Origin of the sequence: Vibrio sp. B172a, from assembly GCF_030248355.1 — a bacterium.
Taxonomy (GTDB): domain Bacteria; phylum Pseudomonadota; class Gammaproteobacteria; order Enterobacterales; family Vibrionaceae; genus Vibrio; species Vibrio owensii.
The window spans coordinates 461,372-519,042 of sequence record NZ_JAHGAC010000003.1; the positions used below are offsets into that span (position 1 = coordinate 461,372).

At 44.8% G+C, this 57,671-nt stretch carries 36 protein-coding genes (2 of these 36 running past the window's edge); 17 read left to right on the forward strand and 19 right to left on the reverse strand.

Annotated features, from left to right (window positions below):
* The 12 genes from KIT90_RS05705 to KIT90_RS05760 all read right to left on the reverse strand — a co-directional run.
* Nucleotides 1-764, reverse strand: the beginning of a protein-coding gene (locus KIT90_RS05705; protein ID WP_285375812.1) for an ABC transporter ATP-binding protein. 1,156 nt of this gene lie to the left of the window's left edge; only the first 764 of its 1,920 coding nucleotides appear in the window; its start codon is at nucleotides 762-764; the stop codon falls past the left edge of the window.
* Nucleotides 742-993, reverse strand: a complete 252-nt coding sequence (locus KIT90_RS05710; RefSeq protein ID WP_012128011.1) for a glutaredoxin family protein — start codon at nucleotides 991-993, stop codon at nucleotides 742-744. Before KIT90_RS05710 ends, KIT90_RS05705 begins: the two co-directional genes overlap by 23 nt.
* 18 nt (nucleotides 994-1,011) lie before the next feature.
* A complete protein-coding gene (gene rlmKL / locus KIT90_RS05715; RefSeq protein WP_285375813.1) occupies nucleotides 1,012-3,135 on the reverse strand; it encodes a bifunctional 23S rRNA (guanine(2069)-N(7))-methyltransferase RlmK/23S rRNA (guanine(2445)-N(2))-methyltransferase RlmL in 2,124 nt (707 codons plus the stop codon).
* A 511-nt stretch (nucleotides 3,136-3,646) separates the two neighbouring features.
* Nucleotides 3,647-4,189, reverse strand: coding sequence for a cell division protein ZapC (locus KIT90_RS05720; RefSeq protein WP_005426674.1), 543 nt, complete (start codon nucleotides 4,187-4,189; stop codon nucleotides 3,647-3,649).
* A 165-nt stretch (nucleotides 4,190-4,354) separates the two neighbouring features.
* Nucleotides 4,355-5,365, reverse strand: a complete 1,011-nt coding sequence (gene pyrD / locus KIT90_RS05725; RefSeq protein WP_285375816.1) for a quinone-dependent dihydroorotate dehydrogenase — start codon at nucleotides 5,363-5,365, stop codon at nucleotides 4,355-4,357.
* A 304-nt stretch (nucleotides 5,366-5,669) separates the two neighbouring features.
* Nucleotides 5,670-10,511 carry an NAD-glutamate dehydrogenase gene (locus KIT90_RS05730; protein WP_041055887.1) on the reverse strand — a complete coding sequence of 1,614 codons (4,842 nt, stop codon included), beginning with the start codon at nucleotides 10,509-10,511 and terminating at the stop codon, nucleotides 5,670-5,672.
* 199 nt (nucleotides 10,512-10,710) lie between these two features.
* The gene (locus KIT90_RS05735; protein ID WP_078607003.1) at nucleotides 10,711-10,929 is read right to left on the reverse strand and encodes a DUF2835 domain-containing protein; all 219 of its coding nucleotides are present in this window, start codon (nucleotides 10,927-10,929) and stop codon (nucleotides 10,711-10,713) included.
* 66 nt (nucleotides 10,930-10,995) lie between these two features.
* Nucleotides 10,996-13,602, reverse strand: coding sequence for an aminopeptidase N (gene pepN / locus KIT90_RS05740; protein WP_285375821.1), 2,607 nt, complete (start codon nucleotides 13,600-13,602; stop codon nucleotides 10,996-10,998).
* A gap of 232 nt (nucleotides 13,603-13,834) precedes the next feature.
* Nucleotides 13,835-14,500 (reverse strand): hypothetical protein, encoded by a 666-nt coding sequence (locus KIT90_RS05745; protein WP_009706130.1) that lies wholly within the window; start codon nucleotides 14,498-14,500, stop codon nucleotides 13,835-13,837.
* Nucleotides 14,501-14,710: 210 nt separating this feature from the next.
* Nucleotides 14,711-16,705 carry a carboxy terminal-processing peptidase gene (gene prc, locus KIT90_RS05750; protein WP_005440088.1) on the reverse strand — a complete coding sequence of 665 codons (1,995 nt, stop codon included), beginning with the start codon at nucleotides 16,703-16,705 and terminating at the stop codon, nucleotides 14,711-14,713.
* A 17-nt stretch (nucleotides 16,706-16,722) separates the two neighbouring features.
* Nucleotides 16,723-17,349 carry an RNA chaperone ProQ gene (gene proQ, locus KIT90_RS05755; RefSeq protein WP_020197434.1) on the reverse strand — a complete coding sequence of 209 codons (627 nt, stop codon included), beginning with the start codon at nucleotides 17,347-17,349 and terminating at the stop codon, nucleotides 16,723-16,725.
* A gap of 98 nt (nucleotides 17,350-17,447) precedes the next feature.
* Nucleotides 17,448-17,921, reverse strand: coding sequence for a GAF domain-containing protein (locus KIT90_RS05760; protein ID WP_009706131.1), 474 nt, complete (start codon nucleotides 17,919-17,921; stop codon nucleotides 17,448-17,450).
* 92 nt (nucleotides 17,922-18,013) lie between these two features.
* Between KIT90_RS05760 and KIT90_RS05765 the strand changes: the two genes are divergently transcribed.
* The 4 genes from KIT90_RS05765 to rsmF all read left to right on the forward strand — a co-directional run bounded on the left by KIT90_RS05765 (nucleotide 18,014) and on the right by rsmF (nucleotide 25,300).
* Entirely contained in the window at nucleotides 18,014-19,810 is a 1,797-nt protein-coding gene (locus KIT90_RS05765; protein ID WP_039840874.1) for an ABC transporter ATP-binding protein, read from the forward strand.
* Nucleotides 19,811-19,834: 24 nt separating this feature from the next.
* Entirely contained in the window at nucleotides 19,835-21,082 is a 1,248-nt protein-coding gene (locus tag KIT90_RS05770; RefSeq protein ID WP_285375826.1) for a paraquat-inducible protein A, read from the forward strand.
* On the forward strand, nucleotides 21,075-23,729 hold the full coding sequence (locus KIT90_RS05775; RefSeq protein WP_009706133.1) for an MlaD family protein: 2,655 nt from the start codon (nucleotides 21,075-21,077) through the stop codon (nucleotides 23,727-23,729). Before KIT90_RS05770 ends, KIT90_RS05775 begins: the two co-directional genes overlap by 8 nt.
* A 134-nt stretch (nucleotides 23,730-23,863) precedes the next feature.
* Nucleotides 23,864-25,300: a 16S rRNA (cytosine(1407)-C(5))-methyltransferase RsmF gene (rsmF, locus tag KIT90_RS05780; protein WP_264405504.1), complete on the forward strand. Its 1,437-nt coding sequence runs from the start codon at nucleotides 23,864-23,866 to the stop codon at nucleotides 25,298-25,300.
* A 336-nt stretch (nucleotides 25,301-25,636) separates the two neighbouring features.
* Here rsmF and KIT90_RS05785 read toward each other — a convergent pair whose 3' ends face one another.
* Complete coding sequence (locus KIT90_RS05785) at nucleotides 25,637-26,473, reverse strand: S1 RNA-binding domain-containing protein (protein WP_005443969.1); 837 nt, start codon at nucleotides 26,471-26,473, stop codon at nucleotides 25,637-25,639.
* Between the two features lie 183 nt (nucleotides 26,474-26,656).
* Here KIT90_RS05785 and KIT90_RS05790 point away from each other — a divergent pair, with 183 nt between their 5' ends.
* Nucleotides 26,657-28,009 (forward strand): hypothetical protein, encoded by a 1,353-nt coding sequence (locus tag KIT90_RS05790; RefSeq protein ID WP_005443968.1) that lies wholly within the window; start codon nucleotides 26,657-26,659, stop codon nucleotides 28,007-28,009.
* A 22-nt stretch (nucleotides 28,010-28,031) separates the two neighbouring features.
* Here KIT90_RS05790 and KIT90_RS05795 read toward each other — a convergent pair whose 3' ends face one another.
* Nucleotides 28,032-28,523, reverse strand: coding sequence for a DUF4442 domain-containing protein (locus KIT90_RS05795; protein ID WP_009706137.1), 492 nt, complete (start codon nucleotides 28,521-28,523; stop codon nucleotides 28,032-28,034).
* A 396-nt stretch (nucleotides 28,524-28,919) separates the two neighbouring features.
* On the opposite strand from KIT90_RS05795, the gene KIT90_RS05800 reads away from it, so the two are divergent.
* Together KIT90_RS05800 and KIT90_RS05805 are read left to right on the forward strand one after the other, a co-directional pair.
* Nucleotides 28,920-29,972 (forward strand): 3-deoxy-7-phosphoheptulonate synthase, encoded by a 1,053-nt coding sequence (locus tag KIT90_RS05800; RefSeq protein ID WP_005443964.1) that lies wholly within the window; start codon nucleotides 28,920-28,922, stop codon nucleotides 29,970-29,972.
* Nucleotides 29,973-30,004: 32 nt separating this feature from the next.
* On the forward strand, nucleotides 30,005-30,487 hold the full coding sequence (locus KIT90_RS05805; RefSeq protein ID WP_020197439.1) for a YajQ family cyclic di-GMP-binding protein: 483 nt from the start codon (nucleotides 30,005-30,007) through the stop codon (nucleotides 30,485-30,487).
* 136 nt (nucleotides 30,488-30,623) lie between these two features.
* On the opposite strand, the gene KIT90_RS05810 is transcribed toward KIT90_RS05805, so the two are convergent.
* Nucleotides 30,624-31,544, reverse strand: a complete 921-nt coding sequence (locus KIT90_RS05810; RefSeq protein ID WP_285375830.1) for a bifunctional precorrin-2 dehydrogenase/sirohydrochlorin ferrochelatase — start codon at nucleotides 31,542-31,544, stop codon at nucleotides 30,624-30,626.
* 461 nt (nucleotides 31,545-32,005) lie between these two features.
* On the opposite strand from KIT90_RS05810, the gene KIT90_RS05815 reads away from it, so the two are divergent.
* The 5 genes from KIT90_RS05815 to KIT90_RS05835 all read left to right on the forward strand — a co-directional run bounded on the left by KIT90_RS05815 (nucleotide 32,006) and on the right by KIT90_RS05835 (nucleotide 37,209).
* Nucleotides 32,006-33,034: an amino acid ABC transporter substrate-binding protein gene (locus KIT90_RS05815; RefSeq protein WP_009706139.1), complete on the forward strand. Its 1,029-nt coding sequence runs from the start codon at nucleotides 32,006-32,008 to the stop codon at nucleotides 33,032-33,034.
* Nucleotides 33,035-33,114: 80 nt separating this feature from the next.
* On the forward strand, nucleotides 33,115-34,320 hold the full coding sequence (locus KIT90_RS05820; RefSeq protein WP_039989207.1) for an amino acid ABC transporter permease: 1,206 nt from the start codon (nucleotides 33,115-33,117) through the stop codon (nucleotides 34,318-34,320).
* A gap of 1 nt (nucleotide 34,321) precedes the next feature.
* A complete protein-coding gene (locus tag KIT90_RS05825) occupies nucleotides 34,322-35,419 on the forward strand; it encodes an amino acid ABC transporter permease (protein ID WP_038894149.1) in 1,098 nt (365 codons plus the stop codon).
* A 23-nt stretch (nucleotides 35,420-35,442) separates the two neighbouring features.
* On the forward strand, nucleotides 35,443-36,192 hold the full coding sequence (locus KIT90_RS05830) for an amino acid ABC transporter ATP-binding protein (RefSeq protein ID WP_005443945.1): 750 nt from the start codon (nucleotides 35,443-35,445) through the stop codon (nucleotides 36,190-36,192).
* Nucleotides 36,193-36,546: 354 nt separating this feature from the next.
* Nucleotides 36,547-37,209: a Bax inhibitor-1/YccA family protein gene (locus tag KIT90_RS05835; protein ID WP_005443944.1), complete on the forward strand. Its 663-nt coding sequence runs from the start codon at nucleotides 36,547-36,549 to the stop codon at nucleotides 37,207-37,209.
* 74 nt (nucleotides 37,210-37,283) lie between these two features.
* On the opposite strand, the gene KIT90_RS05840 is transcribed toward KIT90_RS05835, so the two are convergent.
* Entirely contained in the window at nucleotides 37,284-37,658 is a 375-nt protein-coding gene (locus tag KIT90_RS05840; protein ID WP_285375836.1) for a chromosome partitioning protein ParB, read from the reverse strand.
* Between the two features lie 395 nt (nucleotides 37,659-38,053).
* Between KIT90_RS05840 and KIT90_RS05845 the strand changes: the two genes are divergently transcribed.
* Complete coding sequence (locus tag KIT90_RS05845) at nucleotides 38,054-38,383, forward strand: TusE/DsrC/DsvC family sulfur relay protein (RefSeq protein WP_005443942.1); 330 nt, start codon at nucleotides 38,054-38,056, stop codon at nucleotides 38,381-38,383.
* A 45-nt stretch (nucleotides 38,384-38,428) separates the two neighbouring features.
* On the opposite strand, the gene yccX is transcribed toward KIT90_RS05845, so the two are convergent.
* Nucleotides 38,429-38,701, reverse strand: a complete 273-nt coding sequence (yccX, locus tag KIT90_RS05850) for an acylphosphatase (RefSeq protein WP_033007078.1) — start codon at nucleotides 38,699-38,701, stop codon at nucleotides 38,429-38,431.
* 90 nt (nucleotides 38,702-38,791) lie between these two features.
* Between yccX and KIT90_RS05855 the strand changes: the two genes are divergently transcribed.
* Complete coding sequence (locus KIT90_RS05855; RefSeq protein ID WP_009706143.1) at nucleotides 38,792-40,195, forward strand: methyl-accepting chemotaxis protein; 1,404 nt, start codon at nucleotides 38,792-38,794, stop codon at nucleotides 40,193-40,195.
* Between the two features lie 186 nt (nucleotides 40,196-40,381).
* Nucleotides 40,382-41,575 carry a class I SAM-dependent methyltransferase gene (locus KIT90_RS05860; RefSeq protein ID WP_010647923.1) on the forward strand — a complete coding sequence of 398 codons (1,194 nt, stop codon included), beginning with the start codon at nucleotides 40,382-40,384 and terminating at the stop codon, nucleotides 41,573-41,575.
* 67 nt (nucleotides 41,576-41,642) lie between these two features.
* Here the strand turns inward: KIT90_RS05860 and KIT90_RS05865 are convergent, their stop codons facing one another.
* Nucleotides 41,643-48,965, reverse strand: a complete 7,323-nt coding sequence (locus KIT90_RS05865; RefSeq protein WP_285375838.1) for a Calx-beta domain-containing protein — start codon at nucleotides 48,963-48,965, stop codon at nucleotides 41,643-41,645.
* A gap of 370 nt (nucleotides 48,966-49,335) precedes the next feature.
* On the opposite strand from KIT90_RS05865, the gene KIT90_RS05870 reads away from it, so the two are divergent.
* Nucleotides 49,336-50,676 carry a TolC family outer membrane protein gene (locus tag KIT90_RS05870; RefSeq protein ID WP_102778412.1) on the forward strand — a complete coding sequence of 447 codons (1,341 nt, stop codon included), beginning with the start codon at nucleotides 49,336-49,338 and terminating at the stop codon, nucleotides 50,674-50,676.
* Between the two features lies 1 nt (nucleotide 50,677).
* Complete coding sequence (locus KIT90_RS05875) at nucleotides 50,678-51,301, forward strand: OmpA family protein (protein WP_020197448.1); 624 nt, start codon at nucleotides 50,678-50,680, stop codon at nucleotides 51,299-51,301.
* A gap of 101 nt (nucleotides 51,302-51,402) precedes the next feature.
* Here the strand turns inward: KIT90_RS05875 and KIT90_RS05880 are convergent.
* Nucleotides 51,403-57,671: part of a Calx-beta domain-containing protein coding region (locus KIT90_RS05880; RefSeq protein ID WP_285375839.1), annotated on the reverse strand (this coding region is incomplete at its 5' end). The annotated region continues 1,528 nt past the right edge of the window; the window shows 6,269 of its 7,797 annotated nt.

Consider the following 57,671-nt stretch of genomic DNA (forward strand, 5'->3'; position numbering starts at 1 on the left):
TGCATTTCTTCAACACGAAGCATCTCTTCTTTGTCATTCAGGTACTGATCGTAATTACCAGGGAAAGACGCCAATTGACCACGATCTAAGTCAACGATGCGTGTGGCCATCGATTTGATGAACGTACGGTCGTGAGAAATAAAGATGATCGAGCCTTTGAAGTCTTTTAAGAAGTTCTCTAACCACTCGATGGTTGTTACATCAAGGTGGTTAGTCGGCTCATCAAGAAGCAATACATCAGGGTCACAAACAAGTGCACGAGCCAGAGCTGCTTTGCGTTGCCAACCTCCAGATAAGTCCGTCAGTTTGGTTTCCGGGCTTAACTTTAAAGCGCCCAGAACGTTCTTGACACGGTCATCAAAGCGCCAAGCATTTAGATGATCCAACTGCTCTTGAATCTTAGCAAGACGATTAATGTTCTTTTCACTTGGGTCCTGAGCCACAAGATCGAGAAGATCATGGTAGATCTTCAGCTGTTCGCCGATTTCAGCTAAACCACCAGATACGTATTCGTAAACCGTACCCTCTTGATTGCGTGGTGGATCTTGTTCAAGTCGAGAAACAACTACGTCTTGAGTGATTTGAATCTTGCCATCGTCCAACAAAATGTCGCCGGCAAGCACTTTCATTAACGTGGACTTACCTGCACCGTTACGACCAACTAAACAAACGCGTTCGTTTTCTTGAAGAGCGAACTCCGCTTTATCTAGCAGTGGGTGGTCACCAAATGCAAGTTGCGCGTTATGAATGGTAAGTAATGCCATTATTATCCAACCAATGTGTGAGTTGTTCTAAGTCAAACGGCCAGTTCAACTCAGAATCTTGATATTTTAATACGGGAATCGTGACGCCGTAACGAGAAAAAAGAACATCGTCGAACGCAATGTCGACGATGTGAGTTTGTTCGGCGAGGCCAATCTGACCAACGAGATCAAACGCCATCTCACAGAGATGGCATCCTTCAGTGCTGTAAAGTGTTAGCACGTTCAACATCCTTTTACTGTTCCGTCCCTATTCTGCGTGAGTAACCAGCCAGCAGTTGTGAATCTGTTTGTTACGAGAGAAATCCAATGGCAGAGTTTGAGAAGAAATGTTCTGCGCTTTCAAACCCAGTTCTGCAAGCCCTGCTTCGTCCATCTTGAAGTGACGTTTGTTGTTCGAGAAAACAATCGTACCGCCAGCACGCAACAGGCGCTTAAGGTTTGTCATTAGCTTAATGTGGTCGCGTTGCACGTCGAACGATGTTTCCATGCGTTTAGAGTTAGAGAACGTCGGTGGATCAATAAAGATAAGATCGTATTCACCTTTTGCGTTCTCAAGCCACTGTAGACAGTCAGCTTGCTCAAAACGATGCTGGCGACCAACACAGCCATTTAGCTGCATGTTGTCTTTAGCCCAGTTCAAGTACGTGTTAGACATGTCTACCGTAGTTGTAGAACGAGCACCACCAACGGCTGCGTGTACTGTCGCACTACCAGTGTAAGCAAACAAGTTAAGGAAATCTTTACCTTGTGCCATTTCGCCAAGGCGACGACGAGTGATCTTATGATCCAAGAACAAGCCAGTGTCTAGGTAATCGTGAAGGTTTACGATCAGCTTCACGCCGTACTCGTTCACTTCAAGTGTCTCTGAAACTTGCCCCAGTTTTTGGTACTGACTGCGGCCTTTCTGCTTCTCACGAACTTTCAGTACAACTTTGTTCGCTTCTACGCCTGTTACTTGAATCGTTGCACGGATGATGTCCGTTAGACGGCGTTTGGCTTTTTCTTCAGGGATGTTCTTAGGTGCTGCGTATTCTTGAATCACGATTTGATCGCCGTAAACGTCGATCGCTACGTTGTATTCTGGAAGGTCCGCATCGTAGATACGGTAACAATCTAGTTTCTCTTTACGAGCCCATTTACCGATCTTACCAATGTTTTTCTTCAAACGGTTTGAGAAGTCAGGTGCGATCTGAACGCTAGTATCCGCGCCTTTCACTTCGTCAGCGCTACGCTCTGCAATACTATAGTTCTTTTGGTGACACGGTAACGCACCATTATTCAATTTAAACTGTTTGTCCGCACGCATACGAAGACAGCTTAGTAGCTCGTCTGAACTAGAGAAGATAGACGCTTTACAACCGCCAAACTCTGCTTTTAGCTGGCCACCAAATGCTGTGTATAGGGCAATCAGACCAGGCTCAGTACCAAGACGCTCACCATAAGGCGGGTTAGAAACGATAACGCCGGCTTCGAAACCAGCTGGACGAGTAATAGTTGCTGCATCACCTTGTGCAAATGTAATCAGCTCTTCAACGCCAGCTCTACGAGCGTTGTCTTGTGCAACCTTCAGTACTTTCGGGTCGTTATCGAAGCCGAAAAACCTAGCGTCAACTTTTTTGACACCGCGTCGAGCCTGTACATTTGCCTCTGATTTAATCTCTGCCCAAAGCTCTGGTTCAAAGTCTTCTAGTGCTTCAAAGCCCCACTGTTTACGCTTAACGCCAGGTGCCATGTTCGCTGCCATCATTGCCGCTTCAATCAGCAACGTACCAGAACCACACATTGGATCTAGAAGTGGTTGAGAACCATTCCAGCCACAACGCATTACGATAGCTGCTGCTAGTGTTTCACGCAGCGGAGCTCGACCAGATTCTGGACGGTAGCCACGTTGATGAAGACCACTACCCACCATGTCCACACCAAGAATTGCTTTATCTTTGTGTAGACGGACGTGAACGCGGATATCGGGACGCTCTTTGCTGATATTTGGACGAGGAAGCCCTTTCTTCTCAAAGCAGTCTACGATGCCATCTTTTACTTTCATTGCACCATATTGGCTGTTGCGAATTTCGCGGTTAGTACCGTTGAAGTCAACCACAAAGCGCTTTGAGCTATGGAATTGGTTTACCCAGTTGATTGCAGACGTTGACAGGTAAAGGTCCATGTCGTCGTTACAGGTAAACTCCGATAAAACACGTACAAATCGAGACGCCAAGCGGCTCCACAAACAGCAACGGTAAATCTGTTCATTCGTTGCTTTAAATTTTACGCCTGCCTGTACTGGTTTGGCGTTTTCAATGCCTAGTTTAGTCAGTTCTTCAACAAGCAAGTTTTCCATGCCATTTGAAGTTACCGCGAGATATTGATTCATAGTGTTCTTTCGTCGATAAAAAATGGCTTTGATTATACCTGACTTTACGATCAATGCCTCGTTTTTAAAGGCTTTTTCGATTTGTTAGCGCAATCCATCACCAACCCATCCTGCTGAAAGTCAAAACACAACGTCTCTCATCAAGAAATACGTCTCTTTTTCACTACCTAATAAGAACAAGCCCTCTAGAAGAAGTGAATACTTATTTACTGCAAATTTGGTCTATACCAAACTCACTCTAAGTGTGTAATTTACTTACAAAATGAATATATAGGGGAATAAAAGGTGAAATATTAGCCGCCAAGTTGCCTAATTTAAGGAAACGCTAAAATGAAAAAAGTGAAATAAAAGTGAGCTGCTTCATATATGAGATACGAAATCCCCTCACCTAAGGGTGAGTTTGGAGCGTGTATTGGGAGAGATTTGGAAAATTCTAGGCAAAAAAAATCGACCTAGTACGGTCGATTAATGCAAACAAAGGAACGAAATTAAAGAAAAAATCAAAAGGAAACTAACCCACCATCGCCATCGGTGCCATCATGAATAAGTGATTAGCACAGACCATGCGATCATGCATTACTTTAATCGGTTGACCAAACTGGAGCGTTTTGTTGCCGTCTAGCAGGAACTCTTCCTGTCCAACATAAGCACACAGGCTTGATGTTTCACCTGGCTCTAGGACGACGAACACACCTTCTGAATATCGGTTTGTTAGGAAGACCATGTCCCCTTCTTCTGGCTCGTGCCCATCGCATTGGGCATCGAAGAACCAACTCTTAGGTTGGACTGGCTTATGAAAGCGTTTCGCGGCTACGCAATAAAGCGTAAGTTCGGCTTGACGGTATTCGTTGATGTCGAGACAACGGATTCGTTCGTTGTACGTTTGGAACGCGCTTGCGTCATCAACGGTGAATTCATTGTCTGAGAAGGCACAATTGACCAACAGCTTTCGGCATAGATTGGTTTGGAAAATCATTTCCTCCCCTAAATCCAGCATTAGGCAAGCTTTCTGCTCGTCAAAATACCAATTCCATTTGTCGCTGGGTTTAAGCATTATTCCGTTCTCTTGTGACTAGTTAAACAGTAATAAGAGGTAAGACGCTTAATTACCTACTCATGATTTTTAAATTTTACAAACGAACGGACAAAAAAAAAGAGGAAACGAATTCCTCTTTTTTTAGTAACAAGCGTCGATTTCTCAACGATTTAGCGATTGATCTTATAGATTTTTAACAATATCGCGTACGAGACCAGGTCCGTGGTAGATAAAACCAGTGTAAACCTGAACAAGTTGCGCGCCTGCCATCATTTTCTCTTTTGCTGCAACGTAAGAGTCAACACCACCGACACCAATGATCGGAAGTTTGTCGCCGAGTTCTTCGTGAAGTTTGCGAACAACCTCTGTTGAACGAGATTGAACCGGACGTCCACTTAAACCACCCGCTTCGTTTGCATGCTTCATACCTTCAACGACTGTGCGATCCAGTGTTGTATTGGTTGCAATAACGCCATCGATATTGTTCTTAATTAGAGACTCACAGATCTGGCTGATTTCATCATCGCTCAAATCCGGTGCAATTTTTAGCGCAAGTGGTACGTACTTACCGTATTTTTCAGCAAGTTCGGCTTGTTTCGCTTTGAGTTCAGCTAGCAATTCGTCTAGCGCTTCACCGTACTGAAGCGAACGAAGTCCTGGTGTATTTGGTGACGAGATGTTCACGGCGATGTAACCGGCGTACTCGTACACTTTTTCCATACAAATCAGGTAGTCCTCTGCCCCGTTCTCAATTGGTGTGTCTTTATTCTTACCAATATTGATACCAAGAACGCAGTTGTATTTTGCCTTTTTCACATTCTCAACCAGATGATCCACACCTAGGTTGTTAAAGCCCATACGGTTGATGATACCTTCCGCTTCAACTAGGCGGAACAAGCGTGGCTTGTCATTCCCTGGTTGAGGGCGAGGCGTAACAGTACCAACTTCGACAAAACCAAAGCCCATAGCGTCAAACGCTTCGATGCATTCGCCGTTTTTGTCCAAACCAGCAGCAAGACCCACTGGGTTACGGAATGTAAGCCCCATGCATTCTACTGGACGATTTGGTAATTGTTGACGATAGAAAAGATCGAGAGGAGTGCCGTTAAAGCGTTGGAAGTTTTTGATTGCAAGATCATGTGCCTTTTCGGCATCAAGTTGGAAAAAGCCAGTTCTGGCTAGACGGTAAAGCATTGTGCCTCCGAAAGAAAAAAGCCCCGTGTAAACGGGTCAATATTATTTACTGTTTTCCAATGCAATTCAATGAAAATGAATGAATTCAGCAAAATTGAGCCTCTTATTTTAGTTTAACCCATAAAAACAGTTAATTAGCGCCAGATTTCCTATATAAAATTGTTAGCTTTTTCATTAAAAGCAAACGATTTCACGTCATGATAACTTAAAATCTGCGTTACAATGTCACTAATTTTGGTGAGTTTAAATGGCTTAAACATAAAAAAGCCCCGCTGTTGCGAGGCCTTTGTCAAAGTCACTTACCCTATTCGTTCGAAGAACAGTTCAGGTTAAGTAGAACCAATTCTCGAAGTGCTACAGAGAACTTAGCGAATTCATGGACGGAACCAACTTTGAATTCATTCAAGATACTCTCCCAACGATGCAATGACAGTTCATTTGTTGTCATCCAATCTTCGAGTGCTTGCATCACGTCTAGATCTTCTGTTGAGCAACCACAAGTTAGAACTTGAGCAGTCAGTTGACGTTGTTGCCAATCAAGATCCTCACGGAATGCCGCACGAGCTAAAGCTTGCCAGTTGTTATCGACTGCTTGGCTATTGATCTGTTTCAAGAACCAATGAAGTGATAGACGGTCTCCAAGATTGAAGTAAAGCTTAGAGGCTTGTTCAACCGTTTTACCCGTTTCGCTCGCTACTGAAGATATATCCAGTGCTGATTGTAAGCTAGAGAGACGAGCTACGTGGTGCGCCAGTTTCTCTTCTACTCCACGCTCAATCCATTTCTGGGCAAGTTCGTTATGCTCTTCCACTTCTGATGCAACTAGCATGGTGTCTAGAGTTTCAGTAATAGTGTGAACATCGTCTTTATATACTGCAACGAGCTCAGTTACTGTGCTCTTACCGCTGCGATTACGAAGTAACCAACGAGAGATACGGCGCAATGCGCGACGTACGTAGAACATGATCTCATACTGTGCTTCTGCTGTTGCAACGTTATCAAGTGCACGGGTTTGCTTAAGAATATCTTCCAGTTCGAAGATTTCACGCGTCGCACTGTAAGCGTTCGCAATATCAACCACACTCGCGCCTGTCTCTTCTTGAAGACGAGTCACGAAGTTACAGCCCATTTCATTAACCATTTGGTTTGCCAGCGCTGTTGCAATGATTTCAGCACGCAGCGGGTGGTTGACCATTTGATCTTTATAGTTACGGCGTAACTCACTTGGGAAGTAAGCAACCAGTTGTTTTCCATGGAATTCGTCATTTGCGATTTCGTCAGCAACCAATTGCTCTTTCAGAACCATCTTACCGTAAGCCACTAGCACTGAAAGTTCAGGACGTGTCAGACCAAGACCTTGTTTTTCTCGCTCAATCAAGGTTTCATCGTCTGGAATGTACTCAAGAGCACGATCCAAGTACCCTGCTTTTTCCATAGTGTGAATAAAGCGGATTTGCTCTTTAACGATGCCAACACCTTGTTGTTCGGTCACCGAAATCGACTCAGATTGACGGTATGCATCGTCCAATACGATTTCACCCACTTCGTCTTCCATCGATTCAAGAATCTGGTTGCGTTGTTTAACCGTTAAATCGCCATTTGATACAAGGCCGTTCAAGAAGATCTTAATGTTTACTTCGTTGTCCGAGCAGTCTACGCCGCCAACGTTATCAACAAAGTCGGTATTTACACGACCACCAGTGGTTGCGTACTCGATACGACCAAGCTGAGTCATACCCAAGTTACCGCCTTCACCAACGACTTTCGCTTTTAAATCGCGTCCATCGATGCGGAGTACGTCGTTTGCACGGTCGCCAACATCAGTGTGTGTCTCGCTAGAAGCTTTAACGTAAGTACCGATACCACCATTCCAAAGCAGATCCACTTCCATTTGTAGGATCATCTTAATCAGATCGTTTGGCGCAAGAGACGCCTTCTTAGTGCCCAACATTTTTTGGATTTCAGGCGTCAGTTGGATCGATTTAGAGCGTCGAGAGAAAATACCACCGCCCTGTGAGATCAACTCGGCATTGTAATCTTCCCAGCTTGATCGTGGTAGATTGAACAAGCGATTACGCTCTTCCCAGCTGGTGGCTGAATCTGGATTTGGATCAATGAAGATGTGCATATGGTTGAACGCAGCTTGTAGACGAATGTGCTTAGATAGCAGCATACCGTTACCAAATACGTCACCCGCCATATCACCAACACCAATTGCCGTGAAGTCAGTGGTTTGACAGTTGATGCCCATTTCACGGAAGTGGCGTTTCACCGATTCCCAACCACCTTTCGCAGTGATGCCCATTGCTTTGTGGTCGTAACCGTTAGACCCGCCTGATGCAAACGCATCACCTAGCCAGAAGTTGTACTCATCCGATACAGAGTTCGCCAAATCAGAGAACGTCGCTGTACCTTTATCGGCTGCAACAACCAAGTATGGGTCGTCTTCATCGTGACGCACAACACTCTTCGGCGGAATGACTTCGCCTTCGATGATGTTATCGGAAACATCAAGAAGCGCACGAATAAAACGTTTGTAACAACGTTGACCTTCAGCAAAGATTTCATCACGGTTAGTTAGAGTTGGCTGACGTTTACATACGAAGCCACCTTTTGCACCCACAGGGACAATAACCGTGTTCTTAACTTGCTGTGCTTTAACTAGGCCAAGAATCTCCGTACGGAAATCTTCTTGACGGTCCGACCAACGCAGACCACCACGCGCGACTTTACCGCCACGTAGGTGTACACCCTCGATATCCGGTGCGTACACGAAGATTTCAAACGCTGGCACTGGCTGAGGAATGTCTGGGATTTCGCTTGGTTTCATCTTCAATGATAACCAAGGTTTTGGCTGCTTATTTTCATCCAACTGGTAGTAGTTAGTGCGTAGCGTTGCCGTGATCATTTCCATGTAGCGACGGATAATACGATCATCATCTAGGCTTTCAACACGATCCAATTGCTCGGTTATTTTCTTGATAAGATCGTTCTGACCTTTTTCACTGCCCTTGTGTTTTGGATCGAATCGCTTAGCAAACAGATTCACCAAACCTGTTGCCAAATCTGGGTAATGGCTCAGGGTATCTTCAATGTATTGTTGACTGAATGGGAAGCCAACTTGGCGCATATAGCGAGCGTATGCACGAAGAATTGAGATTTCACGACCAGATAGTGAAGCGCCTAACAACAAGCGGTTGAAGCCATCACTCTCTAAATTACCAGCCCAAATTGCAGCAAATGCTTGCTGGAAACGATCGCGAGCTTCACGAAGATCAACGGTCTTGTCGCTCTTATGCAGCATTGAGAAATCAAGGATCCAGAACGTTTGGCCATTGTTGGTTTCGATCTCATATGGAGATTCGCCGATCACACGTAACCCTAGGTTTTCCAACATTGGCATCACGTCGGATAGGTGAATTGGCTCGTCGCGGTGGTATAGCTTTAAGCGCACCGCTTTCGATTCTGCCGCCTCTTCTTGCGGACGGTAGAACAACATGCCGAGTTTATTATCATCGCTTAGTGCTTCAAGACGTTCGATGTCTGCAACTGCAGAACCTGGCATCATGTCTTCTTTATATGAACGTGGGAATGCGCTCATGTACTCTTTCGAAAGCGGAAGTCCTTTGCTTTCACCGAAGTTAGCAATGATGGATTCTTTTAGGCGATCATCCCATGAAGTTGATACTTCCATTAAGTTCTGCTCAATCTTTTTCACGTCTACATCAATGTTGTTATTGTCTACACGAACAATGTAATGGGTTCTCGCCAGCGGGCTCTCTGAGAAGAAGGTAGTGAATTCAACTTCTTGCTCACAGCCAAAGTACTGCTTAAGAATACGTTGTGTTTGGCGGCGAAGCTCGGTGTTGTAACGATCTTTTGTCACATAAACCATGCAGCTGAAAAATCGGCCAAACGGGTCTTTACGAACAAATAGACGTAACAAGTCACGGTCTTGCATTTGTACGACGCCCATCCCCACTTCTAATAGCTCTTCTTCACGAGCTTGAAGCAGTTCATCACGTGGATAGTTTTCTAGGATGTTGTGCAGGGCTTTGTACGAGTATGAACCGTTACGGTAGCCACTCGCTTCTAGAATACGATCCACTTTCTCGCGGATCAGAGGAATACTTTGTACCGCTTGGTTGTATACCGCAGAAGTGTAAAGACCGGTGAAACGGTGCTCACCAATCACTTTGCCGTTCTTATCGAATTTCTTAACGCCAATGTAGTCAGTGTACGCTGGACGGTGAATACGAGAGGCTTGGTTGCCCTTAGTGATGATCAGCGCGTAAGGTTTTTTCGCTTCAAGACGCGCAGAGTCTGACAGTTCAGAAAGCTTGATGCTGCGAACGCGACTGTCATCAGCAAACATGCCAAGGCCTTTCTCTTTCACCGGCTGGAGTTCAGTGTCACCATTGACACTAACAAGATCATATTCCTTATACCCCATGAAGGTGAAGTTATGATCCCCTAGCCAGCGTAGGTATTCGATCGTTTCATCTAAACGATCTGTTTTCATTGAAACACGATCTTTATTCTTCTCAAGGTCGTTGGTGACGATCTTAAGTTTTTCAACCATTTGCTTCCAGTCATCAACGACTAAGCGTGTGTCTGATAAGATGGTTAGCAACTCATTTTTCAGCGCTTGCATTTCATCTTTACTGGTTAAACGGTCTACTTCGATGTGGAATAGAGATTGAAGAACGCCGCCCTCACCATTTACGTCTGTCACTTGCCCTTTCTTATCGCGTTCTAGTTGCGTTGGGTTGTTGAGCATCAAGTGAGAAACAAGGTCGAGTCGCGTTAGCGCCATCTTGATGGAATCCACCAAAAACGGGCTATCCGGTACAACAATTTCAACAATAGTGTGAGTCGATTGCCAACCTTGGCGGCTGACAGTCGGGTTGAACACCCTGACAGAAATATCTTCTGGTTTCTTTTCATTGATATGATGCCACAGGCTAACAACGGCACCATAAAGGTCGGATTCATTTCGCTGAATCAAGTCATCATCAGCAATATTGCTAAATAAGTGTTGAGCAAGTTTAGTTACAAGCGGTTGGTGAGAAAGCTCGAGTTTGTCTTGAATTAGTTGGTATACCTTTTCAAGCAGAACCGGCACTACATTTTCACGCGCGGTCATATTCACACTCCACATTAGAATTGTTGTTTTGTAGGGGGACTTAACTTCGGGTTTTAGCCTCGAAACTAAGCATAGGTAATGCATGCACTTATTGTAAAAGCATAATTACAAATGTTTAACAAAAATTCGCAGTGGTAAGAGGTGAAATGTTTGATTATGTGACTAAGATTCCTGTTTAACTCACTAGGAATATCAGGCATCACAGAGTTTCTAACTTTAGAAACTTATTATTTTGGTCAGTTGTGAGTCTAAAGCGGCCTCTAACGCCTAATTGACTAAGAAATGGTCTAAATTTTGATGCATCTAGTTGCACTCTCAAACCATTGTCAGTTATGACTTGTACCGAGCTTGCGGCACCGGAGTAGTGTGAAAGAAATGTTTGATAAGAGATGTTGAGAGAGAAGTAATACTGGTTCATGAGAATGGATTATTGTCAGAACAAAAAACTAGGGTGATCATAACGACCACCCTATTCTTTTGTCGATTATTCGTCTAGTGCTTTAGTCACTTTTTCGAATAGGTCTTTCGCTAAATTGTCCATCGCTTTAAGCTTTTCAAGCTCTGCACGGATAAAGGCTTGGCGACCTTCATCGTATTTACGGAACTTCAATAGAGGATCGATCATACGAGACGCCACTTGTGGGTTGGTATCGTTCAACTGACGAAGGATCTCACCAGCAAACTGGTAGCCAGAGCCTGATTTATCATGGAAGCGCACTGGGTTTGCGTTTAAGAAAGAACCAATCAAGCTACGCGTACGGTTCGGGTTCTTCAAGCTAAATGCTTCGTGGCTCATGGTTTCTTTCACTTTATCAAGTGCGTTTTCAACTGGGTTGCTGCCCTGAAGAACAAACCATTTGTCCATAACCAGACCATCGTGCTTCCACTTGTCACTGTAGTCCGCCATTAGGGCTTCACGACATGCAAGTTGCGCATTGTTTGCTGCACTCATTGCCGCAATCGTATCAGTCATGTTGTTTGATGACTCGTATTGCGCTTTAGCTAGTTCGTTACCCTTCTCTGTATGAGCTAGGAACTGCAGACATTGGTTACGCAAAGCTCGTTTGCCAATAACGTCGTGATCAATGCTGTACTCTGCTTGGTTCAATGCGTGGTAGGTGGCACTCAGTTCATCTTCTAGCTCTTTAGAAAGTGACACTGTAATGTCATTCAGTACCGTATCTACCGCATCAATATCAATCTGCTTGTACCAACCAGTGATTTCGTTAATTGAAGGTAAAGACAGAACTTGCGCGATAAACGCTGGCTCAAGATTCGCATCAAGTAACACGCCACGGAATGCATCGATTAAGTCTTCTGATAGCTTAACCTCACCGCCTGCTTGAACGTTGGTTACGTTTTGACGAATGTACTTCGCTAGCAGTATTTGGCTTGCATCCCAACGCGCAAAATCGTTCGTTGCGTGCTTCATCAAGAAGATCAGCTCATCATCGCTGTAATCGTATTCCAATTTAACCGGTGCAGAGAACTCACGAAGCAATGATGGCACTGGCTGTTCTGCGACGTTTTCGAATACGAAAGTCTGCTTGTCTTGCTTCACGTCCAGAACGTTGTGTACCGATTCACCGTTGATAACCAGTGGAATCACGTCACCGTTTTGCGCGTATAGCTCAATATCGAATGGAATATGTAGCGCTTGTTTTTCTGCTTGGTCGTGCGTTGCTTCAGTAAATTGCTCAACCGTTAGTGCGTAAGTTTTTGCTTCCGCATTGTATTCACTGTTTACACGAAGTGTTGGCGTACCAGACTGGCTGTACCATAAGCGGAATTGCTTAAGGTCAACGCCCGTTGCGTCTTCCATTGCAGAAACGAAATCTTCACACGTTGCTGCAGTACCATCATGACGCTCGAAGTACAGTTTCATACCTTTTTGGAAACCTTCTTCGCCAAGTAGCGTATGATACATGCGGATCACTTCGCTGCCCTTTTCGTACACGGTTAGCGTGTAGAAGTTATTCATTTCAATAACTTTATCCGGACGAATTGGGTGTGACATTGGGCTTGAATCTTCCGCGAATTGAGGACCGCGGATAATGCGAACGTTGTCGATGCGGTTTACTGCACGTGAACCAAGATCAGATGAGAACTCTTGATCGCGGAATACCGTTAGGCCTTCTTTCAAACTCAGTTGGAACCAGTCACGACAAGTCACGCGGTTACCCGTCCAGTTGTGGAAGTATTCGTGACCGATTACCGCCTCAATACCAAGGTATTCACGGTCAGTCGCGGTTTTTTCATTCGCAAGGACAAACTTCGAGTTGAAGATGTTTAGACCTTTGTTTTCCATCGCGCCCATGTTGAAGAAATCAACAGCCACGATCATGTAAATATCTAGGTCATACTCAAGACCAAAGCGGTCTTCATCCCACTTCATTGAGTTGATAAGTGAAGTCATCGCATGACCAGCACGATCTAGGTTGCCTTTGTCGACAAAGATTTCTAGGTCTACTTCACGACCTGATGTGGTTGTGTATTTATCACGTAGTACATCGAAATCACCGGCTACTAATGCGAACAAGTAAGCTGGTTTTGGGTGTGGGTCTTGCCATTGAACCCAATGACGACCATTTTCTACCTCACCTTCAGCTACGCGGTTACCATTGCTTAATAGGTATGGATACACGGCTTTGTCTGCGATCACTTTTGTTGTGTATTTCGCAAGAACGTCTGGACGGTCTAGGTAGTAAGTAATACGACGGAAGCCTTCTGCTTCACACTGCGTACAGAACGCACCACCTGATTTGTAAAGACCTTCAAGTGCAGTGTTTGCTTCCGGGTCAATCTTAGTAACGATTTCTAAATCAAATTCCGCAGGCAAATCGGTAAGCACTAAAGAGGCTTCTTTTACTTCATGGTGAGCCCAATCTTCACCGTTTACTTTTACGGAGCGTAGCTCTAGCCCTTCACCGTCGAGTTCCAATGTGGTTGATTCACCCTTTTGAACTACTTTTGATACTGCTGTAACGATCGTGTCGTTGTCATAAAGATCAAACGTCAAGTCAATGTCCGTGATGGCATGAGATGGCGATTTGTAATCTTTGCGATATTTCGCTTGGGGAGCTTGAGACATGTCCATAAATCCTTGTATATAGAACCACAAAAATACCAGGACTAGAGGCTCAAACACCTCTTACTGGTATCACGATATAAGCTATTTGTAGGGGTTGTGGTATCAGAATACAAGTCTTTATATAAAAAAACGGAGCTTTTAGTGGCTTAGCTCCGCTTTCTGTTTAACATTTAATCAACATCAGAACATTTCACTATTAATAACCTAGCGTGAAATAATGATGATGAATCATTTAGGGTGTCACTCGGTTGAGAACCGCGTACATATCACCGTTGGAATCCTTAATCGTAAGCTCATTTTGATTGAGTACATAACGCGTACCATGTTCACCGTTTTCATACAAAAGAACCAAATGTTCCCCCTCGGTGTAGAACACGCCCTGCTTGACAGACTCCTCACCTTCATCGTTCGCGACACGGAACATAAACACAAAGTCAGGTTGTAGAATCAAATCCATCTGATTGATGTTATTGGCGAGCATACCATCGCCACCGACTTGTGAACTGGACCAAATGCCAGCAAGCGCATTTGATAGTCCTTTTGTGAAGGTCACACCGTTCAAATCTAGTGTGTTGTGATTGTTTCGATATGCATAAATTTGCGGTTCATCTGTATTCAAACCAAGAACAATGGTGTCTTCATTGGCGTTATACATCCCTTCCCAATGGTCTATTGAGTAGTCTTTTTTCTGTATATCGATCGAAAAGGTGTAATCAGAACCCAAGGTCAATTTGATAGCACGGAAATTCTCGGATGATTCTTCCGGGTTGGGATTCATCAAGTACCAATCGCCGATCAAAAACGGGGTGTCGAAGTGACTGAGTTCGTCTTCCTTGTTGGTTTCCGCACTAGAAACACTAAAGCAGCAAAAGCTAAGTAAAATAATGAACCATTTCATAACGGTATCCTTATCGTTTTCTTTTAGCTTAGGTGCTAGATCTCGTTTTAGCGAAATATTTGATCTACATCACGTAATTTGTTGGAGAAAATTAAGCGTAGGATTCACCGAATTCAGTTTGAACATAGTGGTAAATACACATAAAAAAAAGAGCGAGTCGCTATGACTCGCTCTTAATACACAGAATTGTTAGTCATTATGACTGAATTATTAGCTTTTCAGCATATCGACCATAACAGCAACGGATTCATCTAGATAAACGTCTGGTGCTTCGTAATCTTTTGGCACATCATCAAGCGTTTTGAATGGTTCTTTACCCATTGCAGCTTGACGTTCATTGATGCGCTCTAGACGTAGAGCCTCGGCTTTATCCGATTCATCTTCACGAACTTTCTCGTTAAGAGACAATAAGTTATCGTCTTTCTCTTTACGGTACTTCTCAATATCTTCTTTGATGAAGCGGAATTCCATTTCATCTGCGATACGTTTGTTGTGAAGTTCAGTCAGTTGAGTCACAAGTGCGTCGTTACTTGGGAACGTCTGATATTTTGCTTTATCAATGCTATCCCAAGGCAACGCGTTATCTTCAACACTTTCACCTGTTTCGCTTGGCTCAACTGGCGTTGGATAAGCGATGTCTGGTGCAACACCGCGGTTCTGAGTACTACCACCATCAATGCGGTAGAACTTCTGAATCGTGTATTGAACATAACCAAGCTCTTTATCGAAAAGATCGTAGATATGGTTCAGTGAACGATGTTGCTGAACGGTACCCTTGCCGAAAGAGTTTTCGCCAAGAATAATCGCACGGTTATAATCCTGCATTGCTGCCGCAAAGATCTCAGACGCTGAAGCACTGTAACGGTTGATCAATACAGTTAGCGGGCCGTCGTAACTTATTTGGCCATCGGTATCTGCATTTACCTTGATACGTCCGTAGCTATCACGAACTTGAACAACCGGGCCCTCTTTAATAAAGAGACCTGTTAAAGCGGTTGCTTCTGTCAGTGCACCACCACCGTTGTTTCGTAAATCAACGATCACGCCATCAACGTTCTTGGCTTTTAGTTCAGCAAGCAGTTTGTCTGTATCTTTCGAGAGACCAACGTAGAAGCTTGGAACTTCAAGAACACCAATCTTTTTACCGTCTTTTTCGATGATTTCAGATTTAACCGCGCGGTCTTCTAAGCGAACTTTGTCACGAACAATAGTGACAACGTAACTCTTTGCATCTTTGCCTTCTGGCAAGACTTGTAGGTTAACTTTGGTTCCCTTAGGGCCTTTGATTAACTGAACGACGTCATCAAGACGCCAACCAATGACATCGACAACTTCTTCGCCATCTTGACCAACACCGATGATGCGGTCACCCTCGCCCAACTGTTTGCTCTTAGAAGCAGGACCGCCGGCAACCAAAGATCGAATCACTGTGTAGTCATCGGTCATTTGAAGTACGGCACCAATACCTTCAAGAGACAAATTCATCTCTGATTGGAATTGTTCTGCATTTCGAGGAGATAAGTAGCTAGTGTGCGGATCAACTTCACGAGCGAAAGCATTCATGTAAAGTTGGAAAGCATCTTCGTTGCGAGTTTGCGTAATGCGTTTCATCGCGTTGTTGTAACGCTTCTCTAAAACCTCTTTGATTTCTGGCCATTCTTTACCAGTCATTTTAAGGTTTAGAGCATCGTATTTAACACGTTTGCGCCATAACTCATTTAGCTCGGCTTCGTTTTTAGGCCATGCGGCCTCAGAACGATCCAGTTCGATAGATTCGTCAGTATCAAACTTGATTTCTTTATCGAGTAGAGTCAGTGCGTAGGCAAAACGGTCAAAACGCTTCTGCATCGAAAGGTTATAAACATCAAATGCAATCTTGTTGTTGCCAGCTTTAAGCTGATCATCAAGGCTAATTGACCAATCTTTGAAAGAATCGATATCGGCTTGAGTAAAAATATTTCTATTGTAATCAAGCATTTCTACATAGCGTTCAAAGATCGCTTTGGAGAAATCATCATTCAGATTGAAGTGCTTATAATGAGAGCGGGTAAATCGAGAAGTCACTCGTTTGCTGGCTGTTTCATGCTGAACTTCAGGAGCAAGAACCGGCAAATCATCTTTGTTTAGTTTGGCTTCTAGAGCCTGAGCTGATGCTGCTAGCCAGAAGCTAGCAGCAATCAGTGTCACTTTTGAACGGCAATTCATGCGTAGGAGTATCTCCCTTATGCGCGCAAGTGCTCCGCTTTCACAACCATTTGTAGGCCGTTAGCAAGTTGAACACGTACATCTTCCTTATTGACTTCAACAATGGTCGCAGCCATGTTTCCTTTGCCCATGTTCACGTTTACTGCGTTGCCGATTGTGATCTCGTCAGCGTTTAGCGCGCGTGTTTCTACAGGCTTACTTTCTTTTTGTACTTTTGGTTTGTTAGCACGACGAGGCTGTTGAGGCTTTTTAGCCGCAGGTTTCGCTTTCGCCTTACCCTCTTCACGAGCTTTCTGAGCTTGTTCTTTACGACGAGCTTGAACTTTCGCTTTGCTTTCAGCAAGTGTCGCTTTAGCGTGTTCTACGTGTTCTTCTTCTAGCTCGCCACATGGGTTGCCATCTAGATCAACACGTACTGCACCTGGTTTTACACCGTGTAGGTAACGCCATGATGAAGTGTACTGTCTTAACGCTGCACGAAGCTGAGTTTTGCTTACTTTTTCGTCTTCATTTAGACGTTCCGCAAGATCTTGAAAAATACCAATTTTCAGAGGCTTTGCTTCACCTTCTAAAGTAAAGCACTTAGGGAAACATTCAGCAATGTATGCGATAACTTCTTTGCTGTTTTTTAACTTTTCAGTCATGAGGGTTCCTGGTTTGAGCGGATTTCCGCGAAGCATTAAGAAAAAATATTCTCGTATTATAGTGACATGCCAAGGAAAAACCACACTCGAGGGCGAATTTATGCGTCGTTAGCGTGCGAATTAAGCAGCTTTTCTACTTCAACCATAAAATGAGTGAGACCTTCTTCGTCAATTTCATTGAATCGGCCGATATTTGGACTATCAATATCCAACACGCCAGCCACTTCCCCATTGATAGTAAAAGGAATCACAATTTCTGAATTGCTCGCTGCATCACAAGCAATGTGACCTTCAAACTCATGTACATCGTACACTCTTTGTACGCTGTTAGTTTGTGCAGCCGTACCACAGACACCACGCCCCATTGGAATGCGAACACATGCTGGCTTGCCTTGGAAAGGACCAAGAACCAGTTCGTCTCCCTTCTTAAGGTAGAAGCCAGCCCAGTTTAGATCGTCTAGCTCCATAAATAGTAGAGAACTAATGTTCGCTAAGTTCGCAATGTAGTCTTTTTCTGATTCGATCAGCGCAACAGCTTGCTTGGTAAGTCTTTGGTATTGTTCTATGTTCATATTAACTTCCTACTTTTTATTTAGGCTTCCATTCTTATCGTATGGCGTTACAATGCAGCCCTACTTTTTAATAGGACTTATTCTCAATTACAATGAATCCGAAAAACGACACTATTAGCCGTTCTTGGTTGATAACACAAGTGAAAAAGCACAAGTCCAAGCTGATTCTAGCGAACTTGATTGCCGTACTTGCGACCTTGATTAGTGTTCCAATCCCTCTTCTTATGCCTCTGATGGTGGATGAAGTCTTATTGGACAAACCGGCATCTGGCCTTGCAGCGATGAACGCGGTTTTACCTGAGGCGTGGCATACACCCACGGGTTATATCTTCTTTACTCTCTTTTTGGTTGTACTCATGCGAGCAGGCAGCCAAGCTTTCAACATTCTTCAAAGTCGACAATTCACACTGGTTTCAAAGACCATCACCTTTGAAATGCGCAGCAAGATGATCGACAAACTTGGTCGTATTAGCATTCGTCAGTACGAAACCAAAGGCAGCGGCGGCATCAACGCTCACCTTATCACCGACATTGAGACCATTGATAAATTTATTGGTTCTACGTTAGCGAAATTCATTATTAGCTTTCTAACCGTGATTGGTACTGCCATTGTCCTGCTTTGGCTCGATTGGCGACTCGGTCTATTTATCCTTCTGGTTAACCCTATTGTTATCTACTTCTCTCGTAAATTGGGAAGTATGGTGAAACACCTTAAGCGTAAGGAAAACCACTCTTTTGAGATTTTCCAAAACCGTCTGGTTGAGACGCTTGATGGCATTTACCAATTGAGAGCAGCGAACAAAGAACGCGAATTCTTACAGCAGCTCAAAGGCAGTGCCGACCAAGTTCGTATCGACGCCGACAAATACGCTTGGCAATCAGAAGCTGCTGGCCGCGTCTCTTTTCTTCTTTTTCTAATTGGTTTTGAGCTATTCCGCGCCGTTGCCATGCTAATGGTGATGTTCAGTGACCTCACCATTGGTCAAATTTTCGCTGTGTTTGGTTACCTGTGGTTTATGCTATCTCCGGTACAAGAACTCTTGGGCATCCAATTCTCTTGGTACAGTGCAAAAGCGGCGCTTAAGCGTATTAACGACCTATTGGAATTGGAAGAAGAACATAGACCTGTTTCGAAAGTAAATCCTTTCAAAGAAAATCGAGAAGTTGATGTAAAAATTGAACATGTCGATTTTTCATACAACAACGAAAACAAAGTGTTGGACGATCTATCTTTGCACATTCCTGCCGGTAAGAAGGTGGCTCTAGTCGGTGCAAGTGGCGGTGGTAAATCCACGTTGATTCAACTGTTAATTGGTGTTTACCGTCAAAACGCAGGTTCTATCCGTTTTAATGATGAACTGACCGATGACATTAGTTTTGAAGTGATACGCGACAAAATTGCCGTGGTTTTACAACAACCTATACTATTTAATGACACCTTGAGGCATAATCTCACCCTTGGTGGCGACTTCGATGAAATGTCACTGTGGCGTGCCCTAGAAGTGGCGCAGCTGCAAGACGTCATTTCTCAACTTAGCCACGGTTTGGATACACAGATTGGACGTAATGGTATCCGCTTGTCAGGCGGCCAACGTCAGCGTTTAGCGATCGCACGCATGGTGCTGAGTAACCCACAATTTGTTATCCTAGATGAAGCAACGTCTGCATTGGATACCGCGACAGAGGCGGCGTTACATAAGGCGTTAACTGAATTCTTACGCGGTCGAACTACTTTAATCGTTGCCCACCGTTTATCTGCGGTGAAACAAGCCGATTTGATTTATGTGCTTGAAGATGGAAGAGTGACGCAAACAGGAACCCATGGTGAGCTCGTTGAGCAAGAAGGCTTATATCAAACCTTGTATGGGGGCATTCAGTCCCACGCTTAAACCATTCTATGTAGAGAGGTCGTTGTGATCTCTCTGTCTAAACACGCCATGCAACCGAGTAGCATTCGCTTGTGCCAAGGTTGCGAATTGCCTGTCGATATTGTCGATCTGCCTAGTGGTAAAAATGCACACTGCCCTCGTTGCGGTACACAGTTGTACCGTGGTGGTAGTCCGAGTTTATCTGGCAACCTAGCAATCGCTGTCACTTGTATTCTGCTTTTTATTCCTTCGCACTTTTTTAACTTCATCAGTATTCGTCTGTTTGGAGTGATGATCCCTGCAACACTACCATCAGGGATGATCACACTGTTTCAAGAAGGGTTCGTTCTTCTTTCTATTCTTATTCTATTTTGTAGCTCGTTGGCCCCATTAATCGTATGTAGCTCTGTAGTGACAGCGCATTGGTCATTACATAAGCGCTGGTTTAAAGGGCTTCGTGTTTCGCTATGGTTGATTCAACACCTCAAACACTGGGTGATGTTGGACGTTTTCCTTGTCAGTATCGCTATCTCCTGTTTCAAGCTGCAAGATTACTCAGATATTTTTGTCGGACCGGGGCTCATTGGTCTCGTCCTACTGCAAATCTTCACTGTTTTGTTGATATCTCGTATTAGCGTCCGTCGCTACTGGGAGTCTTGGGAATCAGAGCTCAGTTTCGACTTCGAGCATAAAGATGTTCATTGTCATGAGTGTCACCTTTCACAACCAGAAGGCTCACGTTGTCGTCGTTGCCATCACGAACTGTATCATCGCAAACCAAATTCGATTCAGAAGACGTGGGCTTATTTAATCGCTGCAACGATTGCCATCTTCCCTGCTAACTTAATTCCTATCTCCATTCTGCTGACAAACGGTAAACGTCTGGAAGACACGATATTCTCTGGCGTTGCAGGATTGGTGAACAACGGTATGTACGGCATTGCTATCATCATTTTTGTGGCGAGTATCGTCGTGCCTGTCGCTAAGATTCTTGGCCTTGCCTACATCTTGTTATGTATCAAATTCAAACGTTCGGTGTTCAGAAGACAACGAATGATGGTTTACTTTGCAGTAAAATGGGTCGGTAAATGGTCTGTGATGGATTTATTTGTTATTTCTATCATGATGACATTGGTCGATCGTGGACAAATTCTCGACTTCACACCGGGTTATGGCGCTGTTGCGTTTGGTGTTGTTGTCGTACTTACAATGCTCGCGGCGGAGAGCATTGACCCAAGGCTTATTTGGGACCAAGCCCCAACACAATCAGAAAAAGAGTCAATTAATGAGTGATCAGAACAGTTCTCAAACGTCATATGTGCCAGAGGTAAAGAGGAGTAAAGGTATCTCTCCACTTTGGCTGTTGCCGATTTTGACCATGGTGTTAGCCGGTTGGCTCGTGGTGAAATCGATTCATGACGCCGGGCAACGCGTACAAATCTACTTCTCCGATGCGGCTGGTTTAGTCGCTGGGCGAACCACCATTCGCTATCAGGGTTTAGAAGTCGGTATGGTGCGAGATATCAACTTGTCTGAAGACTTGGGCAGCATTTATGTTGATGCAGACATCTATCCAGAAGCCGCTAAATTACTGAACGACAAAACACGTTTTTGGTTGGTCAAACCGACAGCGAGTTTAACTGGCGTGTCTGGTCTTGATGCTCTTGTTTCTGGTAACTACATCTCTATTCAGCCGGGTGATGGCGAGAAGTTCGAAACTACCTTCCATGCCCTTGAATCTGCACCAACAGATTTGCGCGTGACACAAGGCTTGAACATTAAATTGAAGAGCCGAGACTTGGGTGGCGTTTCTATTGGTTCTCAAATTGTCTACAAAAAGATCCCGATCGGTGAAGTGTTCAGCTATCAGCTAAATGAAGACGCGAAATCCATCACTATCCAAGCAAACATTCAAGAGCAGTACCAGCACATCATTAACAGCCGCAGCCGTTTCTGGAACGTGAGTGGTATCGGTGCGAGTATCGGTTTCGACGGTGTTGATGTTCAGCTTGAAAGCATGAGTGCCCTACTTGGCGGCGCGATTGCGGTAGATTCGCCAGACGACGGTGAGCCAGTCAAAGAGAACACCGAATTCCGTTTATACAAAGATCTGAAAACAGCAGGCCGAGGTATCCTAATTAAAATCGCCCTTCCTGATGATAATAAAATCAGTGGCGAAGGTGCACCTATTATGTATCGCGGTCTAGAAGTTGGCCAAATCACCGATTTAAAACTTTCTGAAGGTCGAGAAGTGATTCTGGCTTCTGCAGCCATTCAGCCTGCGTTTAGCGATATGCTAACGTCAGGAACCCGCTTTGTTCTAGAAGAAGCAAAAGTCTCGTTATCAGGTGTAGAGAACATTGCAAACCTTGTGCGCGGTAACTTTTTAACGATCGTGCCGGGAGAAGGTGAACGTTCAAGACGCTTTACCGCCATTCGCAAAAATGTGTTCAACCAACAACAGCAGAAGTCGATTGCCATTCGCCTCGTCTCAGACAACTCTTTCGGTTTAGACAGTGGTGCAAACGTGCTTTACAAAGGTATTGTTGTTGGCTCCATCATAAAAGTTGGCTTGCTAGATGAAGCAAAAGCACTAGCAGCGAAGCATGAAGTATTCATGGATGTCCTAATCGACAACGAATACAAGCATCTGATCAAATCGAATAACCGCTTTTATGTCACCGGCAGTGCTTCTGCCGAACTGACTGAGTCTGGACTTAGCGTTACCGTTCCGCCTGCAAAACAGCTTCTGACGGGTTCAATTAGCTTTGTGAGCCAAGGGCAAGAAAAAGTCCAAAAAGAGTACCAGCTGTTCCAAAGCGCCTCTTTGGCGGATCTTGCGCAGTACAACCAAACAGGGTCAAAAACGCTGACTCTATTTGCTTCTGAATTGCCACCAATTTCAAAAGGCAGCCCACTGCTCTACCGTAACTTGCCTGTGGGTAGTATTTCCGATTTCAATTTGGTCGATGGTGGCGTCATTGTAAAAGCGACAATTGAAAATCGTTATGCGCACCTTCTGACGGATCAAACCGTGTTCTGGAACCGCTCAGGTGTCGAGATTGACGCATCTCTCGCTGGCATTAGCGTGAAGGCGCACCCTCTTAAAACTCTCATTAAAGGTGGTATCGCATTTGATTCCATTCCGGGAATTGAGAATAAAATTGGCCAGCGCTGGAAGCTTTACAATGACCAAAACCAAGCACGTAAGTTTGGCCGTGTGATTTCCCTTGAAACCGACGGAAGCCAAGAAGTAGCGAAAGGAACGCCTATCAAATACCAAGGTGTTAAGGTCGGTGAAGTTACTTTGGTTGTTCCAAACTTCCATCGAGAAATGGTTGAGGTTACGGCTCGTATCCTTCCTGAATACGTCGACAACATTGCCGTTACCGGGTCACACTTCTGGTTAACAGAACCAGAAATTGGCTTAGGTGGTGTTAAGAATTTGGGCGCTTTGGTATCGAAATCTATCAGCGTTGAGCCGGGTAATGGCGCAGCGAAGTTCAAGTTTGAATTAGCGAAAAGCCAGCAAGCTGAACAAGGTATTTCTTTCACACTACAGAGTGAACAGCGTGGTTCGGTTCAAGTTGGTACCCCCATCCTATATCGTCAAATGGAAGTCGGTACTGTGACGGATGTGAGTCTGGGTGAGTTTGCGGATCGAGTGGTAACGAAAATCGAGATTCAGCCAGAGTATGCGTACTTAGTTCGTCAAAACAGCGTGTTCTGGAATGTCTCTGGCGTCGATGTTTCCATCGGTCTTGGTGGCGCAAACATAAAGGCAGGAACTTTTGACAGCCTAGTGCGTGGCGGTATCGCTTTCTCTACTCCTGAGCAATCGAAAATCCCGCCAGCGGCGAAACGCGGTCAATCTTTCTACTTATACCCGCAAGCGGAAGAAAGCTGGACACAGTGGCGCACAGCAATACCAAAACCATAATGCGGTAGATTAACCATAACGACTTAAAGAGCAGCAATCGCTGCTCTTTTTTATTGCTCAAACCTTTGTGACTATTCGTTTCTGGTTCGCTTTCGTATATCATTTGCGGCAAATTCTGCAATCGAGATTTCACTTTGCATCCTAACGTTTACATCCCAGAAGCCTTTTTGGAAAAAATCCAAACCATACTCCCTGCTCACCTCAACATGGAAGACTTTATCGCGTCGTGCCAGAAGCCACTGCGAAAAAGTATTCGTGTTAATACGCTTAAGATCAGCGTTGAAGCGTTTTTAGTGCGCGCAGAAGCAAAAGGTTGGAAGCTTTCTCCTGTACCTTGGTGTGAAACGGGCTTTTGGATTGATGCGGATGAATCGGTTGTACCACTTGGTAATACCGCTGAACACATGTCAGGGCTTTTCTACATTCAAGAAGCCAGCTCAATGATGCCTGTCTCTGCCCTATTTATGAATAATGAATCGTACGATGCGGTTCTCGACACTGCGGCTGCACCAGGCTCAAAAACAACTCAAATCGCTGCGTTGATGAATAACGAAGGCGTTTTGGTTGCGAATGAATACGCGGCAAGCCGAGTGAAAGTGCTTCATGCAAACATTGAGCGCTGTGGCGTGCGTAACGCTGCACTAAGCAACTTCGACGGTCGTGTGTTTGGTGGCTGGCTCCCAGAGCAATTTGACGCCGTTCTACTCGATGCGCCATGTTCTGGTGAAGGTACGGTTCGTAAAGATGAAGATGCAATGAAGAACTGGACGCAAGCGTCCGTCATTGAAATTGCCGATACGCAGAAAGATCTTATTGAAAGTGCGTTCCATGCTCTAAAACCAGGTGGCGTAATGGTTTACTCAACCTGTACGTTAAGCACTGAAGAGAACCAGCAAGTTTGTCACCATCTAAAAGAGACATTTGGTGACGCTGTTGAATTCGAAAGCTTAAAAGATCTGTTTGAAAATGCAGAAGCGGCGCTGACCGAAGAAGGGTTCTTGCACATCTTCCCTCAAGTTTATGACTGTGAAGGCTTCTTCGTCGCTCGAATTCGTAAACTTGCAGCGGTAGAAGCGCCAAAAGTGAAGAAGCGCATGGGTAAATTCCCATTTGCAAAAGCATCAAACAAAGAATCTGCAGAGATCGCTAAGCAGTTGCAAAGCGCAATGGACATCAAGCTGCCTGAAGACAGCACGGTTTGGATTCGTGATAAAGATGTGTGGCTTTTCCCAGATGCACTAGAGCCGATGATTGGTGAACTGCGTTTCTCTCGCATGGGCATCAAGATTGCTGAAGCCCATAAAAACGGTTACCGCTGGCAGCACCAAGTTGCGACAGCTCTAGCTAAAGGTAATGAGAGTAATGCGATTGAACTAACCATCGAAGAAGCGCGTGAATGGTATATGGGTCGTGATGTTCGTCCTCAAAACATTCCAGCTGAGATGAAGACGGGTAAAGGCGAAGTTCTTGTGAAGTACGAAGGTGCCATTATCGGCCTTGGGAAATGGGTAAGTAACCGCATCAAAAACGGTCTTCCACGCGAATTAGTGCGAGATAAGAACTTATTTTAGTAGCAAAGTGAAATGCTATAAATAAATGAAAAGCCATCGTATTTACGATGGCTTTTTGGTTCTAAAGCATGATTGGAACTGGGTTCACTAGCGATCCGAGTGCGCTGTACTAAACTGAAGTTATCAAAGCATCGCTTTGAAACGGCATTTCTCTCTATGTTTAACCAACCATATTGTTGGTCAAAAAAGTTTAGCGCAGGCTCTATCAAGGAGCCGTTTCCCCTAGGCCCAAAATAAGGACGAGTTTGGGCCATTTTTTTGGCTGGTACTTTTCAATTCGCATTCAAGTCTTATCGACTAAGACGCGATCCACCAGCCAAATTGCATCTTTAGTCTTTATTCAGCGAGACGAATTCCGTCTTTTTCAATAACGATTTTACCTGCTTTGTATAAACCACCGATGGTTTTCTTGAACGTGCCTTTGCTGGTGCGAAATGCGTCAAAAATCGCTTCTGGAGAAGATTTATCGTTAAGAGGCAAGAACCCGCCCTTCTTCTCAAGTAACTCAACGATCTTGCTAGATAGGTCGTCCATTTTAGCGACACCAACTTTTTGTAGCGCTAGGTCAATCTTACCGTCTTCACGAATTTGCTTAATGTAACCTTTCAGCTTTTTACCGATAAACAGCTTTCCGAAGACATCAGATGGGAAGATCATCCCCCAATGCTCGCCGTTTACAATCGCCTTGTAACCAAGTTGGCTGCGTTCTGCGATGATGAGGTTAACTTCTTCGTTCACTTCATAGTTTGCTGGCGTTTTATCTAGCCACTTATTGAACTTGGTTGTACCTACGATACGACCAGATGCTTTATCTGTGTATACGTAAACTAGAATATTTTGACCAGCAGTAAAGCGAGCACGTTGCTCACTAAACGGGATAAGAAGATCTTTCTCTTTAATACCCCAATTGACGAATGCACCGGTGCTGCTCACACCTTCAACTTGCATTAGGCCCCACTCGCCAACTTGAGCGATGGGTTTATCAATGGTCGCAGCTAGCTGACTTTCTGAATCAAAGTAAAGAAATACGTCAATATGATCGCCTACGTTCGTACCCTCTGGTACATATTTATTAGGCAGCATGACAGAGCCGTAATCGTCACCATCCAAAAATACGCCAAAATCAGCCGTTTTAGTGACTTCTAAGCTGTTAATTTGACCAATTTTAATCATTGAGTTTGTCTCTTTTTAAATTTACTGGGAATTATACCCAAACTAACAAGAAAATCAGAGAGAAAAGCAAACCTCTCTGTTATGCTGTGCTCGTTCAACAATTTATCCTAGCCCGCCCTTAAGTTATTTCAATGAACGGACGCTTTTGGATATAGGATGCTTTAGCAAAATCAGGAGCTTTCCTTGGTCACTGTCGACAAACAAGACTCGGTAACCTTAAAAATTAGCCATGCATTGGCAAAGAGTAAAACGCTCGACCTTGATATCTATGTTTTCGTACCCGGAGAGTTGGGTTTAAATTCCGACATCATCAGCGAATCCGAGTTCTACTACACTTCAATCACGCAAAAACGTTCTTACTACAGTACAGAGGTGCTTTTGCCTTTGGTGCACAGCCGTCTTGCTAAACGTGGTCGTTTGTCCAATCGCCAGTACCGCGTCAGTTTGAGTTTGTTTGCGTATCAATACGTTATTGCGCTTGATAAAGCCGTAGCTGCGTTAAACAAACATGATAGTGACAGCGTAACAGCGGAAGAGGTGGATGAAGTGATTGAATTGACGCTCGACATCCTGAAGCGTCTACGTCGTTCGATTCCTTACGAAGAAAACCTCAAGCGTTACTACGTTAACATCGACAATTACTTGTCTTGGTACACCGAGCAAAAGTTCCTATCTCTTGTCGCTCACCTTCCCCGTGAAGGCGATTACAGTACGATTAAAGAACGCTTGATTACTCTGTGTGAAAAAGAGCAAGCGCACCGTAAGTTGAATAACTACAACTCAGCGAGCGTCGTTGAGGATGTGACACGTCTGTCGAACAAAATGCGCTTATTGAGACGTTTGATTGAGCACCCAATTGTTTTGCGTGAAAAAACGATGTCGATGGGTAACAACATCAAACGTGCAATCAAAGGTATCGCGACGGGCTTAGTTATGGTCGTTGTGACAAGTACCGTTATCCTTGCGCGAGATTACCTAGGTGAGATTTCAGCGTCTTTCATTATTGCGATGTCGTTTATCTATGCGCTACGTGAAATCTTTAAAGACGACTTGCGTGACGCAATGTGGCGTTGGATTCGTAAAGGTAAGCCAAAGTGGCGTAAGAAGTACATGGACCCGACGACAAAGAAAGTCGTTGGCCGTAAGCTGGAATGGTTAGACTATCGTTCGCTTTCAAGTTTGCCGGATCGTATTCAGAACATTCGTAAGAAGCGTGTGGTTCAGCGTGAAGAACAAATCTTGCATTACCATGCTAAGACTGAGATGGCGACATCGTTGTTCTTGAGTGGTTACGAGCAAACGCGTGAAACGTTGAACATTAGTTTGCGCCCTATTATTCGTTTAATGGATAAGAGCTCGAACCGAGTCTATCGTTTGAATGATGGGCAAGTAAGTAAAGAGTCGGTAGAGAAACGCCATCTTCTCAATGTGATTGTCAAAGAAGACAACCACACTGATGAGCCGGTTTATTACCGTTGGAAGGTCGTGCTTAACCGTTCAAAGATCGTCTCTCTCGAGAAAATCGAACTGGTTTAAGTCCACAATATGAATTCTGAAACTAAGCAGCTTGTTTTTTAGCTGCTTTTTTTATGGAAAGCGTAAGAGAAAACTCGGCCATAGGTTCATTACCATTAATGCTTGGACACAATGCGGTGATCTTTACATCCCGATTGATACGTTCGCCAGTTTCTAATGTCATTCGCAACATTTCATCAATCAATGGACCATCGTGACACACAAAATGCACGTCGCCTTCAGGACGTTTCAGAAACTCTGCTGTCACGCCCTTAAAAGCGAGAGAGATACGCTCTCCCTGCTCTTCTGCTTTACTCATAGCAAGAAAGCCACCAGCAACATCGGCACCAACAGCAAGCGCACCAAAATACATACTATTGAGATGGTTCTTCGTTCTTCGCTTTAATGGAATTTTAACTTCAACGTGTTGATCATCGATGGCAAGGATCTTTGGTCTACACAACCAGATAAGTGGAACTTTAGAAAAGCCAAAAAGGTTTAAGTAAAGATTTGCACGGCGAACAGCAGATAACATCTTGGTCTCCTTACCAGACTAGTCAGACCAGTTAATCAATGAAGCGCTAAAATGTCAAAGAAATGTTAACAAGAAATCGATCTGCGTAGGCAATTTAGCAATCGGTTTCTTTCCTGTAAGGTTTTACGTTGAATATGAAACACCCACCACACCTAGCTCCAACGCTTAAAATGCCAAATTTGCGTGTTACTAAATAGAAAAACTAGTTATAAATTCAAACGACTATGTATTGATCTCTGCCGCCGTTTTTGTCATTTATACATAACTATCATTTATGATAAGCCACAGCATTACATACATTTCGGTATTTACTAGATAAGAATCCCGTGAAACGGTTTATTCCTAACTATAATTCCGTTATCTTTACCGCTTCGCAATAGAGAATAAAGCTATAACATGCCTATTAAAACAGATGAATTGAGAACCCAACCTTTGGGTCCAATGCCGACACCCGCAGAGCTAGGTAGCGTACATCCAATCACTGATGATGTAGCAGACCGTATTGCTCAATCTCGTCGACAAATTGAGAAGATTTTGACTGGTGAGGATGACCGTATCCTTGCTATCGTTGGCCCATGTTCAGTGCACGACACTGAAGCGGCAATTGACTACGCAACTCGTCTTGCGGACATTCAAGATAAGTACAAAGATGAACTGTTCATCGTTATGCGTACTTACTTTGAGAAGCCTCGTACCGTTGTTGGTTGGAAAGGTCTTATCACCGACCCTAACCTAGATGGTTCATACGCACTTGAAGCTGGCCTTCACAAAGCTCGTAAACTGCTACTGGATATCAACAAGCTTGGTCTTGCAACGGCTACTGAGTTTCTTGATATGATCACAGGCCAGTACATTGCTGATCTGATTACGTGGGGCGCAATTGGCGCTCGTACAACAGAGTCACAAATTCACCGTGAAATGGCGTCTGCCCTATCTTGCCCAGTTGGCTTCAAGAACGGTACAAACGGTAACGTGAAAATTGCGATTGATGCGATTCGTGCGTCTAAAGCATCACATTACTTCTACTCGCCAGATAAGAATGGTCGTATGACAGTTTACCGCACAAGTGGTAACCCATATGGTCACATCATTCTTCGTGGTGGTGAGAAAGGTCCAAACTTTGATGAAGCGTCAGTGAAACAAGCGTGTGAAGCGCTTGCAGAATTCGACTTGCCACAACGTTTGATTGTAGACTTCAGCCACGCAAACTGTCAGAAGCAGCACCGCAAGCAAATTGAAGTTGCACAAGACATTTGTGAACAGATTAAATCAGGCAGTACTCGCATTGCGGGTATCATGGCAGAGAGCTTCATTAAAGAAGGCAATCAGCCAATGACTGATATTCACAACCTAACTTACGGCCAGTCGATTACTGACCCATGTCTAGGTTGGGATGATACTGTGACTATGCTAGATATGCTGGCAGAAGCAGTAAAATCCAGTAAGTAATTTCCCTATAACAAGATAATCAAGGAATCTTCATGCCATCGTTTGATATTGTTTCAGAAATCGATACCGTTGAACTACGTAACGCGGTTGATAACGCTAACCGTGAACTGTCTACTCGTTTCGATTTCCGCAATGTGAATGCGAGCTTTGAGCTAGTAGAAGAAAATGTAAAAGTGTCAGCAGAAGGCGAGTTCCAACTTAAGCAAATGCGTGACATCCTACGTAGCCACTTGGCGAAGCGTAACATTGATGCGAACGCTATGGATGCAAAAAATCCAGAAGCGACGGGTAAGAACTGGCACCAAAACGTTGCTTTCCGCCAAGGTATTGATACGCCAACAGCGAAAAAGCTAGTTAAACTAATCAAAGACGCAAAGCTTAAAGTTCAAACGTCTATCCAAGGCGAGAAACTGCGCGTAACGGGTAAGAAGCGTGACGACTTGCAAGCGACGATTGCAACGATCCGTGAAGCAGAGATGGGTATCCCATTTCAGTACAACAACTTCCGTGATTAATTGCGCTCTCCTATTCTCTTAATGAAGAGAATGAGAACAGTGGAATAAAAAACGCCGGCGAAATGTTCGTCGGCGTTTTTGTATGTCGGTTTTGAACCTCTACCTATTACAAGAAGCTATGAACTTGCGCTTCTTATTAGATTACAAGGTCCTGTCCTTGTAGGAGAGAAAACTCACTTGTTCCTTGAGGGACGAATACACAAACACGAAGTTTCTCTTCTTTGGCCTTTCTAAGCATGTCAGAAAGCTCGGTTGCGCTAGAAAATGCCTCACGTTCCGCATCTCTTCTTACCAGCTCCATTACATCTGCTTCGCATTTGGTTGAGTAAAGAGCCAATTCTGCTTGCTGCATGTATCGTACAGCCTTGATCGGCAGCATCTCTACATCTTTACCCACCTGAATCCAAGTGCAGCTTCCTGTTTCATCCAGAGGCTTTGCCATGGTTTCTTGATAGATGGTTTCAAGCTCACGATTATCACGTGCGTTTTCTACTTCAGGGTGAGAGAAATAGTTCTCCCAAAACTTACGGCGTAAATCGACGCTTGGTAGCGCTTCTTTAATAGAGTTACGTTTTGAATTAGCAAACTCCGCCATCAATCCCATGTTTTGCGGCAGAATAGCTTCTAACTTTTCTCGAATGTTACGGATCAGTACAGGAGACGCGCCGCCACTCGAGATAGCGATTTGGATGCGTCCGCGATTAATCATTGAAGGCGTAATGAAATCACAGTAAGGCTTGTCGTCTACAACGTTGACTAAGATGCCCAACTCTTTCGCGTCTTTATAGACCTGATGATTCAGTTCTGGGTTATCTGTGGTTGCCCACACTTGAATGAAAGACTTTGTGACAAGGTCACTTGAATAAAAACGTTGAATCCAATGCACTTGCTGCTCTTGAGCAAGTTTATCAAGAAAGTCGACAAGACTTGGGGACACAATGGTGATATCAGCGCCAGCTTTAACTAGCGCCTCAACTTTGCGGCTCGCCACTTCACCGCCACCAACAACCAGCACGGGTTTATTCACTAAATCTAAGAACAGAGGAAAATATCGCATTTCAATCCATGATCACTTCAAATAACTATCGAAATTCATGCTACCAAAAATGGGGCAATCACTTCACCTTGTTTCGACTTCACAAATAATATTTGTTCAAATTTTCGGCTTACATAGCCACCCTACACTAATGACACTTTTAATAACAAATTATTATCCTCTTGTTTTAATCCATCTTTTGTTGATTGTTCTGATGCACCAATCTGACAATTAGTTGCACTATTTACAAACAATTAACATTTCGTCATTCTAAATCGCAAGGAACGTTGTGACTTCTCTCCAAAACTCTTTTTAAATTATATATTTGAGAATTAGCAGATCCTTTCCTACGCTTATAACTGATTGATTTGACGATGACCGTTTCTTCTAAAATCAATCGCGTAGGACGAAAACACAAATGAACAGGACACGTTGTATCAGGTCGCTCCTGATTTAACATGGATCATACAGGAAGGATACAAATGGCAAATAAACTCACAGTTCTTGCTTCCGTCGTAGCGGCTTCTACTGCCATGATGGCTACTTCAGCTCAAGCAGCAGACACTACTCTGGACAAAGTCACAAAACAAGGCTTTATTACTTGTGGCGTTAGTACCGGTCTACCTGGTTTCTCAAACCCTAACTCAAAAGGTGAATGGGAAGGTATCGACGTAGAATATTGCCAAGCACTGGCTGCAGCCGTTCTTGGGGATAAAACGAAAGTTAAGTATGTACCCCTAACCGCGAAAGAACGATTCACTGCACTACAATCGGGTGAAATCGATGTGCTTTCACGTAACACCACCTGGACACTACACCGTGATACGGCTCTTGGTCTGAACTTTGTCGGCGTGAACTACTACGACGGTCAAGGTTTCATGGTTAAGAAAGACCTTGGTGTTTCAAGTGCAAAAGAGCTTGATGGCGCATCAGTATGTGTTCAATCAGGTACAACAACCGAGCTAAACCTTGCAGACTACTTCCGTAACCAAGGCATGGCATACAAACCAGTGGTATTTGATACTGCTGCGCAAACTTCTAAAGGTTTTGATGCTGGCCGCTGTGACGTACTAACTACTGACCAATCTGGTCTTTACGCGCTACGTCTGAACTTGAAAGACCCTTCTTCTGCTACCGTTCTTCCTGAGATCATCTCTAAAGAGCCACTAGGTCCTGTTGTACGTCAAGGTGACGACCAATGGTTCAATATCGCGAAGTGGACTCTATTTGCGATGGTGAACGCAGAAGAGTACGGCATTACCTCTAAGAACGCAGATGAGATGTTGAAATCGAAAGATCCAAACATCAAACGTATTCTTGGTGTGGACGGCCCTAAAGGTAAAGGCCTAGGTATCCGTGACGATTGGGGCTACCAAGTTATCAAGCAAGTCGGTAACTACGGTGAGAGCTTCGAGCGTACGGTTGGTACAGGTTCGCCTCTGAAAATTTCTCGTGGTGTAAACGCACTATGGAATGCAGGCGGCTTCATGTACGCGCCACCAATCCGCTAATACAACGATTATCACAGGGCGGTTTATGCCGCCCTTTTTCGTGAGTGAATCTATAAATAAGGGTTTGAGGTTATCGCTGTATGAAACCGACGAATGATGCATCGCCAAGTACGATGTCCAAACCAAGCGGAAGTAAGAGCCTGATTTACAATCCAGCCTTTCGCTCCGCTCTTTTCCAGATCATTGCCGTAGCCGCACTGGTATTTTTCTTTTACACAATCATCAACAATGCACTGACCAATCTTGATGCTCGTGGTATCGCAACAGGTTTTGGCTTCCTTAATCAAGAAGCAGGCTTTGGGATCGGCCTGACTCTTATCGAATACGACGAAACGTTCTCTTATGGACGCACCTTTGTCGTTGGTCTTCTGAATACCGCACTGGTTTCCGTGCTTGGTATTATCCTCGCAACCGTTATTGGTTTTGTTATGGGTATCGCGCGTCTCTCCTCCAACTGGCTGGTGAGTCGATTAGCTGCGGTATACATTGAAACGTTCCGAAATATCCCACTACTTCTACAAATCTTTTTCTGGTATTTCGCGGTTCTTCAAGCGCTCCCATCACCAAGACAGAGTATGAGCCTTGGTGAAGCGATCTTCTTGAACGTTCGTGGCTTGTATTTCCCAGCTCCTGTGATGGAAGCAGGAAGCGGATTAGTTATTGCCGCACTTATCTTTGGCGTCATTGCGACGGTTTTGATTAACGTGTGGGCAAACAATAAGCAGCGTTTAACCGGTCAACAAACGCCAATGGGCCGAATTGCGCTTGGATTAGTTGTTGTGCTTCCTTTAGTGGTTTACTTCCTTGCTGGCATGCCGATCTCTTTGCAGTACCCAGAGTTAAAAGGTTTTAACTTCCGAGGTGGCATCAGCATCATTCCTGAGCTGGCTGCACTTCTATTGGCATTGAGTGTCTATACTGCGTCGTTCATTGCTGAGATTGTGCGCTCTGGTATCAACGCTGTGAGCCATGGTCAAACTGAAGCAGCAATGTCGCTTGGTTTACCACGCACAAAAACGCTTAAGCTGGTCGTGATTCCTCAGGCATTGCGTATCATCATCCCTCCTCTTACTAGCCAATACTTGAACCTAACCAAGAACTCTTCGCTGGCGATGGCGATTGGTTATCCTGATCTGGTTTCTGTATTCGCTGGTACCACGTTGAACCAGACCGGACAAGCGATTGAAATCATCGCAATGACCATGGGCGTTTACTTGACGTTGAGTTTGATTACATCTGCGTTGATGAACTTGTACAACCGTAAAGTGGCACTGGTGGAGAGATAATATGAGCACACATCAATTTCAGCCAGATCTCCCGCCGCCAGCAAACACGGTTGGTGTCGTAGGTTGGCTACGCAAAAATCTATTCAATGGCCCAATCAACTCGATTGTGACGCTGATTCTTGCTTACATCGTCTTCTCAGCACTCTGGAATATCGTCGATTGGGCGTTCATTAATGCTGATTGGATCGGGACAACAAGAGACGACTGCACTCGCGAAGGCGCATGTTGGGTTTTTATCAGCGTCCGTTGGGAACAGTTCATGTATGGATTCTATCCAGAAGCTGAACTCTGGCGCCCTCGCCTGTTCTATATCACGTTAGCGATCTTTACTGTACTACTTGCTTACGAGAAAACGCCGAAACGCATTTGGATTTGGTTGTTCTTCGTAAACATTTACCCATTCATTATCGCCGCATTGCTTTACGGTGGCGTATTTGGTCTCGAAGTCGTTGAGACACATAAATGGGGTGGTCTATTAGTTACGTTGATCATCGCGCTTGTTGGCATCGTGGTTTCACTACCAATTGGTGTAGCGTTAGCACTTGGCCGACGTTCAGATATGCCGATCATCCGCAGTATCTGTACCGTTTATATTGAAGTGTGGCGTGGTGTTCCACTTATTACCGTTCTGTTTATGGCCTCGGTAATGCTGCCTCTGTTCTTGGCTCAAGGCTCAGAAACTGACAAGCTCATCCGTGCGCTAATCGGTGTGGTTATGTTCAGTGCGGCTTATATGGCAGAGGTGGTACGTGGTGGTTTGCAGGCGATTCCGAAAGGCCAGTATGAAGCAGCAGATGCACTCGGCCTTACCTACTGGAAAAAGATGGGACTGATCATTTTGCCTCAGGCACTCAAGATTACTATCCCTTCTATCGTGAACACCTTTATCGGCCTATTTAAAGACACCAGTCTTGTGCTTATTATTGGTATGTTTGACGTGCTGGGCATTGGACAAGCTGCGAATACCGACCCTGAATGGTTAGGCTTCGCAACCGAAAGTTATGTATTTGTCGCGTTAGTGTTTTGGGTATTCTGTTTTGGCATGTCGCGTTACTCGATATGGCTTGAAAACAAACTGCATACCGGTCACAAACGATAACTCACTAAGATCAAGGACGTATTATGACGCAACAACAAGATTATATGATCCAGTTGAAGGACATGAATAAGTGGTATGGTGAGTTTCACGTACTAAAGAACATCAACCTAGACGTAAAGAAAGGCGAAAAAATCGTTATCTGTGGACCATCGGGCTCAGGTAAATCGACCATGATTCGCTGTATCAACCGTCTCGAAGAGCATCAAGCTGGCAGCATCTATGTTTCGGGCACTGAACTTACAGAAGACCTGAAAAACATTGAGGCGGTTCGTCGTGAAGTGGGAATGTGTTTTCAGCACTTTAACCTCTTCCCTCATCTAACGGTTTTGGAGAATTGTACGCTTGCCCCTATCTGGGTGAAGAAAATGCCAAAAGAAGAAGCCGAAGCCATCGCAATGCAGTACTTAGAGCGCGTTAAGATCCCCGATCAAGCCGACAAGTATCCAGGCCAGCTCTCCGGTGGCCAGCAACAACGTGTGGCAATTGCCCGCTCTCTTTGTATGAGCCCTAAAGTGATGCTGTTTGATGAGCCGACATCGGCACTCGACCCTGAGATGGTGCGAGAGGTGCTTGATGTAATGGTTGAACTGGCGGAAGAAGGCATGACCATGTTGTGTGTAACGCACGAAATGGGTTTTGCTAAAGAAGTGGCTGACCGAGTTATCTTTATGGATGCGGGTGAAATCATCGAAGAGAACAACCCTGTCGACTTCTTCGAGAATCCGCAATCGGATCGAACCCAGAACTTCTTGGCTCAGATCCTTCACCATTAAGACGGGTTGGGTACATAGCTAAAATTGTAAAGCGCTGACATCAAAATCAGCGCTTTTTCTTTGTTTAAACGGTTGCTACTCACTCATGTTACGAAAATCCAGTTGATTCAAGATGTTGTAAATTCGCGCAATCTTGCAACCTACTTCGTGAGCTGCGCTTCAGAGCTTTGAATAGTAAGCCTTTCTTCGCTATGCAAGGCGGTAATATTGTGTTACAAGTTGCCACATACATAACACATTATTTCTATTATTATTTTGTTCTAGATATACATGTGGCGGGCTTGATTTTTTGAACTATCGGGCCCATATATGTCTATATATTAAAGATAAGACAGTCCCTTATAGAGGAAGATTATGAACAGTCCTATGTTTTCTCGCACTACTACTCAAGAGAGTGCTCTACAAACCAACAAAGTACTGCGTAATACATATGCACTACTTTCTATGACTCTACTATGGTCAGCTCTTGTGGCTGGCGTGTCTATGGCATTTAACCTACCGCGTCCAGGTATCATCCTGATGTTGGTTGGTTTCTACGGTCTATTATTCCTGACTGAGAAAAACCGCAACAACAGCATGGGCCTAGTGTTTACATTCCTATTCACAGGCTTCTTGGGTTACACCATTGGTCCAATTCTAAACATGTACATCGGCGCTGGTATGGGCGACGTTGTTCTAACAGCACTAGGCGGTACCGCTCTGTCATTCATGGCAGCTTCTGCTTACGCTCTAACAACTAAGCGCGACCTATCTATGATGGGCGGCCTTATGTTGTCACTATTTGTCGTTCTAGTTGTAGGTATGATTGCGAGCATCTTCATCCAATCAACTATTCTGCATCTAGCACTTAGCAGCTTGTTCATTGTGTTCTCTACCATGGCAATTCTGATGACTACTCAAGGCATCATCCGTGGCGGCGAAACAAACTACATCTCTGCAACGATTACGCTATACGTTTCAATCTACAACATCTTCATCAGCCTACTAAGCATCCTAGGCATCATGAACGACGATTAATTCGTTAGATTGAATTAAAACTCAAAAGCCCGAAGTTCTACTTCGGGCTTTTTCTTTGCAAGTAATTCAGTTTGTTATGCTTGGTCTACCGTCAACTCGATAACTTCGTCAGCCTCTGGATTTTCTCTAAACCGTCTCACTTGTATGGTTTCCTCTCCCAACATGATTCTCTTGGCAATTCGATGCATGCCATCAAAGACTCGATAATCACTGGTTAGTATTACTGGATACGACAAATCGGCATTGTTGATGCGTTGGCAATGTTTCGCTATTTCACGACAGGTTGGCAGCGGCCCCTCTTCACTAAACCAAGTCACCTCATTCGGACCTTTGATGTCATCAATTGCAATTTCTTCTACGGGTAAAGATTCTGCGAGCTTCCAAATACGCTCGATAGACCAAGTGGATTTGACGTTATCGTTAATCTCAATATAACGTTGTTTCGACACGACTAACTCCTTGTCATGATTTGAGTTCTAACCTGAACGCAGGTCACTTATTAAACCAAGAGAGTATCGCCCCATGAGAACAAACACAACGTCGTAAGTGAGTCATTGTTCGTCAACGCCTCACTTAAGCATATGAAGCCATTAAAAAATGAATAACTTTGGGTAAAAATGCAAATACGCAGATACTCACCCCGATAATTTTCTAACAAGATGAATAAATTTACATTCTTGTGAATAATCAGCGCAATTAACCTCTTCTACCGTGACTTTCTTTATCTGGTATTAATTGTGTAAATTTACTTCGCTCAGAAGGCTGCAAAGATTCTTTTGTTGAGTCTAAGCTTCGCTCTACGCTACCCTATACGTATCAATGGTTACTTAGCGGAAACAAAGCTATGTTCGTTTACAACGGCAAAGAAATTGAAACCGACGCTCAAGGCTACCTACTTGACCACACTCAGTGGGAAGAAGGCATGATTGAGCTTCTAGCAAAAGATGAAGAGATCGAGCTTACCGATGCGCACTTAGAAGTGGTTCACTTCGTACGTGACTTTTATGAGGAGTTCAACACCTCTCCTGCGGTAAGAATGCTTGTGAAAGCGATGGAAAAGGCGCACGGCCCTGAGAAAGGTAACAGCAAGTACCTGTTCAAATTGTTTAAGAAAGGCCCAGCGAAACAGGCAACCAAATTGGCTGGCCTTCCTAAACCAGCGAAATGTTTGTAAGGCTCTGGTTTAAAAATACCACTTACAAAATGACAGCTTATAAAGCTATAAGATCTTAAATCCGCGGAAAGGTTTGTAAGACACACTTTCCTGAGTGACACTGTCCACACTCGCTGTCCGCGGACCTTCCTCCAACCACTTCGAAAACGCGGCAATTTGCTCTTCAGTGCCACAGGCAATCACTTCAACATCTCCGTTGTTTAAGTTCTTCGCATACCCCGTTAGACCGAGCTTCAATCCTTGATGCGATGTGTGGTATCGAAATCCTACCCCTTGTACATGACCTACTATCAGAAACTTCTCACACTTTAGTACCATCCGTATACCGCTCCCTATATTTGAGTGATATATTAATTGCGTCTATTTACCCCACTAAGGATAGTGGGTTTTTATATGGTTATAATAATTATGAAAGAAATTCCCTTCCGTTGGATTGATAAGTATCTCATCCATTTAAAAATTCAAGAAAAGTTCTATTTGCTCTTCTTCCTTCCTCTTCTTGCATTAGTCATTCTCACTTTAGTCCTGAATAGTGCCGCTGACGCTATGATTTCTGGTCTGTATCAGGAAGAGTTGATGTTAATGAAGGGACTTATTGAGGCTGGCAACCTTTCGCAATCTCAAGTTGCAAACCTTATTGCTGGCTCAGAGACAATTACCCTTGGTACTGGCCCAGACTCTGTTTCTGTATTGAATGGCGCATTTAGCCTAGTTGCAAACCATGAACAGTCTTTATGGACTGCACTTTCTACAGCGCAAGTCAGTATTATTCTTGTGACTCTGTTCATCATCGCGATTGGTGTTTACTACATCATGACTTTCATCGGTGGTGCGATGTTTACGATGAACAAAGCGCTCAACACGCTGGCAGATGGTGATCTAACAGCGCGTATGAATTTCTTCCGTGTTCGTGATGAGTTCAGCGAAATCGCGATTACTATCGACAAAGTAGCGGATCGCGAACAAAAGATGGTTCAGTCGATTCAAGAATCCGTAGCGCTGATGCAGCAAATCAGCTCTGACCTTAACCTTTCGATTCACAACAGCTCTGAGATCTCAAATACTCAACAAGAGCACCTTAACTCGTTGGCAAGTGCAACAGAACAGATGGCTTCCACGATTCGTGAAGTGGCAACGTTGGCTCATGACTCAAGCACACAAACTGATGATGCTCGCAGCGTCGCGCAATCAGGTCAGGTGAAAGTGGAAAATACCCTTCACTCTATCTCGAACCTTTCTACTGAGATCCAATCGGCATCTCAAGCAGTTGAAGAGTTAGATGCAAACGCGGCGCAGATCGATGAAGTGGTGACAACCATCAACGGTATCTCTGAGCAAACTAACCTACTTGCCTTGAACGCTGCAATTGAAGCGGCTCGTGCAGGCGAACAAGGTCGTGGCTTTGCGGTTGTTGCTGATGAAGTCCGTGCTCTTGCAGGCCGCACTCAACAAGCGACAGTTGAGATTCAAGCAATGATTGAAGCGCTACAACGTAACAGCCAATCACTGACTAAACTGATGGAAGTCACGGTTCACAATGCGAACGAAGGCCAAACTCTGATGGCTGAAGTGAACCACGAAATCGGCTCACTAGCAGACAAGAACCAAACTATCTCAGACAGCAGCATTCAAATTGCGACAGCAGCTGAGGAGCAAGGCGTGGTGGCAGACAATATCGCATCAAGCGTTGAAGAGATCCGTATACAAGCAAACAATGTATGTACGATGATCAGCACAACGTCGCAAAACGTCGAGCAGCTTCGAGCTCAAAGTGACACCATGGAGTCGCTACTGACTGGCTTGAAGGCTTAATCGCTTAAACGAATAACTAGGGTCACTTCGGTGGCCCTTTTTTGTATCTGGAAAACCCAGCCGTAACTCCACTCATCAGTTTATAATTAAAGCCTCTACAAATGATTGGATTGTCGATGGATATTGCTTTTGCGGGCAACATCCCGGACAATACGCCCCTTTCAAAATTCAACAAGAGCTAAAGAAATGACAGCTGCTATCTATTTGGTTAAAGGTCGTGAGAAATCGGTTAAGCGTAAGCACCCTTGGATCTTCTCTCGAGGCATCAGTAAAGTTGAGGGCGAACCTGCTCTTGGCGAAACCGTTGATGTATTCACTCACGACGGAAAATGGCTAGCTAAAGCGGCATATTCTCCAGCTTCTCAAATTCGTGCTCGTATCTGGAGTTTTGAAAAAGAAGAAATCAACAAAGCCTTCTTCGTTAAGCGTTTCAACAACGCTCAGCTTCTTCGTGAAGACATTATCGAGCGCGATGGCCTAACTGGCTACCGTCTTATCGCAGCTGAGTCTGATGGTATGCCTGGCGTTACCATCGACCGTTACCAAAACTTCTTTGTGTGCCAGCTTCTAAGTGCAGGCGCAGAATACAACAAGCAAGCGATTGTTGATGCTTTGGTTGAGTGTTTCCCAGACTGCAACGTTTACGAGCGTTCAGACGTCGCGGTACGTAAGAAAGAAGGTTTGAAAGAAACCACTGGCGTACTGCACGGTGAAGAGCCACCAAAATCAGTGGTGATTGAAGAGAACGGCGTAAAAATCAGCGTAGACATCGTTGGTGGTCATAAAACGGGTTTCTACCTAGACCAACGTGACAGCCGCCAACAAGCGATGAAGTACGTGAAAGACAAAGAAGTTCTGAACTGTTTCTCGTACACCGGCGGTTTTGGTCTGTACGCACTAAAAGGCGGCGCAAAACGCGTTATCAACGCAGACGTATCACAACCTGCTTTAGACACTGCAAAATTCAACGCAGAGCTGAACGAGTTTGATATCTCGAAAAAGCGTGCTGTGTTCCTAAACGCAGACGTGTTCAAACTGCTACGCGAATACCGTGACCAAGGTACGAAGTTCGATGTTGTGATCATGGACCCACCGAAGTTTGCAGAAAGCAAAGCACAGCTAAACGGTGCATGTCGTGGCTACAAAGACATCAACATGTTGGCGATGCAAATACTAAACCCGGGTGGCACACTACTGACCTACTCTTGCTCAGGCTTAATGGACCAAGTTCTGTTCCAAAAAATCATTGCTGACGCCGCAGTAGATGCAAACCGCCAAGTTAAGTTTGTAGAGCGCTTTGAACAAGCAGCCGACCACCCAACGGATACGGCCTACCCAGAAGGTTTCTACCTAAAAGGATTTGCGTGTAAGGTTCTATAATCGGGCTTAGTCAAAGCCAACGATAAAGAATTGAAGCAAAGAAAAAGGGCCTGTTGGCCCTTTTTTATTATGAATCTAAATTAACTTTCGTGAGAGCCGATAAGACATCTCTTTCAAAGTCCATATTTCCGATGATCAAATCGCTAAACTCGGAAGCTCCTTTTTCAATGACGATAGTTTGAATGGAGTTACCCTCGTTGTGGGTAATTTCAAGCGATAGATCTTCGCCGTCAACATTTAGGTCGATACTATTGAGCAGCTCTTCAATGGTGTTATGCCCTGCATCTTCGACAACTTGGTTTAGATCGAGAATGTCGAGGTCTCGTTCAAAGCCACGTACCAAGTCCGTTCCGGAATCTAGTGAGTCATTAACCCATCTAAATATGTCCGCTTCGTTGTCATTACCAATTAAAATGTCATGGCTTACATCCACTTCCGCTTCAATGATGTTCGCAGCACCACCGCTCGCAGCGTTTACACCACCATTTTCGTCAATCACAAACTGAAGTGTATTTTCAGATTGGTCACCATCGTTATCGGTAAGCACGTAATCGAAGTCTAACGTTTCTACTGTGTCACCTACCGCACCATAGAAGGCATACGCGCCATCATTCAAATCGACTTCCAACGTGTGCTTACTGTCGATGTAGATAGTGAGCAACATCGTGATATCATCAAACGCATGTGAGATGTCATTGTTGTTGTCTACAACCGTCAGGTCTGTGCCATCAAATGAATAAGTGACACCGTCATGTTCTATTTCGCTGATGTAACCACCATCTGCACCAATACCTGTATCTGGTGATGTGGTGTACATGAGGTTACCGCCAACAGGTTGAATCACGGACTGCAACATAACTGGAGGCAGTTGAGTGACGTCAGGCACGACTACACCATCAAGGTCTTGGTTCAAGAAACCATCGTAAGCAACACGGTCTAACTGATCAGGCATCAGGTTCACGCCCATACCATAAGCCAGCGCCGTGATCTGATTATCAGAATCGGTCAAGTGATCTATCCAACTGTTCTCACGAGCATCGTTGATGAATGATGAGGCTGGATTTGGTTGACCATCAGATAAGAAGTAGCTCACGTTTGATGCACTAGGTAATTTACCCGCATCATCCCAAGAGTCCTTCGCTTCATTAATTGCGCGATTGTAGTTGGTTGCACCGCCAGCAGTAAGTGTATCAATGTACGCTTTCGCTTCATCTACGGTTAACCATGTTGCCCCAGCAATAGCGTACGTTGTTGCCGAACCGCTGTATTTGATGATTTGAACTCGAGTTTGGCCAATTGATTCGTACTGATTTAATAACTGAGTTGCCGAGTCCTTCATTATTTGAAGGCGATTACCCGTACGCATCGAGCCTGAAACATCCATAATCAATTGAACGTTAGCGCTCTCTTTTGTTTCCGCGACCACATCATGAACAATGGATGTCGAATCAGGTGAATCATCTTCAATAACAACATTTGCTATCGCAGAGTTCGTCAAGCCAAGTGCATTCGAGACAACGACAGGAACCTCAATGTTTAGAGAGTCCTCGCCAGAAATATCTGGGTGATCTATTGGACCAAGAAGTTCAGAAGAGATTGCCCCCGTATCATTAACCGAGATCTTAATGACCTCTTCTCCATCCGCTGAACCAACAAGCAATTGGTCATTGTTGGACAAGGCCCATGTGATTGCCTCACCGTTACTGGTTAGGTTCGCAGTTGGGACATTCAGTGCGACCGAGTCAACCGTTTGACCAAGTGTTAACTGATCCATATCTAACGTTGAGTCTGTCGTGTCCATAAAACCATTCAGCGCGAAGTCATCGGCAATGGCATTACCCAAACCCTCTTCAGAAACATTAAGCGTGACGCCTTCAACAATCGGAGGCGCATATGGATTAACCGCAAAATTCCCCGCTTTACTGTCACCATCGTTATCGGTAATCGTGTAACTGAAGTCGATATCACCATCACCACTTGGAGAGGTCAAAGGTACGTACTGGAAGAATTCCCACTTCCCGGTGCTTGGCGTTAATTGAACTTCAAACGCCAACTCGCCGTTCGCTTCACCGACTAATCTGTTTGGGTTTTGAGGATCAATCCCAACACTAATCGCCTCGCCATCAAGTGTTTCTAGACCACTCTCTGCACCATTAAGAACGATACTTCCTGGGCCATCAGCACCATAGAGTGCGCCTAAATTCCCCTCTGCTGTTGCAATTGGAATGGCGGAGTCAGCCCCAGTAAAGGTGATAGATTTGACGGTAAAGTCACTGTTGTCTGCGGTGTTTGGCCCGTTACCATTACCTGTGGCTTCAAGAATAACCTTATCAAAACCACCCTGTTGAACACTGAAGTTAGCCGCATAATCACCACTTGCCGCATCAGAGTTAAAGGCTTGCTGTGCTATCAAAACACCATCGCGATAGAAAGACGCAAGACCTTCTTCTAGCTCCCCACCAAACATCTTCTCGAATTCGATCTCAGCACCAAAGGCAATCTTGTCGCCCAAGTCGATGATCAGTTGTTCTGAGACACCGGTATCATTGGCAAAACGATAATCCACCTCATTAGCAAGCGGATAACCGTTATTACCGACACTTTTCACACCAATACCTGATGAAGTTTGATTAATCTCTGCGGCGCCAAGATCGGTAGACTCATTAGACAAAAATCCCAAGGCAGTCACTTCGACATCTCCGAAAGTTCGGCTGAATGCATCGGATTCATTACCCACAAAACTAATATTGCCAGTGAGAATTTCCGGTATATCTGCCAGCGACACATCTACGGCTTGAGAAGACGTTGGAACATGTGGACAGTCATCCTCGACAACCACGTTCATACTTTGGGAGCTCGTGGTTTGACCATCACTCACTGAGATCTGCAAATCAAAGTCGATCAAATCTTCGACGTCATTAACTGGGTGATCGAGTGGCTCTAAGAGTGTGATGGTGTAACCCCATGTTCCTTGCCCTGCCGCATTTGGTTCTGTCAACACGACTGTTGCTACACTCGCAATACTTGCCGTCGATGCGGTGAGTGTTTGAGTATTGGCGTTCCAAGACCAAGTAACAGGTTCACCTCCAGATGCCAGTCCATTGGGGCCGGAAAGTACAACACTGACGTTCGTCGTATCAGGATCACTGACTGTGAATGAACCAACAAAACTCGCCGAGTTCGTGGAGTCTGAAGGAGTTCCCATAGTATCGGCGATACCATCAGGTAACCCTTCTTCAGAAACAATCGCATCAACCACATTGCCGATGGCCGGAGGCGCATCGTTATCTAAAATCGTACCAGTACCTTGCACTGGCGTATTTTGGGTAGAGGTTGCCCCAGCAAGCGTGAAGGTTTCGGAACTCTCAAAATCAGTATCATTGATGGTGTTTACAGTAACGCTGTAGGTCGTATCATTCGCAGGTACGGTAACGTCGAATGTACCATCAGGATTCACAACCACAACTTGTGGTGAGTTGTCTGCGTAGGTGATGGTGACTGAGGTATCGGTATAATCCACGCCACCGTCAGCAGTGCCGTCAGCAAGTGTCATACTCACAACAGTGTCTGTCGTACTTGGGTTGCTCAACGTGACATCTAATGTGGCAGGGTCACCCTCATTGACTGTCGCGTTGCTAATTGAAGCAACAACTGGACGATCGTCATCTGGCTCAGGCCCCGGACCACTGCCATCATCAACAATCGTACCCGTGCCTTGCGCGGGAGTATTTTGAGTCGATGTTGCGCCGGACAGCGTAAAGGTTTCAGGCCCCTCGAACACATCATCACCGGTGGTATTCACCGTAACGCTGTAAGTTGTATCGTTCGCTGGCACAGTCACATCGAATGTGCCATCCGGATTTACTGCAACCACTTGGGTTGAGTTATCTGCATAGGTGATGGTCACTGACGTATCAGTGTAGTCCACGCCACCGTCGGCAGTACCATCAGCAAGTGTCATGCTCACAACTGTGTCGGTCGTACTCGGATTACTTAGTGTTACATCCAACGTAGCAGGATCACCTTCGTTGACTGTCGCGTTGCTAATTGACGCGACGACTGGACGATCGTCATCTGGATCTGGGCCCGGACCGCTACCATCATCAACAATGGTACCTGTGCCTTGTGCCGGAGTATTTTGAGTTGATGTTGCGCCGGACAATGTGAAGGTCTCAGGACCTTCGAAGACATCGTCATTGGTAGTATTCACAGTAACGCTATAAGAGGTGTCGTTCGCAGGTACAGTAACATCAAAGGTACCATCAGGATTCACAGCTACCACTTGCGTTGAATTGTCCGCATAAGTAATGATGACTGAGGTGTCGGTGTAATCAACGCCACCATCTGCTGTGCCATCAGCAAGCGTCATACTCACAACTGTGTCCGTAGTACTTGGGTTACTTAACATGACATCTAATGTGGCTGGATCTCCTTCATTGACTGTCGCGTTGCTAATTGAAGCAACAACTGGACGGTCATCATCTGGGTCAGGCCCCGGGCCGCTGCCATCATCGACAATGGTACCTGTACCTTGTGCTGGGGTATTTTGAGTTGAAGTGGAACCTGACAATGTGAAGGTTTCTGGGCCTTCAAATACATCGTCACTGGTGGTGTTTACGGTCACGCTGTAAGAGGTATCATTAGCTGGCACGTTCACATCGAATGTACCGTCGGGATTCACAGCCACCACTTGGGTTGAGTTATCCGCATAAGTAATGATGACTGAGGTTTCGGTGTAGTCCACACCTCCGTCGGCTGTGCCATCAGCAAGCGTCATACTCACAACGGTGTCTGTCGTGCTCGGATTGCTCAGGGTAACGTCCAATGTCACTGGGTCACCTTCATTGACTGTCGCGCTGCTAATTGCAGCAACCACTGGACGGTCATCATCTGGCTCAGGACCTGGGCCACTACCGTCGTCAACAATTGTGCCTGTTCCTTGTACCGGAGTATTTTGAGTCGATGTTGCACCAGACAGCGTAAAGGTTTCTGGGCCTTCAAATACAGCATCCTCGGTGGTATTCACTGTAACGCTGTAAGTCGTGTCATTCGCAGGTACGGTAACGTCAAAAGTGCCGTCTGAATTCACAGCCACAACTTGCGTTGAGTTATCTGCGTAAGTGATAGTGACCGAGGTGTCTGTGTAGTCCACACCGCCATCAGCAGTTCCATCAGCGAGTGTCATGCTTACAACTGTGTCGGTCGTGCTTGGATTGCTAAGGGTGACATCTAATGTGGCTAGATCACCTTCATTGACTGTCGCGCTGCTAATTGAAGCAACAACTGGACGGTCATCATCTGGCTCAGGCCCCGGACCACTACCGTCATCGACAATAGTACCTGTGCCTTGTGCTGGAGTATTTTGAGTTGAAGTGGAACCTGATAACGTGAAAGTTTCAGGACCTTCAAAGACATCATCATCGGTCGTATTAACAGTAACACTATAAATGGTGTCGTTCGCAGGCACAGTCACATCGAACGTACCATCTGGATTCACGGCAACCACTTGCGTTGAGTTATCTGCGTAAGTGATAGTCACAGAGGTGTCTGTGTAGTCCACTCCACCATCTGCTGTACCATCAGCAAGCGTCATACTCACAACCGTATCGGTCGTACTTGGATTGCTTAGTGTGACATCTAATGTCGCAGGATCACCTTCATTAACTGTCGCGCTGCTAATTGCAGCAACAACTGGACGGTCGTCATCTGGATCTGGGCCCGGACCGCTACCATCATCAACAATAGTACCCGTGCCTTGTGCTGGTGTGCTTTGTGTCGATGTTGTACCAGTCAGGGTGAAAGTCTCCGCACCTTCCAAAATATCGTCGTTGAAGGTATCGACCGTAACACTGAAAGTCGTTGTATTTTCGGGTACATTTACCTCAAATGTACCGTCCGGATTCAGTAACACGACTTCGCTGGTATTATCTGAAAACGTGATCGTGACGGTTGTGTCCGAAAAATCCACACCACTTGTCGCAGTATCACCTGCAAGTTGCATGGTGAGTACAGTGCTCGTTGTACTCGGGTTACTGAGATTTACGACGAGCGTAGCCGCCTCGCCCTCATTTACTGTTGTATTCGTAATAGATGCAACATTAGGTCGATCATCGTCTGGATTTTGTCCAGGACCATCACCATCATCGCTTATGGTTGCTGTTCCTTCTGCGGGCTCTTCTTGAGTAGGTGTACTTGCAGTGAGCGTAAACGTTTCATCCCCTTCAAGTATTTCATCATTGTTCGTTACGACCGTGATAGAAAAGTCAGTATCATTTGCAGGAACCATCACTGTGAAAGAGCCGTCCTCTGCAACACTTACAGATTGCGACGTACCGTCTGAGAAGGTAACCAAAACAGATGTGTTATCGAAGTCACTCCCTCCTGTTGCACTGCCGTCGGCAAGTGTAAGAGTGACAGACGTTTCAGATTCACTTTGATTGCTTAAGACGACCTCAAAAACCGCAGGCTCTCCCTCATTAACGGTGACATCTGAGATAGAAAGCACAGTAGGGCGATCATCATCAGGATTCTCTCCCGGACCATCCCCATCATCGCTGATGGTTGCTGTGCCAGTGACGGGATCTTGTTGATTTGGCGTTGAACCACTGAGAGTGAAAGTTTCATCACCTTCTAGAAGTTCATCATTAAACGTTTGTACAGTGACAGTAAAAGTGGTCGTCTCGCTTGGTACAACAATAATGAAATCACCATTTTCATCGACACTCACTTCCTGCTCTGTGCCATCTTCAAAAGTAATCGTCACGATGTTATTGAGGAAATCAGCGCCACTGTCTTCTTGTCCACCTGACGCACTGCCATCATCCAAAGAAAACACTAACTCGGTCTCGTCGCTTGTTGGCGCATCAAGAGTGACATCAAAGTTTACGTCTTCATCTTCGTTCACCGTTGGGCTAGATATGTCTTGGATAATGACGTCAGCAATTTGACTCGGTTGTGAGAAAAAGCCTCCAAAATAAAGTTCTAGCAGGGACAAAATTTGTGTTTCAGACAGACCTAGAGATTCAAGACCGATAGTTTCAAAGTCCGTCGCAGCAAGGCGTTCAGCCCCCGTCCGGTCTATGACGCCTGTCGCTTGAGGGCTAGAACCGTCACTTTCACCTGCAGCTGGTTCAAACTCTTCCCCTAATTGCGTTGGGTCATTACCCTGTTCGATGGCTTCGAAGACACTCGCGACATCCTCTGTGATGTTGACTGGTTCCGAGTTTTCTTGAGAAACGACCTGTATGGTAGGCTCCGAACTCGCTGATAACTCGTTAATTACTACTTCACCCTGAGCTGGGCTTTCGCCCTGTCCCAACTCTCTTAAGTTACCATCCAATCCGATAACTACGATCTGGCCCATTAATGAGCGCAAGGTTGCATTATCCATAAATACCTCGACTCGAACGCTGCAGCGTCAAAAGTTTGTCACCCTTTCATTTACGACTATAGTTTAGTCAAAATAAACGTATTTATTGCTTGGGTTTTCGGCATTGCGGCTGTGCATTTCCTAGGGGCGGGAAATTGACATCACTTCAAGATGACAACTCTAAAAATTGCTATGATCTTAAAAAATCAGACATTTTTTTCAGCATAATCATTCGAAACATAAGCAAACTTTGTCATATATGCTACGGTGTTATAAGGGGTCAAACTGAGGATTTACCTCAAAAGCCTAGGGATAACAGCAAGTTGAGCCTTTGCGTTCAAAATAGCTGTTTAATGTCGACAAGTCTCAATTTTGAGAGCGACAAAATTGAATGGATTTATCTGGGAGAACCGCCGTGAAGTGGAGCCGACTAAGTATAGCGTGCTGCAGTAGCCTAATAGTGTCATTCCCTATTTTCGGCCAAACTTTGGAACAGGCTGTGGCTTTAACGCTTAAAACGAACCCTGATTTGAAAGCGGCATTTAACGAATTTACCAGTAGTCGTTATGTGAACGAGTCTTCATCAGGTGCTTATTTACCACAAATCGACTTAGACGCTGGTATCGGGTATGAAGGCATTGACCCTGCCGACAGTGTAGGCCGTGGAGACACAGACTTAACTCGTAAAGAAGCAGCGGTAACGTTGACACAGTTGATATGGGATGGCTCTGCTACTCTCAATGACATCGACCGCACGGCAGCGGATGCTGAGTCATTGCGCTATCAACTGCTTGCCGATGCATCAGACAAAGCACTGGAAGTCACCAACGTCTATCTAGAAGCTGTGAAAGCGTATGAGATACTGACGTTGTCAGAGAACAACCTTGCGGTTCACAAACGCATCTACTCTGACATCAAAAAGCGTGTGAATTCTGGTATCGGTTCAACCGCAGATCTGACGCAAGTAGAAGCTCGTCTTGCGAAAGCGCATGGCAATTTAGCGGCGGCACAAAACAACCTCTATGATACCCACACCCAGTTTACGCGACTTGTGGGACAGACCCCTCAAGGGCTGATCTTCCCTCGCGCAGATTCTAATTTTATCCCATATACAGTAGATGAAGCCGTCGGTGTTGCATTTGATCAGCATCCAGTCATCAAGGTCGCTGTGGCTGATGTTGACTCTGCTAAGTTTCAATACAAACAGTCCAAAGGGGTCAACTATCCCACCCTTTCTGTCGAAGCTTCGCAGACATGGCGTGACGATGCTGATGGAATCGAAGGACGCAGCGACGAAACTCTCGCAATGCTTAGACTAAGGTACAACCTTTACAACGGCGGTAGTGACGCAGCGAACTCAGAAAACTTTGCTTATCAACTCAACAAAGCCAAGGATTTGCGCTCTTCTGCTTATAAAAACGTTGAAGAAGGTTTAAGACTCTCTTGGAGTGCTTTGGATTTGACACTGCAACAAAAAGAGTTCCTTTCTGACCACGTGGATTCAGCAGCTCAAACCGTTATTGCTTATGAAAAGCAATACCGCATCGGTAAACGAACCCTACTTGATTTGCTCAACACTGAAAATGAGTTGTTCGAAGCTCGTAAGGATTATTTGGACGCCAAGTACGCAGAACAATACGCAAAATACCGCGTGATGAATGCGACTGGACAACTGCTTAACTCTTTGCGAGTCGATATTCCGCAAGAGTGGCTAGAGAAAGTGGAGTATTAATATGAAAGTAATACCTATTTTTTTCATGGCTTGCCTAATTTCAGCGTGCAGTTCGAATTCCAATACCGAAACCGGTGATGAGTACGAGTACATTGAAACCCCGACTTCAGATCAAATTGCTGATTTGCTGGACGATGACCGTGATGGCGTAATTAATGCGCGAGATTTGTGCCCTGGAACACCACAGGGTTCAGAGATTGATAATGATGGCTGTGGTGAGTATCTAAAAACATCGCAAGAAATGCAGATTCGAGTATTGTTTGCTAATGACTCGGATGAGATCAACCCTGTTTTCACTCAGCAACTTAGCGAACTATCTGAGTTCTTGGAAGAGTACCCGAGTACTTCAATTGAACTTCAAGGTTACGCAAGTCGAACTGGTACTGCCGAACACAACTTAGATTTGTCTAAACGTCGCGCTGAAAATGTACGACGCGTATTGCTACAAAACGGCATTAGTCCAAATCGTGTCACCATTGTTGGTTACGGCGACACCGTGCTCGCATCAACCGGTACCGATGAAACAAGCCATGCGTTAAACCGACGAGTAACCGCAACAGTTGTGGGTTACAAGGGCGAAGTTAAGAAAGAATGGACGATTTTCACAACCCTACCTAAGAGTTAGTTGCCTTGTTCTACTCAATAATAAAAGGTCTAGCATTTGCTAGACCTTTTTAGTTGGTGCTCCTGAGCGGAAGGAGCATACTCGCCCCTTCCTTAAATCGACTAACGCATATCGTTGTTGATTTTCAGTAGATCGTTAAGAATGGCGCTACCATCTGCCGATGATAAAGAACCATCACTTAAGAATTCACTGTATTGGCTAGAGCCGCCTTCAATCACAACTTTTTGACTTGCTGAGCCATCAGATTCAGATATGGTCAGAATCAAGTTATCACCATCTGCTTCAAGACCAATCTCGTTATTTGCAAGCAAACTATCAATCGAGTCTGTGTCGTCAGTATGAAGTAAGTCAGAGATATCAATCTTGTCCTCACCTTTCGTGAAGTCCTTGATTGTATCTATCTCGCCATCACGAATACCTGAGCCGTCATCGATGAACTTGAAGATATCCTCGCCATCATCACCGATTAGAATATCATCACCCGAGCCTCCAATAAGTACGTCATTACCAGACCCACCTCGCACAGCATCGGAGCCCTCTCCGCCATCTAAGATATCATGCCCTGTTCCTCCGAACACTATGTCAGAACCTTCTTCACCAAAGATAACATCATCTCCGGCGCCACCATGACCTATATCCAAACCAGGTTTGCTTTGTATCTCAGCCTTCAATGCCTGATCTTGATCGTTAGCAGTATAGGTAAGGTTATTAAGAGCTGTGTTAGCAAAATCATCTAAGACTGATGCAAACTCATTTTCTGGAATGTCACCATCTTGCTCTTGAACATGGCTTTCGCCCAAGTAAATGGTGTCATCGCCATCACCTAAGAAGACTTTATCGTTACCATTCCCTACATCAATACTAATACCAGTATCTGGATCGTAGTCATACAACCCATTTTGCTCAGGCCTACCGGCGTTGGAATACGCCGCGCTCTGCTGCCAGTTAACGTCGCCATGCCCTGCGCGGTAAGCAACGGAATCAATCATGTCGTCGCCAGCAACAAAATCAAGCTTATCGATAACTTCGACATTAATACTAGCGGTGGTCTCAGCCGTTAAACTGCCGCCAACATCACTATGATCGCCATGTTCATCATCTTTGTTGGTATCACGCTCAGTTGAAGTCGCAATAACAGTAATGGCAAATACCCCAGCATCTTGCGCTTTGACTTGTAGGTTAGACAAATCCCATCCCGTAACGTCTATGCGATTGTCTTTGTTCTCTTGTGTAACAACATAGATATTTGCACTGTCACCTTCACCGTCTTTAAGTACTGAGCCGACGGGAATCCCTGTTAACTCGACTTTCAAACTTTCGGATTGGTCCAAGCTATCTTGAAGTGATGCGTCTATTTCACTGAGCTTAATGAACGAGTCTTCGTACCCCAAGTTATCTACTGCCGTGAACTTGATATTATCCATGATGGCGCCTGTCGAGTCGGCTTCATCGGCTTCAAACAATAAGCGATACTTACCTGACTCCTCGACTGGGAGCGTGATCGATTCACCTTGATACCAACCATGAGTCGTCGGGTCGAAGTCGTAGAGCTCTACTTCACTACCATCACTCGGATTACCCTGATCATCCAACTTAATTAGAGTCACCGACATATCAGACGTATGTGCCTTATTCGTTCTGGCCGCAATATCAAATTCAAAGTTGTAAAAACGTCCGGCAACAAGGTCCATATCGGTGTATAGAATCTTGTCTCCCACCTCGCCTTCAATTTCCATTACTTGGTTTGTTGAATTACCTGGCAGGTATGTACCTTCGGTTCCAACTTCAACATGTTGACCAGGGTTTGAAGTAAACCATTGGCCAACTGTGCCAGCACCCTCTACTTTATTGATCTCAATATCGCTATCCCATGAGCCTGACTTAATGGTGACATCTTCAAAGTCAATCGCCGCTACTTGTGCAAAACCGCCAATGTTTAGTATCGGCTTATCTGCATCGGGATGAACGTCAACGCTTATGCTGCCCGTCTCTACGATATTATTGCTGTCGTCTTTCGCAACAACTGAAATATCAAAGTTAACGTCACTATGCTCCGGAGCTTTGACTTTCACGGAGCTAATGTCGTCAATGCTAACGACGATTGCATCAGCACTATTAACCACGAATGCTTGTCCATCAATTTCGATAGTAGAACCTTGCGGAATACCACTTAACTCTACAGTTGTAACTGAGGTTTCAGCATCATTAATGACAATACCAAGATCAATAAACTTATCTTCAAGGCCTACAACGTTTTGTAGCGAAAGCTCTTCTTCTTGCGTGACTGCAACTGAAACTATCGCCGGTGCAGAAATGTTAATACCATCTGAAACAAGCACTTCAATAACACGCTCTTCTTCGTCAGGGGTATCGCTAGTGTTAATAAAACGAGTCGATTGCAAGAATGATTCAAACTCAGCTGCAGAAACATCTCCCGAAGGATGCGTGATTTGCAGAACGACCTCTCCGTCAATCATCGCTTTATTAACTGTAAACACACTGTTTTCGTCCCAAGTAAGGTCATCACCTTCTTTTGGGTTAGTCAGAGTGATTGTCATTGTTCGAATGGTGTCTTTGTCGTCAAAAACATCAGCATCAATAGTTGCAAGTCGAGCTTCGTCACCTTCTACGTAACTTGAACTGTAACCAACACCACTCTGGGCACCATTTAAGTCAACAAGCGGCGCCTCATTATCTAGGATTGTTGCAATCCCTGACTCAGCTTGTTCTTGGTAAGAGGTTTTTCCAGATAAACTAAATTGCTCTAAGTTGTCAGAATGCTCGTCTTGTATTGTTGCTACTTCAACTGCAAAAGAACCCAAACCCTCTGGCACTGTAACAACAAATTTGCCATCAATGACTTCGACAGTATCAACTTGTTTATCATCGCCACTACCAAATACGACAGTGACACTTGAGATATTAAAGTCTTCACCACCTTTTGCTGAATCGTCATTAAGAGACATTGCCACTGTAGTTTCTGATTCACTTGTATTGGATAGCTCGACGATGAATTGTCCTACGGATCCCTCTTCGACGTCAAAGCTAGAAATACTCTCGACAATTGGACGATCGTCGTTACCAGTTTGAGGACCATCAATATCGGGATCGGTTCCATCATCGACAATGCTCGAGTGAGCAGAATCAAAATTATTCGCTACATAGCCACTTTCATCGGTTACGACTAATGTGAAGTCTTCACTACCTTCAAACACCACGTCATCTTGCGTTGACACTTCAATGAAAATTTCCGATGCGCCTGCTGGTATTTCAACGATAGGTTTACCTGTCATCGAATCAATAGTTACGGGAACTTCAACTCGCAGATCATCACCAGTTGGTTGTGGATCTAGATAATACGCAGTAAACAATTCAGAAAGGGCTTTAAAATCTTCAACTTCTGCTGAGTTTTCAGAACCATCAAGTGCTAGGTTTAGCGAGATATTGATATCCTCACTCGATGGGTTGGTTAGAGCAACTGAAAATACTGCTTTAGAACCTTCAGCAACGTCGCCTAAACTAGTGACACTCAGGTTCAAAGCCTCAGCATTGACAATAGTGCCACTGCTCGATACATCACCGACTTTTATACTGTAGCCTTCATCAAGTTCGTGTACGCCATCAACAACGGTTGGAATCAGCACTGTAAAGTCTTTCACGCCAACTGGAATAATGAGTTCACCTGCATCTTTGTCATACTTAACACCGTTGGTGAACACGACATCAGTAAGATTGACATCATTTTCACTGGCGTCATCACCTAGCTGTCCAAACTCAATATCTAGGCGCGTCTCTTCAAGAGCACCTGAATCTAGGCTGACTTTAAATGCTAATTTGTCACCTTCAACAACTTGGTTCGATAACAAATCAATGCTTTCAACCACCACTTTTACTGGCTCTGGATTTACAATAACGCTCACTGATGCGGTATCAAACCCACCTCTGTCATCCGTTATCTGGTATTGAAAATCGGTCTGTCCGACAAATTCGTCATTTAAATCAAAGTAAACAACCCCATCTTTGATGTAAGCTTCGCCTTGTGACTCGCCATATACATAGGTAATACGGATGCTATCACCATCTAAATCCGAGTCATTGGCAAGGAGTTCTGATACTGGAATTTCAAGCACACCACCCTGGTTGACCGCATATGCCCCTTCACTAGAAGCTTGGAATCCAGTAACAAAGTAATCTGATGAGTCGTTGCCTTTTGCAGGAACATCAACAAAATCAGTTGCTTCAAAGACGATTTTATCAAAAGCAATAGGTTTCCCACCTTTAGTTAGGTCAACCGTGTACTCTCCTTTGTGGTTTCCATCGTTTGCCACAAAGGTATCGCTCGCAACGGCGACACCGTTAAGGTAAGCCACCCACTTACCTTGCTCATGGTTTCCGGCTTGATCACCTTCATCTTTGTATAAATTTGAAACCGTAAAGCTGAACTCAGTCGCTGGTTTATCGAGATCAATTACGAACTGCTCAGACTGACCCGTTTCACGATTAAACTGTAGCTGAGCCTCTTCACCACCATTTTCATGGCCAGCCACACCACGCTTATCTCCGTCCTCAGTAACAAGCCTCGTTTCACCGGCATAATTTGCACTGATAGTTGCACCTTGAGACGTCCATGAGCCTTCGTTGAATGAACCTAGCTTAACCTCAAAGCCTACTGGATCGTTTTGTGCGTCTGGAGCTTGGTTTGTCTCTTCAAACGTAACAGTCGAGACATCACTAAAGTTGCCATCGCTGTCTAGCGCTCGATAATCAAAGCTATCACTCAAGCTCGTTTCAACTGAGCGAAGCTCCCAATTTCCCTTACCTTCTGTAGTCAATTCTATACTGGTGATTTCAACATTTTCAGGAAGGTCAAACCCTTCAGATGGAATCGTTAAAGAATGGAACAGGTCACTATTGCCCGAAGATTCTTTTTGAAATTCAAATGTTTTGCTACCACCTTCGTAGTTCACGGTGATAACGACACTCGACTCATTGGCATTACCTAATTCTTTTTCAAAGTAACCACCCAATCCATCAAGGCCAAGAGTTACGCTGTCTGCAGGTCGGCTATCAAATTCAATAATGAGCTTTTCGCCTTCGTTGACACCCTGCTTGCCACCCACACCAAGACCATAACCGACATGATTTGCGCTTTCATCACCACTATATTGAGTAAGTTTTCCGCCTTCACTGCGAATAGTGACAATGTCACTACCATCCAACCTAAGCTCGCGCGTATTCGCGTTTACCTTTTCTCCCCAGTTATAAAAATCAGATGTACTCGAGCCGCTATCCGGTTGACCTAAAGGTTGAGTATCGGCATCACTATTAATGCCAAGTGAGAAGCCTTCTGAATAACTATTTGGCTGATATTCAATGAGATCGGGGTCAAACTTGGTGTATGTCGTATCGCCTTCACCTTGATAAAGATCGGCTTCTTTAATCTCTACACCATTGTGGAAAAGCGTCCCATGCTCAGGTAGTTCAGTGATCACAACGTGGAGCTGCTCATTTTCTGCATCATCTTCTTCGTCAGAGATATGGTCTTTCTCTTCACTTTCGTGATCAAAGATAACCTGAGTGCGATTTCCACTAGACACTTCGACAGTGAAATCCTCAGATTTAGGAGGGTTGTCTTCATCATGAATATGAGCCGTCGCACTATCAGTACGATCACCAGTAATCAATGCCGAAGCTGTTTCGACATTAAGTGTAACGGACTCCTTGTCTTCGATAAGGCTATCGTCTTTCACTTGAAGGTAGACTTTGAGCTCAGTTTCCCCTGCCGCGATCTTCAATTCATCGGCCGTAATTTCACGGTAGCCACCATTGCCATTAGCAACAAGGTACGTGGCATCGTAGTCGACATCAGAAGTCGCTGTACCACCGGTCGATAGGTTAAGTACGACATCTTCACTGACTGGTTCACTGAGGCTGATCGTGTACTCAAGGTAACTGTCATCACCTTCTATGACATCGCTGCCCGCACTCACCGTCAGCTCTGCGGTTGCATCTTCGTCAACACCGTTTGCTTGGTCATCAAGGATGTTCGCAGTCGCGCTGTCAGACTTGGTGCCAGTGACTTTACCGCTGGTCGTCGATGCGGTCAGCTCAACGCTTTCAGAGTTCTCCGTCACCGCATCGTCTTTTACTTGAAGGTAAACTTTAAGCTCCGTTTCCCCTGCAGCGATCATCAATTCATCGGCCGTGATTTCACGGTAGCCACCATTACCGTCAGCAACAAGGTATGTGGCGTCGTAGTCAACATCAGAAGTCGCAGTACCATCGGTCGATAGGTTCAGTACGACATCTTCACTGACTGGTTCACTGAGGCTGATAGTGTACTCAAGGTAACTGTCATCACCTTCTATGA

Bases quoted from the DNA above. Each gene is read 5' to 3' on its own strand.
- KIT90_RS05760 (WP_009706131.1), bottom strand. From the start codon at position 17,921: ATGAACATAGAACAATACCAAAGACTTACCAAGCAAGCTGTTGCGCTG.
- KIT90_RS05855 (WP_009706143.1), top strand. From the start codon at position 38,792: ATGAAAGAAATTCCCTTCCGTTGGATTGATAAGTATCTCATCCATTTA.
- KIT90_RS05795 (WP_009706137.1), bottom strand. From the start codon at position 28,523: ATGTTATCTGCTGTTCGCCGTGCAAATCTTTACTTAAACCTTTTTGGC.
- KIT90_RS05775 (WP_009706133.1), top strand. From the start codon at position 21,075: ATGAGTGATCAGAACAGTTCTCAAACGTCATATGTGCCAGAGGTAAAG.
- KIT90_RS05785 (WP_005443969.1), bottom strand. From the start codon at position 26,473: ATGATTAAAATTGGTCAAATTAACAGCTTAGAAGTCACTAAAACGGCT.
- KIT90_RS05870 (WP_102778412.1), top strand. From the start codon at position 49,336: ATGGATTTATCTGGGAGAACCGCCGTGAAGTGGAGCCGACTAAGTATA.
- KIT90_RS05810 (WP_285375830.1), bottom strand. From the start codon at position 31,544: ATGCGATATTTTCCTCTGTTCTTAGATTTAGTGAATAAACCCGTGCTG.
- prc (WP_005440088.1), bottom strand. From the start codon at position 16,705: ATGAATTGCCGTTCAAAAGTGACACTGATTGCTGCTAGCTTCTGGCTA.
- KIT90_RS05875 (WP_020197448.1), top strand. From the start codon at position 50,678: ATGAAAGTAATACCTATTTTTTTCATGGCTTGCCTAATTTCAGCGTGC.
- KIT90_RS05720 (WP_005426674.1), bottom strand. From the start codon at position 4,189: ATGCTTAAACCCAGCGACAAATGGAATTGGTATTTTGACGAGCAGAAA.
- KIT90_RS05735 (WP_078607003.1), bottom strand. From the start codon at position 10,929: ATGAACCAGTATTACTTCTCTCTCAACATCTCTTATCAAACATTTCTT.
- rlmKL (WP_285375813.1), bottom strand. From the start codon at position 3,135: ATGAATCAATATCTCGCGGTAACTTCAAATGGCATGGAAAACTTGCTT.
- KIT90_RS05835 (WP_005443944.1), top strand. From the start codon at position 36,547: ATGAACAGTCCTATGTTTTCTCGCACTACTACTCAAGAGAGTGCTCTA.
- proQ (WP_020197434.1), bottom strand. From the start codon at position 17,349: ATGACTGAAAAGTTAAAAAACAGCAAAGAAGTTATCGCATACATTGCT.
- KIT90_RS05845 (WP_005443942.1), top strand. From the start codon at position 38,054: ATGTTCGTTTACAACGGCAAAGAAATTGAAACCGACGCTCAAGGCTAC.
- KIT90_RS05765 (WP_039840874.1), top strand. From the start codon at position 18,014: ATGAATCCGAAAAACGACACTATTAGCCGTTCTTGGTTGATAACACAA.
- KIT90_RS05830 (WP_005443945.1), top strand. From the start codon at position 35,443: ATGACGCAACAACAAGATTATATGATCCAGTTGAAGGACATGAATAAG.
- KIT90_RS05820 (WP_039989207.1), top strand. From the start codon at position 33,115: ATGAAACCGACGAATGATGCATCGCCAAGTACGATGTCCAAACCAAGC.
- KIT90_RS05815 (WP_009706139.1), top strand. From the start codon at position 32,006: ATGGCAAATAAACTCACAGTTCTTGCTTCCGTCGTAGCGGCTTCTACT.
- KIT90_RS05730 (WP_041055887.1), bottom strand. From the start codon at position 10,511: ATGACCGCGCGTGAAAATGTAGTGCCGGTTCTGCTTGAAAAGGTATAC.
- KIT90_RS05745 (WP_009706130.1), bottom strand. From the start codon at position 14,500: ATGAAATGGTTCATTATTTTACTTAGCTTTTGCTGCTTTAGTGTTTCT.
- pyrD (WP_285375816.1), bottom strand. From the start codon at position 5,365: ATGCTTTACCGTCTAGCCAGAACTGGCTTTTTCCAACTTGATGCCGAA.
- KIT90_RS05800 (WP_005443964.1), top strand. From the start codon at position 28,920: ATGCCTATTAAAACAGATGAATTGAGAACCCAACCTTTGGGTCCAATG.
- KIT90_RS05865 (WP_285375838.1), bottom strand. From the start codon at position 48,965: ATGGATAATGCAACCTTGCGCTCATTAATGGGCCAGATCGTAGTTATC.
- KIT90_RS05710 (WP_012128011.1), bottom strand. From the start codon at position 993: ATGTTGAACGTGCTAACACTTTACAGCACTGAAGGATGCCATCTCTGT.
- KIT90_RS05860 (WP_010647923.1), top strand. From the start codon at position 40,382: ATGACAGCTGCTATCTATTTGGTTAAAGGTCGTGAGAAATCGGTTAAG.
- pepN (WP_285375821.1), bottom strand. From the start codon at position 13,602: ATGTCTCAAGCTCCCCAAGCGAAATATCGCAAAGATTACAAATCGCCA.
- KIT90_RS05825 (WP_038894149.1), top strand. From the start codon at position 34,322: ATGAGCACACATCAATTTCAGCCAGATCTCCCGCCGCCAGCAAACACG.
- yccX (WP_033007078.1), bottom strand. From the start codon at position 38,701: ATGGTACTAAAGTGTGAGAAGTTTCTGATAGTAGGTCATGTACAAGGG.
- KIT90_RS05805 (WP_020197439.1), top strand. From the start codon at position 30,005: ATGCCATCGTTTGATATTGTTTCAGAAATCGATACCGTTGAACTACGT.